At 65.0% G+C, this 54,944-nt stretch carries 61 protein-coding genes (1 of these 61 running past the window's edge); 51 read left to right on the top strand and 10 right to left on the bottom strand.

The genetic code is table 11. The features are described 5' to 3' along the window. Positions 1-1,349 carry the beginning of a TonB-dependent receptor gene (locus tag AC3EDY_RS12585; protein WP_488572846.1) on the bottom strand. Its footprint begins 1,528 nt before the window's first position, so the window shows 1,349 of its 2,877 coding nt (coding positions 1-1,349); its start codon is at positions 1,347-1,349; its stop codon lies off the left edge, out of view. 379 nt (positions 1,350-1,728) lie between these two features. On the opposite strand from AC3EDY_RS12585, the gene AC3EDY_RS12580 reads away from it, so the two are divergent. Both AC3EDY_RS12580 and AC3EDY_RS12575 read left to right on the top strand, forming a co-directional pair. Continuing rightward, complete coding sequence (locus AC3EDY_RS12580) at positions 1,729-2,763, top strand: LacI family DNA-binding transcriptional regulator (protein ID WP_488572845.1); 1,035 nt, start codon at positions 1,729-1,731, stop codon at positions 2,761-2,763. 112 nt (positions 2,764-2,875) lie between these two features. After that, a complete protein-coding gene (locus tag AC3EDY_RS12575) occupies positions 2,876-4,351 on the top strand; it encodes an MFS transporter (protein WP_488572844.1) in 1,476 nt (491 codons plus the stop codon). Here the strand turns inward: AC3EDY_RS12575 and AC3EDY_RS12570 are convergent, their stop codons facing one another. The 3 genes from AC3EDY_RS12570 to AC3EDY_RS12560 form a co-directional block, all read right to left on the bottom strand. Next, positions 4,352-5,425 (bottom strand): serine hydrolase domain-containing protein, encoded by a 1,074-nt coding sequence (locus AC3EDY_RS12570; protein WP_488572843.1) that lies wholly within the window; start codon positions 5,423-5,425, stop codon positions 4,352-4,354. 9 nt (positions 5,426-5,434) lie between these two features. Continuing rightward, positions 5,435-5,890, bottom strand: coding sequence for an Lrp/AsnC family transcriptional regulator (locus AC3EDY_RS12565; RefSeq protein ID WP_488572842.1), 456 nt, complete (start codon positions 5,888-5,890; stop codon positions 5,435-5,437). Positions 5,891-5,958: 68 nt separating this feature from the next. Further along, on the bottom strand, positions 5,959-6,723 hold the full coding sequence (locus AC3EDY_RS12560; protein ID WP_488572841.1) for a DsbA family protein: 765 nt from the start codon (positions 6,721-6,723) through the stop codon (positions 5,959-5,961). A 182-nt stretch (positions 6,724-6,905) separates the two neighbouring features. On the opposite strand from AC3EDY_RS12560, the gene modA reads away from it, so the two are divergent. Genes modA through AC3EDY_RS12545 form a run of 3 tightly spaced genes read left to right on the top strand, consistent with a single transcriptional unit; the run spans position 6,906 to position 8,990 of the window. Then, complete coding sequence (modA, locus tag AC3EDY_RS12555) at positions 6,906-7,679, top strand: molybdate ABC transporter substrate-binding protein (protein WP_488572840.1); 774 nt, start codon at positions 6,906-6,908, stop codon at positions 7,677-7,679. 5 nt (positions 7,680-7,684) lie between these two features. Next, positions 7,685-8,380, top strand: coding sequence for a molybdate ABC transporter permease subunit (modB, locus tag AC3EDY_RS12550; RefSeq protein WP_488572839.1), 696 nt, complete (start codon positions 7,685-7,687; stop codon positions 8,378-8,380). After that, positions 8,370-8,990: an ATP-binding cassette domain-containing protein gene (locus AC3EDY_RS12545; RefSeq protein ID WP_488572838.1), complete on the top strand. Its 621-nt coding sequence runs from the start codon at positions 8,370-8,372 to the stop codon at positions 8,988-8,990. The genes modB and AC3EDY_RS12545 overlap by 11 nt, the downstream gene beginning before the upstream one ends. Positions 8,991-8,999: 9 nt before the next feature. On the opposite strand, the gene AC3EDY_RS12540 is transcribed toward AC3EDY_RS12545, so the two are convergent. Further along, positions 9,000-10,922: a potassium transporter Kup gene (locus tag AC3EDY_RS12540; RefSeq protein ID WP_488572837.1), complete on the bottom strand. Its 1,923-nt coding sequence runs from the start codon at positions 10,920-10,922 to the stop codon at positions 9,000-9,002. Positions 10,923-11,071: 149 nt separating this feature from the next. Between AC3EDY_RS12540 and AC3EDY_RS12535 the strand changes: the two genes are divergently transcribed. The 3 genes from AC3EDY_RS12535 to AC3EDY_RS12525 all read left to right on the top strand — a co-directional run bounded on the left by AC3EDY_RS12535 (position 11,072) and on the right by AC3EDY_RS12525 (position 15,143). Further along, positions 11,072-12,661 (top strand): DUF4118 domain-containing protein, encoded by a 1,590-nt coding sequence (locus tag AC3EDY_RS12535; RefSeq protein WP_488572836.1) that lies wholly within the window; start codon positions 11,072-11,074, stop codon positions 12,659-12,661. After that, positions 12,658-13,377 carry a response regulator gene (locus tag AC3EDY_RS12530; RefSeq protein ID WP_488572835.1) on the top strand — a complete coding sequence of 240 codons (720 nt, stop codon included), beginning with the start codon at positions 12,658-12,660 and terminating at the stop codon, positions 13,375-13,377. The genes AC3EDY_RS12535 and AC3EDY_RS12530 overlap by 4 nt, the downstream gene beginning before the upstream one ends. A 152-nt stretch (positions 13,378-13,529) precedes the next feature. Next, positions 13,530-15,143 carry a methyl-accepting chemotaxis protein gene (locus tag AC3EDY_RS12525; RefSeq protein WP_488572834.1) on the top strand — a complete coding sequence of 538 codons (1,614 nt, stop codon included), beginning with the start codon at positions 13,530-13,532 and terminating at the stop codon, positions 15,141-15,143. A 46-nt stretch (positions 15,144-15,189) separates the two neighbouring features. Here AC3EDY_RS12525 and AC3EDY_RS12520 read toward each other — a convergent pair whose 3' ends face one another. The 5 genes from AC3EDY_RS12520 to AC3EDY_RS12500 form a co-directional block, all read right to left on the bottom strand. After that, positions 15,190-16,875 carry a TolC family protein gene (locus tag AC3EDY_RS12520; protein ID WP_488572833.1) on the bottom strand — a complete coding sequence of 562 codons (1,686 nt, stop codon included), beginning with the start codon at positions 16,873-16,875 and terminating at the stop codon, positions 15,190-15,192. Positions 16,876-16,888: 13 nt separating this feature from the next. Further along, the gene (locus AC3EDY_RS12515) at positions 16,889-18,241 is read right to left on the bottom strand and encodes an HlyD family type I secretion periplasmic adaptor subunit (protein ID WP_488572832.1); all 1,353 of its coding nucleotides are present in this window, start codon (positions 18,239-18,241) and stop codon (positions 16,889-16,891) included. After that, positions 18,238-19,968 (bottom strand): type I secretion system permease/ATPase, encoded by a 1,731-nt coding sequence (locus AC3EDY_RS12510; protein WP_488572831.1) that lies wholly within the window; start codon positions 19,966-19,968, stop codon positions 18,238-18,240. The genes AC3EDY_RS12515 and AC3EDY_RS12510 overlap by 4 nt, the downstream gene beginning before the upstream one ends. Positions 19,969-20,547: 579 nt before the next feature. Next, positions 20,548-21,174, bottom strand: a complete 627-nt coding sequence (locus AC3EDY_RS12505) for a response regulator (protein ID WP_488572830.1) — start codon at positions 21,172-21,174, stop codon at positions 20,548-20,550. Between the two features lie 13 nt (positions 21,175-21,187). Beyond that, complete coding sequence (locus tag AC3EDY_RS12500) at positions 21,188-22,831, bottom strand: sensor histidine kinase (RefSeq protein ID WP_488572829.1); 1,644 nt, start codon at positions 22,829-22,831, stop codon at positions 21,188-21,190. A gap of 241 nt (positions 22,832-23,072) precedes the next feature. On the opposite strand from AC3EDY_RS12500, the gene AC3EDY_RS12495 reads away from it, so the two are divergent. The 43 genes from AC3EDY_RS12495 (at position 23,073) to AC3EDY_RS12285 (ending at position 54,060) form a co-directional block, all read left to right on the top strand. Beyond that, positions 23,073-23,621 carry a LuxR C-terminal-related transcriptional regulator gene (locus tag AC3EDY_RS12495; RefSeq protein WP_488572828.1) on the top strand — a complete coding sequence of 183 codons (549 nt, stop codon included), beginning with the start codon at positions 23,073-23,075 and terminating at the stop codon, positions 23,619-23,621. A 64-nt stretch (positions 23,622-23,685) separates the two neighbouring features. Then, positions 23,686-24,081, top strand: a complete 396-nt coding sequence (locus AC3EDY_RS12490; RefSeq protein ID WP_488572827.1) for a hypothetical protein — start codon at positions 23,686-23,688, stop codon at positions 24,079-24,081. Between the two features lie 38 nt (positions 24,082-24,119). Next, positions 24,120-24,566, top strand: a complete 447-nt coding sequence (locus AC3EDY_RS12485) for a hypothetical protein (RefSeq protein ID WP_488572826.1) — start codon at positions 24,120-24,122, stop codon at positions 24,564-24,566. 85 nt (positions 24,567-24,651) lie between these two features. Continuing rightward, entirely contained in the window at positions 24,652-25,185 is a 534-nt protein-coding gene (locus AC3EDY_RS12480; protein WP_488572825.1) for a MarR family transcriptional regulator, read from the top strand. Positions 25,186-25,559: 374 nt separating this feature from the next. Next, positions 25,560-25,931, top strand: coding sequence for a 30S ribosomal protein S12 (rpsL, locus tag AC3EDY_RS12475; protein WP_022675067.1), 372 nt, complete (start codon positions 25,560-25,562; stop codon positions 25,929-25,931). A gap of 102 nt (positions 25,932-26,033) precedes the next feature. After that, positions 26,034-26,504 carry a 30S ribosomal protein S7 gene (rpsG, locus tag AC3EDY_RS12470; RefSeq protein ID WP_022675066.1) on the top strand — a complete coding sequence of 157 codons (471 nt, stop codon included), beginning with the start codon at positions 26,034-26,036 and terminating at the stop codon, positions 26,502-26,504. 104 nt (positions 26,505-26,608) lie between these two features. Then, the gene (fusA, locus tag AC3EDY_RS12465) at positions 26,609-28,681 is read left to right on the top strand and encodes an elongation factor G (RefSeq protein WP_488572824.1); all 2,073 of its coding nucleotides are present in this window, start codon (positions 26,609-26,611) and stop codon (positions 28,679-28,681) included. Between the two features lie 89 nt (positions 28,682-28,770). Then, on the top strand, positions 28,771-29,961 hold the full coding sequence (gene tuf, locus AC3EDY_RS12460; RefSeq protein WP_488572823.1) for an elongation factor Tu: 1,191 nt from the start codon (positions 28,771-28,773) through the stop codon (positions 29,959-29,961). A 144-nt stretch (positions 29,962-30,105) separates the two neighbouring features. Further along, complete coding sequence (gene rpsJ / locus AC3EDY_RS12455; RefSeq protein WP_011444906.1) at positions 30,106-30,417, top strand: 30S ribosomal protein S10; 312 nt, start codon at positions 30,106-30,108, stop codon at positions 30,415-30,417. A gap of 325 nt (positions 30,418-30,742) precedes the next feature. Then, entirely contained in the window at positions 30,743-31,468 is a 726-nt protein-coding gene (rplC, locus tag AC3EDY_RS12450; protein WP_488572822.1) for a 50S ribosomal protein L3, read from the top strand. A 3-nt stretch (positions 31,469-31,471) separates the two neighbouring features. Further along, complete coding sequence (gene rplD, locus AC3EDY_RS12445; protein ID WP_488572821.1) at positions 31,472-32,095, top strand: 50S ribosomal protein L4; 624 nt, start codon at positions 31,472-31,474, stop codon at positions 32,093-32,095. Further along, complete coding sequence (locus AC3EDY_RS12440) at positions 32,088-32,393, top strand: 50S ribosomal protein L23 (protein ID WP_488572820.1); 306 nt, start codon at positions 32,088-32,090, stop codon at positions 32,391-32,393. The genes rplD and AC3EDY_RS12440 overlap by 8 nt, the downstream gene beginning before the upstream one ends. 16 nt (positions 32,394-32,409) lie before the next feature. After that, on the top strand, positions 32,410-33,246 hold the full coding sequence (rplB, locus tag AC3EDY_RS12435; protein WP_488572819.1) for a 50S ribosomal protein L2: 837 nt from the start codon (positions 32,410-32,412) through the stop codon (positions 33,244-33,246). A 6-nt stretch (positions 33,247-33,252) separates the two neighbouring features. Further along, positions 33,253-33,531 (top strand): 30S ribosomal protein S19, encoded by a 279-nt coding sequence (gene rpsS, locus AC3EDY_RS12430; protein WP_022675059.1) that lies wholly within the window; start codon positions 33,253-33,255, stop codon positions 33,529-33,531. Then, entirely contained in the window at positions 33,531-33,908 is a 378-nt protein-coding gene (gene rplV / locus AC3EDY_RS12425; RefSeq protein ID WP_488572818.1) for a 50S ribosomal protein L22, read from the top strand. Before rpsS ends, rplV begins: the two co-directional genes overlap by 1 nt. A gap of 3 nt (positions 33,909-33,911) precedes the next feature. Beyond that, positions 33,912-34,607: a 30S ribosomal protein S3 gene (gene rpsC, locus AC3EDY_RS12420; RefSeq protein WP_191324404.1), complete on the top strand. Its 696-nt coding sequence runs from the start codon at positions 33,912-33,914 to the stop codon at positions 34,605-34,607. A 22-nt stretch (positions 34,608-34,629) separates the two neighbouring features. Beyond that, entirely contained in the window at positions 34,630-35,064 is a 435-nt protein-coding gene (gene rplP / locus AC3EDY_RS12415) for a 50S ribosomal protein L16 (protein ID WP_317975812.1), read from the top strand. A gap of 9 nt (positions 35,065-35,073) precedes the next feature. Continuing rightward, positions 35,074-35,280, top strand: coding sequence for a 50S ribosomal protein L29 (rpmC, locus tag AC3EDY_RS12410; RefSeq protein WP_488572817.1), 207 nt, complete (start codon positions 35,074-35,076; stop codon positions 35,278-35,280). An 11-nt stretch (positions 35,281-35,291) separates the two neighbouring features. Next, positions 35,292-35,561, top strand: coding sequence for a 30S ribosomal protein S17 (gene rpsQ, locus AC3EDY_RS12405; RefSeq protein ID WP_488572816.1), 270 nt, complete (start codon positions 35,292-35,294; stop codon positions 35,559-35,561). A gap of 88 nt (positions 35,562-35,649) precedes the next feature. Continuing rightward, the gene (rplN, locus tag AC3EDY_RS12400) at positions 35,650-36,018 is read left to right on the top strand and encodes a 50S ribosomal protein L14 (RefSeq protein ID WP_488572815.1); all 369 of its coding nucleotides are present in this window, start codon (positions 35,650-35,652) and stop codon (positions 36,016-36,018) included. Beyond that, positions 36,018-36,335 (top strand): 50S ribosomal protein L24, encoded by a 318-nt coding sequence (gene rplX, locus AC3EDY_RS12395; RefSeq protein ID WP_488572814.1) that lies wholly within the window; start codon positions 36,018-36,020, stop codon positions 36,333-36,335. Before rplN ends, rplX begins: the two co-directional genes overlap by 1 nt. After that, positions 36,328-36,909, top strand: coding sequence for a 50S ribosomal protein L5 (gene rplE, locus AC3EDY_RS12390; protein ID WP_488572813.1), 582 nt, complete (start codon positions 36,328-36,330; stop codon positions 36,907-36,909). Before rplX ends, rplE begins: the two co-directional genes overlap by 8 nt. A 28-nt stretch (positions 36,910-36,937) precedes the next feature. Then, on the top strand, positions 36,938-37,243 hold the full coding sequence (gene rpsN, locus AC3EDY_RS12385; protein WP_488572812.1) for a 30S ribosomal protein S14: 306 nt from the start codon (positions 36,938-36,940) through the stop codon (positions 37,241-37,243). A gap of 12 nt (positions 37,244-37,255) precedes the next feature. Continuing rightward, the gene (gene rpsH / locus AC3EDY_RS12380; protein ID WP_168556930.1) at positions 37,256-37,651 is read left to right on the top strand and encodes a 30S ribosomal protein S8; all 396 of its coding nucleotides are present in this window, start codon (positions 37,256-37,258) and stop codon (positions 37,649-37,651) included. After that, complete coding sequence (gene rplF / locus AC3EDY_RS12375) at positions 37,651-38,184, top strand: 50S ribosomal protein L6 (protein WP_488572811.1); 534 nt, start codon at positions 37,651-37,653, stop codon at positions 38,182-38,184. Before rpsH ends, rplF begins: the two co-directional genes overlap by 1 nt. Next, positions 38,184-38,534: a 50S ribosomal protein L18 gene (gene rplR, locus AC3EDY_RS12370; protein ID WP_488572810.1), complete on the top strand. Its 351-nt coding sequence runs from the start codon at positions 38,184-38,186 to the stop codon at positions 38,532-38,534. The genes rplF and rplR overlap by 1 nt, the downstream gene beginning before the upstream one ends. 2 nt (positions 38,535-38,536) lie before the next feature. Next, positions 38,537-39,247: a 30S ribosomal protein S5 gene (rpsE, locus tag AC3EDY_RS12365; protein WP_488572809.1), complete on the top strand. Its 711-nt coding sequence runs from the start codon at positions 38,537-38,539 to the stop codon at positions 39,245-39,247. A 6-nt stretch (positions 39,248-39,253) separates the two neighbouring features. After that, entirely contained in the window at positions 39,254-39,430 is a 177-nt protein-coding gene (gene rpmD, locus AC3EDY_RS12360; protein ID WP_488572808.1) for a 50S ribosomal protein L30, read from the top strand. A 220-nt stretch (positions 39,431-39,650) separates the two neighbouring features. Then, positions 39,651-40,130 carry a 50S ribosomal protein L15 gene (gene rplO / locus AC3EDY_RS12355; protein WP_488572807.1) on the top strand — a complete coding sequence of 160 codons (480 nt, stop codon included), beginning with the start codon at positions 39,651-39,653 and terminating at the stop codon, positions 40,128-40,130. A gap of 189 nt (positions 40,131-40,319) precedes the next feature. Then, complete coding sequence (secY, locus tag AC3EDY_RS12350) at positions 40,320-41,687, top strand: preprotein translocase subunit SecY (protein WP_488572806.1); 1,368 nt, start codon at positions 40,320-40,322, stop codon at positions 41,685-41,687. A 30-nt stretch (positions 41,688-41,717) separates the two neighbouring features. After that, a complete protein-coding gene (locus tag AC3EDY_RS12345; protein ID WP_488572805.1) occupies positions 41,718-42,362 on the top strand; it encodes an adenylate kinase in 645 nt (214 codons plus the stop codon). Positions 42,363-42,423: 61 nt separating this feature from the next. Then, positions 42,424-43,536 (top strand): SRPBCC family protein, encoded by a 1,113-nt coding sequence (locus AC3EDY_RS12340; RefSeq protein WP_488572804.1) that lies wholly within the window; start codon positions 42,424-42,426, stop codon positions 43,534-43,536. A 320-nt stretch (positions 43,537-43,856) separates the two neighbouring features. Beyond that, entirely contained in the window at positions 43,857-44,225 is a 369-nt protein-coding gene (gene rpsM / locus AC3EDY_RS12335) for a 30S ribosomal protein S13 (protein ID WP_488572803.1), read from the top strand. A 54-nt stretch (positions 44,226-44,279) separates the two neighbouring features. Continuing rightward, positions 44,280-44,669, top strand: coding sequence for a 30S ribosomal protein S11 (rpsK, locus tag AC3EDY_RS12330; RefSeq protein WP_008065643.1), 390 nt, complete (start codon positions 44,280-44,282; stop codon positions 44,667-44,669). 124 nt (positions 44,670-44,793) lie between these two features. Then, positions 44,794-45,855: a DNA-directed RNA polymerase subunit alpha gene (locus tag AC3EDY_RS12325; RefSeq protein ID WP_488572802.1), complete on the top strand. Its 1,062-nt coding sequence runs from the start codon at positions 44,794-44,796 to the stop codon at positions 45,853-45,855. Between the two features lie 147 nt (positions 45,856-46,002). Beyond that, on the top strand, positions 46,003-46,428 hold the full coding sequence (rplQ, locus tag AC3EDY_RS12320) for a 50S ribosomal protein L17 (RefSeq protein ID WP_488572801.1): 426 nt from the start codon (positions 46,003-46,005) through the stop codon (positions 46,426-46,428). A gap of 188 nt (positions 46,429-46,616) precedes the next feature. Then, entirely contained in the window at positions 46,617-48,767 is a 2,151-nt protein-coding gene (locus tag AC3EDY_RS12315) for a prolyl oligopeptidase family serine peptidase (RefSeq protein ID WP_488572800.1), read from the top strand. An 88-nt stretch (positions 48,768-48,855) separates the two neighbouring features. Then, positions 48,856-51,165, top strand: coding sequence for a prolyl oligopeptidase family serine peptidase (locus AC3EDY_RS12310; RefSeq protein WP_488572799.1), 2,310 nt, complete (start codon positions 48,856-48,858; stop codon positions 51,163-51,165). A gap of 73 nt (positions 51,166-51,238) precedes the next feature. Continuing rightward, the gene (locus tag AC3EDY_RS12305; RefSeq protein WP_488572798.1) at positions 51,239-51,562 is read left to right on the top strand and encodes a DUF1476 domain-containing protein; all 324 of its coding nucleotides are present in this window, start codon (positions 51,239-51,241) and stop codon (positions 51,560-51,562) included. Further along, the gene (locus AC3EDY_RS12300) at positions 51,562-51,795 is read left to right on the top strand and encodes a BolA family protein (RefSeq protein ID WP_488572797.1); all 234 of its coding nucleotides are present in this window, start codon (positions 51,562-51,564) and stop codon (positions 51,793-51,795) included. The genes AC3EDY_RS12305 and AC3EDY_RS12300 overlap by 1 nt, the downstream gene beginning before the upstream one ends. Positions 51,796-51,820: 25 nt before the next feature. Then, positions 51,821-52,144: a Grx4 family monothiol glutaredoxin gene (grxD, locus tag AC3EDY_RS12295; protein ID WP_488572796.1), complete on the top strand. Its 324-nt coding sequence runs from the start codon at positions 51,821-51,823 to the stop codon at positions 52,142-52,144. Positions 52,145-53,066: 922 nt separating this feature from the next. Then, positions 53,067-53,837 carry a sugar transferase gene (locus AC3EDY_RS12290; RefSeq protein WP_488572795.1) on the top strand — a complete coding sequence of 257 codons (771 nt, stop codon included), beginning with the start codon at positions 53,067-53,069 and terminating at the stop codon, positions 53,835-53,837. A 16-nt stretch (positions 53,838-53,853) separates the two neighbouring features. Continuing rightward, on the top strand, positions 53,854-54,060 hold the full coding sequence (locus AC3EDY_RS12285) for a hypothetical protein (protein ID WP_488572794.1): 207 nt from the start codon (positions 53,854-53,856) through the stop codon (positions 54,058-54,060). Positions 54,061-54,944: the final 884 nt, after the last annotated feature.

Genomic DNA, 54,944 nt, shown 5'->3' with positions numbered 1-54,944 from the left:
TTCGCGGCGTTGCCGTAATCGAGCGTGGGCACGATGTTGAACGTGCCGTTGCCGTTCTGGCTGATGCGGATCGTGTCGCGCGCACCGTTGGTGATGTAGCCCGTGCCGGCATAGGTTTCGAGCAGGAAGTCGGTGCGCTTGGCATGGCTGTAGCTGGCATCGATCTTCAGGTGCATCGTGTCGCCAAGGCCGATCACGTTGTTCCAGCCGATCGACACGTTGTCGGCATCGCGGCGGTTGTAATCGTTGCGCATCACCGCCTTGACGTTGGTGATCGTGGCGTCGGTGACAAAACCGTCCTTCACCGTGTAGCCGGGCTGGATCGCGGTGGTGTCGGTCGAGCTGAGCGCCGACCAGCCGGGGTAGATCGGGAATTCGATCCCGCGCAGGCGCTGGGTTTCCTTGAACTTGGAATAGAGCACGTCGAGCGTGGAATGCCAGTTGTCGTTCGGCTGATATTCGATCGTGGCCACCGCGCCATAGCGTTGCAGCAGGTTGGACTGGACATAGGGCTTCGCGCCGCCCAGCACCAGCGTGCTGTCGGTGCTGGACACCGTGGGGAAGCCCCAGGCGTTGTAGCGTTCGTTCTGCGACGGGGCCGAGGTGGCCGAAATGCCGATGGCGATGCCTAACGTATCGTCGGCAAACTTGTTCACATAGGCGGCCGAAGCGCGATAGCCGAAGCGCTGGCCATCGGGGTTGAGTTTCTTCATCCCATTCATCTGGCCGCGCAGCTGGAACGCGATGATGCGACCGGCCTGGGAAAGCGGACGCAGCATGCGCATGTCGACCGAACCGGAAATGCCGCCGGCGATCAGCGAGGGATCGGCGGTCTTGTAGACCACCACGTTCTTGAAGAATTCGGACGGATACTGATCGTATTCGACGCCGCGGTTGTCACCCACGGTGACTTGCTCGCGGCCGTTGAGCAGCGCCGTGGAGAAATCCGGGCCGAGGCCGCGGATCGACAGGCGCTGGTCGCGCCCTTCGAGGCGCTGCGCCGTCACCCCGGGTAGGCGGGCCAGCGCATCGGCGATCGAAACATCGGGCAGCTTGCCGATGTCTTCGGCCGAAACCACTTCGACGATGGCGATCGAATTGCGCTTTATCGAGGCCGAGGCATTGAGCGAGGCGCGAATACCGGAAACCACGATCGCAGCAGGTTCGGCAGGGGCAGCAGGTTCGGCGGGCACTGGCGCGGCGGTCGCATCGGCGGCGTCGGCTGCCTGGGGCGTTGCCTGCGGTGCCGTGGCATCCTGGGCAAGGGCCGGGCTGCTGCCGGCCAGTACGGTCGCAAGGGCGACCAACGAGCAGCGCAAGCCGCTCGCACGAACTGCATGATATGCCATGGTACTTTCCACTCCCCCAACCGGCATCGCGCCGGCTACGAACCTTGTTGGCTTGCCCGCTGTCACGCAGGCAAACGGCATAAAGCGCGAATTCCGCAAGGCTTGGCTATCCGCTGTTCGGGGACAGACACGCCAGGTTCCACCGGAGTTCGCGAAGGCAAGCTACGCCGCAGGGGGGCGGTGGCGAAGAAGGCATACGTATACCATGCGTTGCAAAGTTTTTCGCGACTGCAAAAAAATACGTTACTTTGCGGGCAAATGGGGGCATTCGCGCGGTAAGCCGGCAGCAGTTGGCCAGACATCGTTGCATAAAATATATTTATGCGTACGCTGGGTGGGTGAGAGGGCAATCCTCTGACCATGCGGGAGAGAGCAGGCCATGGGCCGCAAGCCGGCGAACAAGCCGACCAGTTTCGAGATCGCCTATCTTGCCGGCGTTTCGCAGCCTACGGTGAGCCGTGCCTTGCGGGGCAGCAAGGCGGTCAGCAAGGCCACGCGCGAAAAGATCGAGGCCATTGCCCGCCAGTTGAACTATACGGTGGACAAGAACGCGTCATCGTTGCGCACCCAGCGGTCCGATACGCTGGCGCTGCTGTTTTTCGAAGATCCGACGCCCGATGAATCCAACATCAACCCTTTTTTCCTGTCGATGCTGGGATCGATAACGCGGCACTGCGCCGCCAAGGGACTGGATCTTCTGGTTTCATTTCAAAAGCTGGAGGATGACTGGCATCGCCGTTATCAGGAAAGCCACCGCGCCGACGGATTGATCCTGCTGGGTTATGGCGATTACACCGTTTACGAAAGCCGCCTGCGCCAGCTGGTGAAAGCCGGCACCCATTTCGTGCGCTGGGGATCGGTGGACCAAGGCACGATCGGCACCACGGTAGGATCCGACAATTTCGGCGCGGGGCGGCTGGCGGGCGAGCACCTGATCGCCCGCGGGCGGCGGCGCATCGCTTTCCTGGGCCAGGCCGACAGCCACTATCCCGAATTCGAACAGCGCCATGCCGGCTTGCTGCGGGCGCTGGCTGCCGCCGGCCTCTCGCAGGATCCGGCGCTCGTGGTCGATGCCATCAGTTCCGAGGAATCGGGCCACAGTGCCGCGCTGACGCTGCTGTCCCGCAAAGTGCCGTTCGATGCGATCTTTGCCGCCAGCGATCTGATCGCCATCGGCGCACAGCGCGTTCTGGCCGACGCCGGGCTGGCAGTGCCGGGCGACGTGGCGATCGTGGGTTTTGACGATATCCCGGCCGCGGGCTTTGCCAACCCGCCGCTCACCACCGTGGTGCAGGACCTTCGCCTGGCGGGCGAAGCCCTGGTGGAATCGGTTCTGGCCCAGATCGAGGAACGCGCGCTACCGCCCGGGGTGCTGCCGACACGGCTGGTGGTGCGCGCCAGCAGTGGGGGTTAGCCTGGATTCCGCACGCGCACTGCAAACGATTTACGCATAGCATTCGTATGCATCTCGCGCTGCTGCCGGTCGTGGCGCATCGCACCAGGCCGGGAACAAGGAAGAGGATGCCATGACCACGTCGGGCCAAGGGGCGGAAAAGCCCGCGCAGACATTCCGGGGGCTGTGGAACACCAGTTTCGGCTTTTTCGGCATCCAGCTGGCGTTCGCGCTGCAAAACGCCAATGTCAGCCGCATTTTTCAGGCACTGGGTAGCAAGGTCGACGATCTGGCGTTTCTGTGGATCGCCGGGCCGGTGACAGGCCTGGTCGTGCAGCCGCTGATCGGGCATTGGTCCGATCGCACCTGGGGCCGGTTCGGCCGGCGCCGGCCCTATTTCGTCGCGGGTGCGGTTCTGGCGGCGCTGGCGCTGGTTGGCCTGCCGAATACGCCCTTGCTGCTGATGGCCGCGCTGTTCCTGTGGCTGCTCGATGCCTCGCTCAACGTGGCGATGGAGCCGTTTCGCGCCTTCGTCGGCGACATGACTCCCCCGCATCAGCGCGCGCAGGGGTTTGCGCTGCAGACCTGGTTCATCGGCGCGGGTGCCGTGCTGGGCAGTCTGGCCCCGGCCGCGTTCAATGCGCTGGGCGTTGCCAACACCGCGCCGGAAGGGGTGATCCCGCCATCCGTCCGCTACAGCTTCTACATCGGTGCCTTTGCTATGGTCGCCGCCGTGGCCTGGACAGCCTTGCGGGTGCGCGAATACAGCCCGGCGGAAATGGCCGCATTTGCCGATGCGCGCGAGGATCACGATGGCGACCGGCCGCTGGTCTATCCAAGGCATGGCCTGCGCTGGATTGCCGGCGGCGCGGTCCTGCTTGGCGCGGTGCTGGCGCTGGCGCTCGACAAGCAGCTGCTGGTCCTGGGCAGCGGCCTGGTGGTGTTCGGCCTGTTGCAGATCGCGCTGCGGGCGCGGCGCAGCACCGGCGTGCTGGCCCAGGTGATCAGCGATCTGGCGCAGATGCCGCGTGCCATGCGGCAACTGGCGCTTGCCCAGTTCTTTACCTGGGTGGCCCTGTTCATCCTGTGGATCTACACGACGCCGGTGGTCACGCGCGACGTTTTCCATGCCACCGATACCAGCGGGGCGGCCTATAATGCCGGGGCGGACTGGGTGGGGGTGATGTTCGCTTTCTACAACGGGGTGGCCGCGCTCGCCGCGTTTGCCCTGCCGGTGCTGGCGCGGCGCATCGGCAACGTGCGCACCCACATGGTAGGGCTGGGCGCCGGGGCGGCGGCGTTCGTGCTGCTGCTGGTGATCCGCGATGCCACGCTGCTGCTGGTCCCCATGGCGCTGATCGGCGTGGCCTGGGCCTCGATCCTGGGCATGCCCTACGTGATCCTCACAAGAGTGCTGCCGCCGGCCAAGTTCGGTATCTATATCGGGCTGTTCAACCTGTTCATCGTCATTCCGCAACTGATCGTGGCAACGGCCATGGGCGGCATCATGCGGAGCTTTTTTCCCGACGATCCGCGCTGGACCATGCTGGTAGCGGCGTTGGTCCTGGTTGCCGCCATGGCGGCGATGTCCCGGGTGGAAGAGGATTGATCAACCGCGCAGCGCGGTTTGCAGCGGTGCGGCCAGGCGCGCGTGATCGCCCCAGTTGGTGGCAATGGCGCGCACTTCGTCACGTTGCACCAGAACCTGCGCCGTCCACAGGTTGTTGCTGCCATCGTGCCACAGGCTGCCGTCCGCGTTGACGACCCAGCCCAGAGCATAGTTGCCACCGAAAGGCGGCATATGCAGCCGCCGCCAGGTTTCCGGGCGCAGCAGGGGGTGCCCCAGGCGATGGGCATCGAGAAACGCGGTCATCGCCGCGACCGGGGCATGGAGCCGGGCGGCCGGGCCGGCCACGGCCGGATTGTCGGTGGGCGGCACGCCGGGTGGATGGGGTATCCCGGCCTCGCCCGGCCACCAGGCGTGGCCGACCGGCTGATCGAGCAGACCGGGCGTGCCCGGCGCGCCGAAACCGGCGCCGGCCATGCCCAGCGGCGCAAGGATGCGTTCGGCCAGCAGGATTTCCCACGGCTTGCCGCAGGCCGCCTCGAGCATCGCCGCGGCCGCCACGTAGTTGCGGTTGGAATAGACGAAGCCTGCCCCGGGCGCCGCCTGAGGCGCGCGGGCCAGGGTCAGGCGCGTCAGCGCCCGGCGGCTTTCGCGCGGATCGGCCTCCTGCGCGGGAAAGGCGGCCATTTCCGTATCGCGGTCGATCCGGGGAAAGCCGCTGGTGTGCGATAGCAGGTGCACCAGGGTCACCCCGCGCCATGCCCCGGCATCGGGCAAGGCGAGGCGCGTCACCAGTGTTTCGTCCCACGCCAGTTCGCCCGCTTCCACCGCGGTGGCGATCAGCGTTGCCGTGACCGGCTTGGTGATCGAGCCCCAGTGCCAGCAGTCACCCATGGCCACGGGCACGGCGGCACCGGCCATGCGCAGCCCGGCACAGGTTTCGCCGCCCGCGGCGGCATTGCGCCACCCGGCGGCCAGCGCCGGAACGCCAAGCCGTTTCTGAAGGCGCCCTGCACTGCGCGGCGTTCGGGGAAAATCCGGCGCGGCGCCCCGGGCAGCGCCGGCCCATGGCAGCGCGGCAAGCAGGCCCAGCATGCCGCGCCGCGCCACGATCATCGCCCGCGCTCAGCCCAGGGCATAGCCGTTCCAGGCCTTGACCGGACGGATGACGAAACTGGTGTGCATCGCGCTCACTCCCGGCAGGCGGGCCAGGCAATCGCGGTGCAGCCGGTCGTAATCGGCCATGTCGCGCGCGGCGATCCGCAGGCGATAATCGGCCGCGCCTGACATCAGATAGCATTCGAGGATTTCGACCGAATCGAGCGCGGCGCGCTCGAACCGCTCCATCGCTTCGCGGCTCTGGCTTTCCAGCGTGATATCGATCAGGGCATGCAGGTTGAGGCCGATCCTGCCGGCATCGATGCGCGCGCCATAGCCGGTGATCGTGCCGTTTTCCTCCAGTGCGCGCATCCGCCGGTGGCATGCGGAACTGGAAAGGCCCACGCGATCGGCCAGTTGCGCCAGGGAACTTTGCGAATCTGCCTGCAACGTGGCCAGCAACTTGCGATCGATACGGTCCATGTCCGGCGTTTAGCGCAAAACCTTGGCGTTCAAAGCCCGTTCTGCGGGAAACCTTGGCACATTTTGGGTCATCGCGAATAGTCGGCCGGCGGCGGGCCTTGACGGGCGTTGCGCGCGGCCATCAAGGCAATGGCCTGATCCAGCGTTTCGCTATCGATCGCGCCATCGACGATGATCGTTTCGCCCGAGACATTGTTGCGCACGGCCACGGCCGGCGTGCCCTGCACCGTGGCACGCTCGGCCGCGTCGCCTTCGGCGGCGAGCCGGCCCAGCGTATCCTTGCTGCGCAGGCAGGCATCGAGCTTGGCACTGTCGCCGGCACCGTCCTGGCGGGCAAGGGCGATCACTGCCCCGCGCCCGCCCGGCAAGCCGCGCCCGTTGGTACCGGTGCGGGAAAAGTAATCGGCCAGGAAGCGATAATAGGCCGACGGGCCGCCCTGATCGGCCACGCAAAGCGCGGCCATGCCGCCCAGCACTGCCGCTGCGCCGTGGAATGGCAGGGGCAGCATGCGGATGGCCAGATTGGCCGTGCCCCCGGCGCGCGCGATGGCCGCATCGGGGATGCCGGAAAACTGCCGGCAATAAGGGCATTCGGGATCGGACCAGACCACCACGCTGACCCGCGCCTGCGCCGGCCCGATCACGCGGTCTTGCGCCAGCAACGCGCCCACATCGGGCGCGGCGCGCCAGGGGGCGGGAATATCGGCCTTTTGCGCGGTGCCTGCACCCGCAGGAGGCGGCGCGGCCTGCGCGGCCGCCGGGGCGGCCAGGGCTGCGGCCAGCACGACGGCAACCGTTGCTGCTGGGGCCTTGGCCCAGATCCTTGCGCGCATTGCCGTTCCTTGTCCTGTTGCAGTCTCGTTCGCGCGCCTGCTCTTGCCCAATCCGCGCCCGCCGGCAAGCCCGCTTTGCCTGCGCCGCACTTTTGCATTTCGCGCGTGCCGGCTGTAGGAGCGCTGAATGTATTCTGCCGAATATAGCCAGCCGGATACTGCCTGATCGCTGCGGAGTTGCCATGGGCCACGTTCTGTTTCGCTTCTTCTCCCTGCTGGCCCTGGCGATCTTGCCTTTGCCCGCCGCGGCGGCGCCGCAGCCGGCGGGGCCACTGGTGCTGGCGGCGGCCAGCTTGCAGGAATCGATGAACGCGGCAGCCGATCGCTGGGCCAGGCTCGGGCATCCGCGCCCGGTCCTGTCGTTTGCCGCCTCGTCGGCGCTGGCGCGCCAGATCGAGGCGCGCGCGCCGGCCGATCTGTTCGCTTCGGCCGACGAAGACTGGATGGACGCGGTGGCGCGGGCAGGGCTGATCGTGCCGGGAACGCGGGCGCGCCTGGTGACCAATGCGCTGGTCATCGTCGCGCCGGCGGGCAGCACGCTGCGCCTCTATCCCGCGCCCGGTTTTCCCCTGGCCCGCGCGCTTGCCGGCGGCAGGCTGGCAATGGGCGATCCCGACGCGGTACCGGCCGGGCGCTATGGCAGGGCGGCACTCGAAAAACTGGGAGTCTGGGCGCAGCTACAAGGGCAGGTGGCGCGGGCGGAAAACGTGCGCGCGGCTCTGGCTCTCGTGGCACGCGGGGCCGCGCCGCTGGGCATCGTCTATGCCACGGATGCGCGGGCAGAGCCGGGCGTGCGGATAGTGGGCGTGTTTCCCGCGGGCAGCCATGCGCCGATCACTTATCCCGTGGCGCGGCTTGCGGCGTCTGCCCATCCGGATGCCGAGGGATTCCGCCGCTTTCTGCTGTCGGCAGAGGGCAAGGCGATCTTCCGCCGTTTCGGCTTCGTGGCGCGTTGAGCATCATGGGGCTTTCCGCGCAGGAATGGGGCGTGGTGGCGCTTTCGGCCAAAGTCAGCGCGGTTGCCATTCTTGGCGTGCTGCCGTTCGCCTTTGCCATGGCCTGGGCGCTGGCGCGGGGGCGGTTTCGCGGCCGCGTGCTGCTCGACGCGCTGGTGCATCTCCCGCTGGTGCTGCCGCCGGTGGTCATCGGCTGGATGCTGCTGGTGGCGTTTGCACCGGGCGGCGCTCTGGGTGGGTGGCTGTGGCGGATGTTCGGCGTGACGCTGCTGTTCCGCTGGACCGGCGCGGCGCTGGCTGCGGCGATCATGGCGCTGCCTTTGATGGTGCGCGCCATCCGCCTGTCGCTCGAGGCTGTCGATCCCCGGCTGGAGCAGGCAGCGCGCACGCTGGGCGCAGGGCGGTGGGCCACGTTCCGGCGGGTGACTCTGCCGCTCTGCGGCCCGGGCATCGTGGCCGGGGCAGTGCTGGGCTTTGCCCGTTCGCTGGGCGAATTCGGCGCCACGATCACGTTCGTTTCCAATATTCCGGGCGAAACCCAGACTCTGCCCTTGGCCATCTATGCCGCGCTGCAGGTGCCGGGCGGCGACGCCACGGTATGGCGGCTGGCGCTGGTGGCCGTCACGCTGTCGTTGCTGGCGCTGGTGGCGTCGGAACTGCTGGCACGGCGCCAGGGAGGGCGGGGCGCCCGTGTCCTTTGACATCGACGTGGTACTGGCCCGCGGCGGCCGCGAATTCGGCGTCCGCCTTGGCGGCGGGCCGGGTATCACCGCGCTCGTCGGGCTTTCGGGCCAGGGCAAGACCAGCACGCTCGATGCCGTGGCCGGGCTGCTGCGCCCGCTTGCCGGCCATATCGCGGTGGGCGGCACGGTGCTGTTCGATGCCGCGCAGGGGATAGACATCCCGGCAGAGCGGCGCGCGGCGGGCTATGTCTTTCAGGACCTGCGCCTGTTTCCCCACCTTTGCGTGCGCGACAATCTGCTGTTCGGGTGGCGCCACGCCGCGCCCGATCGTCGCACGCTGACGCTGGACGAAATCACCGGCCTGCTCGAGATTGCCCCCCTGCTGAACCGGCGCCCGCACAGTCTTTCGGGCGGCGAGGCCCAGCGCGTGGCGATCGGACGGGCTCTGCTGCGTGGACCGCGTTTCCTGCTGATGGACGAGCCGCTGACCGCGCTCGACGCATCCCGCCGCGACGCGGTGATCGCACTGATCGCCCGCATCCGCGATGATCTGCGCCTGCCGATCCTGCTGGTGTCGCACCGGCAGGAAGAGGTTGCGCGCCTGGCCGACGCGGTGGTGGAGATTTGAGCCTTCCGCCTAGATCTCCAGCTGGCTGCCCAGTTCGATCACCCGGTTGGTGGGCAGGCGGAAGAACTGCATAGGGCTTTCCGAATTGCGCACCATCCAGGCGAACAGCTTTTCCCGCCAGATCGCCATGCCCGGCCGCTTTGACGCGATCAGCGTCTGCCGCGCCAGGAAATAACTGGTCTCCATCGGCTTGAACGGCCCGCCTGCGCGCATTTCGGCGCCAAGTTCGGCAGGAATGTCGATCTCGTCCATGAAGCCGCTGTTGACGATCATGCGGTAAAAGCCATGGCCCATGTCTTCCACCGTGCGCCGCTTGTGATCGGGCAAGTGCGGCACGCCGGCGGTCATCACCGTCAGGATCACCACGCGTTCGTGCAGGATATGGTTGTGCTTGAGGTTGTGGAGCAAGGCAGGGGGAATGCCTTCCACCGAAGAGGCCATGAACACGGCCGTGCCTTTCACCCGGCGCACGCGCGCGCACACCGATCCCAGAAACAGGTCGAACGGCATGGCGTCTTCGGCGAGGCGGTCGCGCAGGATGCGGCGGCCCGTGGCCCAGGTGGTGAGCGCGGTAAAAGTGATGGCGGCCACCAGCAGGGGGAACCAGCCGCCGTCGGGTATCTTGGTGGCGTTCGAGGCGAAATAGGCGCCGTCGACGATCAGGAACGTGCCAGTGACGAGGCCGGCGACCAGCGGATGCCATTTCCACACCGCAAAGGTCAGCACGCCCAGCATGCACGCAGTGATGAACATCGTGCCGGTCACGGCGATCCCATAGGCCGAGGCAAGGTTGCTCGACGTTCCGAACGCCAGCACCAGCGCGATCACCATGGCCAGCAATACCCAGTTGACCAGCGGCACATAGACCTGCCCCGCCGCGCTGGCGCTGGTATGCAGAATGCGGATGCGGGGCAGGAAGCCAAGCTGCACGGCCTGTTGCGAAACCGAAAACGCGCCCGAGATGACGGCCTGGCTGGCAATGACGGTGGCCAGCGTCGCCAGGATCACCAGCGGCAGGCGCGCCCAATCGGGCGCCATCAGGAAGAACGGATTTTCCACCATGGCCGGGTTGCGCAGCAGCAGCGCGGATTGCCCGGCATAGTTGATAAGCAGGCAGGGAAAGGCCACCCAGAGCCAGGCGGCCATGATCGCGCGGCGGCCGAAATGGCCCATGTCGGCATAAAGCGCTTCGGCGCCGGTCACCGCCAGCACCACCGAGCCCAGCGCCAGGAACGCCAGCATCGGGTCGAGCAGAAAGAACTTGACCGCATACCACGGGTTGACGGCCAGAAGGATTTCGGGGGCATGGGCAATGCCGTTGATACCCAGCAGCGCGATCACCGCGAAGTACACCAGCATGACCGGGCCGAACATCTTGCCCACCATGGCCGTGCCGCGCGACTGGATGGCGAAGAGGGCAATGAGAATCGCGATCGAGATGGGCAGCACCACCTGGGCAAAGGCCGGGTGCACCACGGTGAGCCCTTCGACGGCGGACAGCACAGACACCGCGGGCGTGATGATCGCGTCACCATAGAACAGCGCCGTGGCGATGATGCCCAGGACGGTGGTCAATGCCGTCCATCGTCCCGGCTTGAGCTGGCGCCCGATCAGCGCCAGCAATGCCAGGCTGCCGCCCTCGCCCTTGTTGTCGGCGCGCAGGATAACGAAGACGTACTTGATCGTGACGATCAGCGTCATTGTCCAGAATATCAGCGACAGGACACCGAAGATATGGTCCGTGTCCACCGCCAGGCGATGATGGCCGATGAAGCTTTCCTTGAGCGAATAGAGCGGCGAAGTGCCGATATCGCCGAACACCACCCCGATCGCTCCGACTGCCAGAGGCACGAGCCCCTGTGCATGCTGGTCATCCTGAGCGTGGGGCAAGTGCGCGGGCGCATCGGCGGCCTGAAAAGGGATCGCGGTCATGCGCGGCCCGCTACGCGCAGGGATCACGCCGCGCGACGGAATTTATGCAATCTTTACGCGGCGCCTTGCGGTTTCTGTCCCGCTGCGGCGACACCTTGCGACAGGCTTTCCCCTCGACAGCACGGGCCTGCCTTTGGCATGCCCTGGTCATGAGCCTGCCTTTTGTTCCTGTCAGCGCCAAGCGCCCGCTGCCAACTGCCGGCGTTGCGGCAGAAGGTGACGGGGCAGGCGACGGGCTGGTGGCCGGCCTTCTGGCCACGGGGGCGCTGATCGGGCTGGCGACGCTGGTTGGCCTGACTTTGCTGGCGCGCGGCGACATCGCCGATATCGGGCTGCTCTATCTGGTGCCGGTCATGTTCGCGGCGATCCGGCTGGGCCTGCGGCCGGGGCTGCTGGCCGGGGTGCTCTCGTCGCTGTGCTACAACTATTTCTTCGTCCCGCCCCGCTTTACGCTGGCGGTGGACGATCCTTCGCATTTCATCACGCTGATGATTCTGCTCGGCGTGGCCCTGGTGGGCAGCCACATGGCGGCGCGCCTGCGCCAGCAAGCCCTGGCTGCCCAGGCCCAGGCCGGGCGCGATGCCATGCTGGCCGGTTTTGCCGGACGGCTGATGGGGATTACCCGGCGGGACGCGCTGTGGACCATGCTGGCCGAGGAAGTCGCGCGGCAATTCGGCCTGCATGTATTGGTAGCGGCGCCCGATGCGCAAGGCATCGTTGCCCTGGCGGCGGCGTGTCCGGGGCAGGACCGGCTCGATCTTCTGGAAGCCGCGGCGGCGCAATGGTGCCTCGACAGCGGCAGATCGGCTGGCCCGGGGGGGCAGGTGCCCACGGCATCGGAATGGCTATTCCTGCCGGTGCCGGGCAGCGGAGGGCCGCTGGCCGTGGTCGGCGTCGGCGACCCCGACGCCGATCTCCCGCTGCACAAAGCGCAGGCGCCTCTGCTCGAAAGCCTGCTGGCCCAGGCCGGTCTCGCGCTGGCCCGCATCGCGCTGGAAGAGGAAAAGCTGGCGCTTGGCCGGGTGCAGGAGCGGGAGCGGCTGCGCAGCGCGCTGCTGTCGGCGATCGGGCACGATCTGCGCACGCCGCTGACCACCGTGCTGGGAACCCTGCGCGCGTTGCGCCCGCGCGACGGAGAGCAGGCGGTCGCGCTGGCCAGCGCGCGGGCCGAGGCCGAGCGCCTCGATCGTTTCGTCGCCAACCTCATCGAGATGGTCCGCCTGGAAATCGGCGCGCTTAAGCGCGATCCCGAGCCTGTCGACCTTGCCGAAGCCTGCGATGCCGCGCTCGATCATCTGGCGCCGGCGGGGCTGGCCGTGGCGGTGGAACTGGCCGTATCGGAAGACCTGCCGCTGATCCTTGCCGACCCCCGGCTCTTGCACCATTGCCTGATCAATCTGATCGACAATGCCGCCCGCCATGGGCGTACCGGCGGTCAGGACGGTGTCGCAAGGGTCCGTATCGAGGCGCAATGCGATGCGCAGGGTGGGGTCGAACTGGCGGTGTGCGACGAGGGGCCGGGCCTTCCGACCGGTGAGGAAGAGCGCATTTTCGGCATGTTCACGCGGCTTGATGGCTCGGATCGGCGGGGCGGCAGCGGGCTGGGCCTGGCCATCGTCAAGGGCTTTGCCGAGGCGATGGGGCTGGGCGTGACGGCGGCCAACCGCGCCGGTGGCGGCGCCCGCTTTGCCCTGCGCGTACCGCCCGGGCTGGTCCGCCCGGTGGAGGCCGCGGCATGAGCGTGGCGGCGGAAACGACCGGTGCGCGGGTTCTGGTGGTTGACGACGATGCCGCGATCCGCGCGCTGTTGCGCCACACCCTGGTGCAGGCCGGATATGGCGTGAGCGAGGCGGGCAGCGCGGCACAGGCCATGGCACAGCGCGCGGCCCAGGCACCGGATCTGGCGCTGCTCGACCTTGGCCTGCCCGATCGTGACGGGCTGGACATCCTGCCCTATCTGGTAGGGGCGGGCCTGGCCGTGGTGGTGCTGTCCGCGCGCGATGCCACGGCCGAAAAAGTTGCCGCACTCGATCTGGGCGCCAGCGACTATGTCACCAAGCCGTTCGATCCCGAAGAGGTCCTGGCCCGGGTGCGTACCGCGCTGCGCCACCGGGCCAGGCTTTCAGGCGCCGCGCGGGAGCAGGCCGTGCTGCGGTTTGCCGACGTGGAGATAGACCTTGCCGCGCGGCGCGTGCGCAAGGGCGGGGTGGACGTGCATCTCGCGCCCAAGGAATACGCGTTCCTGGCCGAACTGGCCAACCAGGCCGGCCGGGTCGTCACCCATGCGCACCTGTTGCGCACGATATGGGGGCCAGGCCACGAAACCGACGTCGAATATCTGCGTGTCGCCGCGCGCGGCATCCGGCGCAAGCTGGAAAGCGACCGCCCGCCCGGCCAGTCTGCCCTGCGCAACGAGCCCGGCATCGGCTATCGCCTGGATCTTTCGCGAGCGTGACTAAGCCCGGCACCGCCGGTGCTTGCTGCCAGCCTGCATGCAAGCGCCTGCTGCACGCAAGTTTACGTGTCTGCCGTTTAAGGCCCGTTTGAACACGCCCGTGATAGCGCATTTCTCGTTCGTTCAGACCAGCCGAGCCCGGGGAAGGTTGCATGTTCAAAAGGCGCGTTGTCATTCCACTCGAAACACGTTTCGCGCAGGCCGTTCTTGAACGGTCGGCCGATGGTTTCCTGTTGATGCAGCACGGTCGCTTCACGTTTTGCAACGCGGCTGCCGAACGGGTCTATCAACGCGCCAGGCACGATATTATCGGCGCTACGCCCGTCTCGCTCGCGGCACCGCGACAGGCCGACGGGCGGCAGGCCGACGCGCACGTGGCCGAGCGTCTGGCCGAAGCGCAGCGCCAGGGCATGGCCCGTTTCGAATGGCTCAACCTCGATCGGCAGGGGCGGCCGGTGCCTTTGCTGGTCACGCTGACCCCGCTCGATATCGATGGCGCAGACGCCGTGATGGTCCAGGTGCAAAGCCAGGCGGAAACCTCGGCCGTGGTCGATGCGCTGCGTGACGGGCTCGAACGCCTGTCGCACGGCGATCTGGATTGCCACCTGACACGCGCTTTCCGGCAGGATTACGATTGCCTGCGTACCGCTTTCAATGCAGCCGTCGATGCCATGGCCGGGGCGTTGCGCTCGGTGGGCGGGCTGGCCGAACAGGTCGCCAATGGATCGGCCGAAATCCTGGCTGGATCGGAAGACCTTTCCACCCGCACCGAACAGCAGGCTGCCGCGGTGGAGGAAGCCGCCGCCGCGTTGCGCCAGGTCAACGACAGCGTGCAGAAATCGGTGGAGGAAGCCGGCCACGCCAGCGCGATGGTGCAGACCACGCTCGACGAGGCGCATCAATCGGGCGAAGTGGTGGGCCGGGCGATCGAAGCCATGGCCACGATCGAGAAATCGTCCCAGGAAATTGCCGAGATCGTCGGCGTGATCGATGCCATCGCCTTTCAGACGAACCTGCTGGCGCTCAACGCGGGGGTGGAAGCGGCACGCGCCGGCGAAGCAGGGCGCGGCTTTGCCGTGGTGGCCAGCGAAGTGCGCGCGCTGGCCCAGCGCGCGGGCGATGCCGCACGCGACATTCGCGCCCGCATCAGCAGTTCGACCGAACAGGTATCCAACGGGGTGGGTCTCGTCACCGCCACGGGCGATGCGCTGGAACGCATTGCCGCCAGCGTCGGCCAGATCAACGACGTGATGCGCCGACTCAACGGCACATCGGGCGAGCAGGCGGTCACGCTGGGCCAGATCAATGCCACCGTGCGCGATGTCGACGCGATCACCCAGCAAAATGCCGCCATGGCCGAGCAGGCCACCGCCACCGCGCGCAACCTCGCCGATCAGGCTGGCGTGATGGCGCGCGAACTCACCAAGTTCCGCTTTGCCGATGGCCGGCCCGTGGCGAATCCGACACCCGTGGCCCCGTCGCTCATGGCTACACCTACGCCCGTTAGAACTGCGCCCGTCAAAACTGCGCCCGTTGCCGCCGCGCCCCGGCCGGCTGCCGCGGTGCGGCCGGCTGCCGCGGTGCGGCCGGCGCCCGCCGCGGCTGTGGCCCCGGCTGCGGTTCCGGCCCTACCCGCGCCATCCGGCGCGACGCCCCCGTCAGCCGCCTTGCCCCACTCGGCGCCTCGCCCGACGCCCCAACCGTCGCCTGCGCCGCGCAGTCTGGGCAATACGGCGCTGGCCGAGGACGACTGGTCGGAATTCTGACCGTTCCCCGCCGGCCAGTTTCACCGCGCGGCCTCTCGCTACCTGATCACGGCGCGTCCGGCGTTTCGGCAATGCCGATTGCAGCGGCATGCGTGCGCGTCGCGGCGGCCGGGTCGCGTAACGGACGAGGGCGCACAGGACCCTGGACAAGGCCGTCGGCAGTGCGCACGGCCTGGGTCAGCAGGGGAATGTCTGCCTTGCCGGCCACACGCCCGGCGTAACGTTCGGCGTCTTGGCGCGGGGCGTCGGGCAGAAGCCAGGCGGTGTCGAGCGTGCCCAGCGTGGTCAGCACCTGCGCCTTGGCCAGATAGGCGCCGGCAATCCCTTCGTTATAGGAATTGCGCGCCTGCAGCAGTTCGCGTGCCAGTTGCAGCACGTCAAGCGTGGTGAACATGCCCGCCCGTTCCTGCAGCAAGGCGCCGTCATAGGCTTTCTGCGCGGCCTGCACCGCGCTGGCGAGCCGCTCGATCGCCATGGTCTGGGCTTGCCAGTCGTTCCACGCTGCTGCCAGGGTGGCGCGGTTCTCGCGCAGGGCGGCATCGATCAGGCGCCAGTCGGCATCGTTGGCGGCTTCTGCCGCGCGAACGCGGGCCATGCGCTCTCCACTGTCGAACAGCGGGCCGGAAAGGGTGATCACGCCTTTCACCTCTGTCTGGCGCAAGCTGTCGGAATAGTTGGAAAAGCCGTTGGAATAAGGCTGCAACGCGGCTGTGCCCTGAAAATCCAGGCGCGGGCGACGGTCTGCCCTGGCTGCATCCACGGCGGCCCGCGATGCCAGTTCGCGAGCCTGTGCCGCCAGGATCAGGGGGTTATGCGTTTCGGCATAGGCATAGGCCTGTTCCAGATCGGCAACCGGCAGTTGCAGCGGCGGCGGGGCGGCAAGGTCACCCGGCCGCGTGCCGATCATGCGGATGAACGCGGCCTCGGCGCTGCCGGCATCGCGCTGGGCCGCCAGCAATTGCACGCGCCCAAGTTCCACCCGGGTTTCGACTTGCTCGATATCGGTGGCAGTCACTTCGTGCGCTTTGAGCCTGGCACGGTTGTCGGTCAGTTCGCGGGTCAGGGCCGAAAGATTGTCTGCCGCGATGGCCACAGCCGCGCGGGTGCGTCTCAGGCCGACGAACGCGTCGAGCGCGTCGAGCAGGGCCTGCTGTTCGGACGAGCGCAGCGCGGCGTGCTGATAGGCGGCCTCGGCGCGGGCGGCCCGTTCCGACGAAAACGACCGGCCGAAGCTGAACAATGGCTGGGTCAGAACGGCCGTGGCCGTGGACGTCCAGCCACGCCGCGAAAGATAGGCGCCCTGGGCGATCTCGAAGCGGTCCCTGGTCCAGCCATAGGTCAGCGCATAGTCGAGCCTGGGGCCATAGGCGGCCCGGGCCTGGGCGACGCCCCAATCGCCGGCATGGGCCGTGCTGCGCTGGGCGAGCAGAGCGGGCGAAGTCCAGTAGGCATAGCGCAAGGCCTCGAAAAGCGTGGCGACGGGCGTGCCCAGACTGGCGCCCGCGACGATATCGGGCGGGGTTTCAGGCGGCAACTCCGGCGCGAAAGGCCGCGCCGTGTCGCCCCAGTCCCCCGTGTCGCCTCTGGGCGCTTCGTCCCGCGTGCCGACGTCGATCGCCTGCGCCTGGACGGCGGGCGCGATCTGGCAACCGGGCGCGAGCGGCAGCAGAAAACCTATCGGCGCGACCCGGGCAACCCGGGCAAGCAGACAGTGCAAGGCGATCCGGCGCATGACCCCTGACCTCTCAATTGTCGCGGAAAGCGCGCACGAACTGGTCGCGCAGCGGCTTGGTGACATAGGACAGAAGCGAGCGGCTGCCGGTTTCGATATAGGTTTCGGCCGGCATTCCACTGCGCAGCGCCAAGCCTTCGCGCGCCAGCGCCGCCTGGTCTACCTCTATCCGCACCGTGTAATAGGCCTGGCGCGTCTCCTGGTTGTCCGTGCGGTCTGTGGCGACATAGATCACCCGGCCAGGTATTTCGGGCGTGGCGGCGCGATTGAACGCCGAGAAGCGCACCCTTGCCGCCTGGCCCGCGCGCACCTGATCGATATCGGTCGGGCTGATCAACGCTTCGACGATCATGACATCGTGGTCGGGCACGATTTCCATGATCGGTTCGGCCGGGCGCACCACGTCGCCGATGGCAGCGAAGGCGATCTTTTCCACAGTGCCGGAATAGGGCGCGCGGATTTCGCTGCGGTCTTTCTGGTCCGAAGCGCTGACCTTGCGCAACTGTTGCTGGTTGAGCGCGGTGTTGACCTGGGCAAGATCGGTGCCGGCCTGTACGCGCCGGGTCTGCATGGTCTGGATCGATTGTTCCTGCGCCTCGGTAATGCGGGCGCGGGTCTGGGCGATCTGTGCCTGCAACTGGGCGACCTGGCCGTCGATATCGACGGCGGTGCGTTCCAGCTGGTTGAGGCGGTTGATCGTCACCAACTGCCTGTCCCACAGATCGCGCACGCCCTGGCGTTCGGGTTCGATCAGACGGCGCTGCTGGCGCAGGGCGTCGATCTGGGCTTGAAGGCCCGCGATCTGCTGATGGTATTGCACCACCCGCGCCGCAAGCTGGGCGCGCAACTGGCTTTCCTCGGTCTGGCGCATGGCGAACAGATGCCGTTCGTCGGCCATGGCCTGGCGCGCACCGGGCGAGGCCGAGCCGGTGAGTTCCGGGGGGAACGCCACGGCGGCAAGCCCCAGCCGTTCTGCCTCGAGCCGGGCCTTTTGCGCCAGCAACTGCTCGACCGACAGGTTGGAATAGGTGGCATCGGCCCCCGTCACGCGGTTGTCCAGCCGCATCAGCAAAGCGCCCTTGCCGACATGCTGGCCATTGATCACGGCAATGGCGGCAATGACCCCGCCGGTGGGATGGGCGATGCGTTTGATCCGGCTTTCGACGCCGACCTGACCGCTGCCGATCACCGCGCCGCCGATGGGCACGGTGGCGGCAAGGCCGAACAGCAGGACCGTGAGCGCGCAGAGCGTGACCGCCAGCCGCATCAGCAGGCGCGGCGCGCGGAGGCGGGCTGCGTCGGCCGATTCGGTCCATATGGCCGGCAGCAGCTGGCCCGCGGTTTCGCTGGAAAGAGGCATGTTCATTGTGCGGCTTTCCGGACAAGGCGGCCCGGCGCGGCCGCGGGCATGGCGGTGCCTTCGGTCACCGGCGAGAGCGTGCGCTGCATCACGGCGTCCCGCTCTCCGAAATCGATCAGGCGGCCGTTCTGCATGACGGCAACGTGAGTGATCGGCGCCAGCGTGGCCGGGCGGTGGGTGATCATGATCACGATGCCGCCGCGCTGGCGCACGTCGAGCACGGCGCGATTGAGCGCGGCATCGCCCACTGCGTCGAGATTGGAATTGGCCTCGTCCAGAATGAGGAGGTGCGGATCGCCGTAGAGCGCGCGGGCCAGGCCCACCCGCTGGCGTTGCCCGGCGGAAAGCTCGCTCCCGCCCGCCGAGACCGGCGTGTCATAGCCATCGGGCAGGGCCAGGATGGCATCGTGCAGGCTGGCCGCGCGGGCCGCGGCAATGACCGCGTCGGACGTGGCATCGGGATCGAAGCGGGCGATGTTCTGCCCCACCGTGCCGTCGATAAGATCGACCGTTTGCGGCACATAGCCGAACGCGCCGCCAAGCGCCGTGGGGTCCCATTGATCGGGCGTGGCGCCATCGAGCCGCACTTCGCCGCGCTGTGGCTTCCAGATGCCCAGGATGCCGCGCACCAGCGACGTCTTGCCTGCGGCACTGGGCCCGATCAGCGCCAGCGCCTGCCCTGGTTGCAGAGCGAACGATACGCCCTGCACGGTGAGGCGCTGCGTGCCTGGCGGCGCCACCCAGAGATCGCGCACGGCCAGTTCGCCACGCGGGCGGTCGAGCGTGACATGGCGTTCGGCGGGGCGGCGGAAAGTGGTGATCGCCTGGACGATGCGGCCCCAGCCGCTGCGCGCGGCGACAAGGCCCCGCCAGTTGGCGATGGCCGAATCGACCGGAGCCAGCGCACGGCCCGCAAGGACCGACGATGCGATGATGACCCCGCCGCTCGCCTTGTCGTCGATGACGAGCAACGCGCCGACCGTGAGGATGATCGATTGCAGCAGCATGCGGAACGTGCGGCTGGCACCTCCCAGGCGCGAAACCGTGCGTGCCAGGGCAGACTGGGTGGCGATGAACTGTCCCTCCCACCCCGATGTGCGGGCGACGAGGCGATCCTGCATGCCCATGGCAAAGGCGGATTCGGCGAAGCGGATTTCGGCGAGCGTGGCGGCGCTGCGCTGCCCGGTGATCATCGCCAGCTCGCGCGAGGCAGCCTGCGTGCGCCGGTTGGAAAGCAGGGCCAGCGCGGCCATGACCGCAACGCCCGCCAGTGCCGTCAGCCCCAGCCACCAGTGCAGGGCGGCAAGAACGACGAGGAACATCACGACCCATGGCAGATCGATCAGCGCGATCGGCCCGGCGCCGGCCAGGAACAGGTGCACCGCATCGAGATCGCGGGTGAACTGCAGGCCGTCGCCCTTGTCCGCCCCGGCGCGCAGCGGCCGCGATACGGTTGCATAATGGACCGCGCCGAACAGATCATCGTGCACGCCGTTGGCAACGCCCATCAGGGCTTCGGCGCGGATCGCCTCGAAAACCGCCTGGAATACGTAGATCAGCACCAGCATGGCGAACAGGCCTACCAGCGTGGGAATGCTGCGACTGGGCAGGACCGAATCGTAAACGAGCATCATGTAGCCCGATCCGGCAAAAACCATGACGTTCAGCAACACGCTGGCCAGCGCAACGAGAAAGAGATTTGCGCGATACCTGCGCAGGAACATGCGCAGCATTTGCCGATCCACGTTGCAGCACCTTTGAAAGACCCGTGACGGCCGTTGCATGGCATCGCCCGTTCCGCCGGTAATCCGCAGAAACCTCCGTCGCGGAACTTTAGGACCCGGCAGCGCGCGTTCGAGAGGCCTTGATCACCCGGTTTCCGGCAAGCGACAAGCGGCGCAGGCGGGCCCATGGGCGGCGATCTTCCGCTTCCGAAGGCACACTGACCCGTTCCCTGCGAATCCGCTTTGCCTTGCCGGCCGCGGCGCCGGGGGCAGCGCGCTGCCCTGGCCGATTACACCATTTCGGGCTTGCTCGTAACGCGGGTGCCCACGATCAGCGTTTCGCGCCACACTCCTTCGGGATCGAACATGAGGTCCACCGCTTCGAGCCCGGCCCGTTTGTCGGGCAAGGCCGCGCTGCCTGACCAGCGCTGCCTGCATATCCGCTGAACCAACCCTTTGCCGCCAACCCTTTGCCAGCGATACGCGGCAAACCGCAGCCCGCCAATGGCCTGGATCAATCCACGGGCCAAGAATCGGTCAAGCGGCAGCGGCACCGGAGCAACGGACGTATGGTCATTCCGGCACATCTCATTCCGGCATGTCGTTCACGGCCAGCAAGGCCAGTTCTGTCCGGTTTTCGATGCCCAGTTTCTGGTAGATGGCATGAAGATAGACTTTGACAGTGCCTTCCCCGATGTTGAGCTCGTCACCGATCTCGCGGTTGCGCATGCCGCGCGCCACCAGCCGCGCGATCCGTCTTTCGCGCGGATTGAGCCGGTCGAGCGGACCGGCATCCTCGGGATGCAGCGAAAGATCGAGCGCGCGCTGAAGCAGCTCTGCCGATATGGCCCGTTCTCCGTCACGAACCCGGCCAAGCACTTCGATCAGTTCCTCGCCCGCACCGTCCTTGGACACGATGCCTTCCACCCCCGCGCGCATCACGGCAAGGAGATTGCGATTGGTCAATTCGGCCGTGAGCATGACGACCGGACGCCGGTCTCCGCGCGCGCGCAGGGTTTCCAGCACCTGCACGCCGTTAAGGCCCGGCATGTTGATGTCGAGCAGCACGATGTCGGGATCGTGCGTCGCGATGGCGGCCAGCGTTTCCTTGCCGCTGGCGGTTGCCGCAACGATGCGAAAGGCACTGTCGCGCAAGACGGCGGCAACGCCGGCCCTGATGAAACCGTGATCGTCCGCCACGAGAACGGTCGTCATGTCCCGATGCCCGTCATCCATGGGCGAACGGCACCGGCAATTCGATATCGAGGCGGACGCCCGGACGCAGATGGTCGCTCGAGCGTTCGGCGATATGCACGCGCCCGCCCAGCGCGGCCACGCGCTCGGCAATGGAGCGGGGCTGATAGGCCTGGCCCGGAAAGCCGATGCCGTTGTCGGCGATCGTTACGGCCAGGGTGGTTCCCTCAAGATGGAGCGCGATCGACACTTCGCTGCAATGGCCATGGCGCGCGGCATTGGCAACCGCTTCGCGCACCATCTGCCGCAGTTCGTATGAGAGGTGGATGGGTACGGACAGCGTCCCGCCCCGCGTTTCGAAAGTCACGCGAATGCGCCAATGGGCCGACATCTCGTCTACCAGGCCGCGCAGTTCCTCGATCAGATCGATGGCCCGGTTGCCGTCCTGCCCCCGCCGCAGACGATCGATCATCACGCGCAACTGGGCCTGTTCCCGCCGCAACGCGTCTTTCATCGCCTCGATTTCTCCCTCCGGGTCCTTGCCATCGCGCAAGCGGCGGCGCAGCGCTTCGAGCCGGAACATCGTGCCGGCCAGGAACTGCACGACACTGTCATGCAGATCCCGCGCAAGGGCGTTGCGCACTTCGGTTACGGCCGAACTGTTGGCAAGGGCCGCCATTTCCTCGCGATCGAGCGCCAGGGCGATTTCGCGCACCAGCGCGGCCATCCATGGCAGGTCGTCCACGGTCATGTCGGGAATGCCCCATACCAGCAGCTGTCCCTGGCTGGACAAGGAGCTGAACGTGGCGACGATGCCCGCGTTGACGCCGCAATGGGCGGCGAGCGGCGCGGTGAACGCCTCGTGTTCGATCACCAGTTCGTGTTCGCCGGCCAGGGTGATGCGGCGCCGGCGGCGCAGGTCGAACATCATCGGATAGCCCGGCTTGTTCAGTGCCTCGGCCACGGGCCCCGGTCCTTGCCGTTCGCTGACCACGGCGCCGTCGCGATCGATCAGCAGATCGATCCAGGGCTCGTCGCCCCATGCGACCGCGAGGGCCGCTCCGCGCGCGCCCATGGTGATGCCGGCTTGCGAAAGGGCATTCGTCAGCACGTTGCCCCGCCGGGCGCTGGCAACCCCGCCAGGCTCGGGAAGGATCACCACGCGCATGCCGCGCTGGCGGCTGGCCAGCCACAGCATCAGCACCGCCACCACTGCCATGCAGATCAACCCGCGCACGAACCGCAGCGGATCAGGCCCCGCGCCGTGGAAAGCCAGCAGGGCCGCGGGCATCACCGCCGAGAGAATCAGGCCCATCCCCGTTGCCGCCACGCGCAAGGTGCTCCACCGCACCAGAGCGACCAGCAGGAGATAAGTGCCGAAGACCAGAAAGGGCCCGGTAAGGACGCCGTGAGACTGTTCGGTGAAATAGATTGCCGAGGCAAAGGCGATGAAATCGACAATCTGGGCAAACGGGGCCAGGCGGCAATCGAACCACCAGTCCGACCACGCGATGCCGGCAAGGCCGATCGCCCAGACCGCGTAACCGGTGGCCAGAACCACAGTGAGATCGGGATGGCGCAACCAGGTGTCGGACGAGAATACCACGCCCACCATGAACAGCAGCGCCATTGTCATGCGGCACAAGGCCAGGACCTTGCCGCTGCGCCGCGAGAACATGTGACGCCTCTCCAATCCTGCAGCCTCTCTCGATCGGAAGTTATGTGTCGTCAACGGTGGATATGCAATCGGATTGCACAGTTGATGGATGCGCTTTTGCATTAACCAATGTAGAGGAAAGCCATGTCACTGCTTACGCTTGTTCGTCCATGAACGTCTTGCCGTCGATTTGCCACGAATGCCGAGCGATTCGCGCCGGCTGGCGCCTGCCAGTCGTTGCCGACAGGATCGGACAAGCGTGATGGCTGTCCCGTCCCCGTCCGATTCCCCGCTCGACGCACTCACCGCCAAGCAGCGCGAGGTTCTGGATCTGCTAATCCAGCACAAGACCTCGAAGGAAATTTCTCGGATTCTCGGAATTTCGCCCTACACGGTGGATCAGCGGATTCTGCTGGCCCGGGGCAAGCTCCAGGTGGCTTCGCGCGGCGAAGTGGCGCAGGCGTATCGGCAACTGCTGGAGACATCGGCCACGACCACCTTATCCGAAAGATCCGTATATGGATCGATTGAGATCGCCAACCGCAACAAACTGAAGCATATTCGGGGTGAGGGACGCGATGGCCTTTACCCCCATGGGGATGGCGAGAGCGGTGCAGGGGATGGTGTCGGCCTGCCGACATCGGTATCGCTGGGTAAAGCGTATCACCGCGTCCTTCCGGAGATGTTCGACGGACCATACGGGACGCTGATGCGATTGGGGGCAATGACCTTTATCGCGATGATCCTGATCCTGACGGCACTGGGCGGGTTGACGATGTTCGCGCAACTTTCCCAGATCGTGGATCGCTGATCCGTCGGTCGCCTCCGCGACAAAAACGGGGACGACGCCACTGGCGTCGTGTGGAGGCAAAGACGTGAACAATAACGATCACAACGAGATGTTTTCCCGCCGCAATACCGGGATGATGACGCCGGCCGTCGCGCAAATGCGGGTTACCCGCGATCTGCAGGACGCGGAGGCTGCGCTCGACGAAGCGCTGATCCGCCAGGCCAATCTGCTTTCCTCGATGGTGACAGCGCGCCGCGAAGCCGGGCTGGGGCCGTTCGTGGGGCAGGATGCGCTGATGCGGCTGCTCAAGAGCCAGCAGGCGATGATCGATGCCGGCGGCGAGCTTGCCCGGGTCCACGGACGTTTGCGGAGCATCGCCGGCGAGACCATCGGCGCCGATACCTGTCCCAAGTCGGCGACTCTGGCCGATGCCGGCGAGGCCGGCGGCGGGGCCCGGGGTGCGGTCGCGCGCGCGGCCTGATCTTGTATTCGGCTTGCGCAGGGAGGATGTGAAGCCCGATGCTGTCGCTCTGGCTACCTTGCATCCTTCTGGCTTTCGTCGTGCTGTTCGTCGCCCGCAAGGGCGGCGAACCCGAACAATCCGTGGCGGCGATCCTGTTCGCGAATTTTGCGCTCGATCTCGCCAACCACGCCATTTTCGGAGATGCCGCATGGTTCGCGGTCAATCCCGGTCACCTGGTGATCGATACCTGGGCGTTCATCGTTCTGCTGTGGGTGGCGATGCGCGCCAACCGCGCCTGGCCACTCGCCGTCAGCGCCGCCCAAACGTTGGTTCTGGTGGGGCATGCGGCCAAGCTTTGGGAGCCGACAATGGTCCGCAAAGCCTATTGGGCCATGACGCAGGTGCCCTTTTCGTTGCAACTGCTCATTCTTGCGTGCGGCACCTGGGCGCACATGCTGCGATCGCGGCGGCTGGGGGTCTATCACGGATGGCGCCTGACGTGACCGCACCTGACATGACCGCACCTGACATGATCGCACTGGCCGACACAATTGCATGGGCTGGCCGCACTGCCAAGGAGACGCTGGCATGACCGTACGTTCCATGCGGGCGGCCGCGCGAAGCGGCCAGGCGGCACGGCCGATGGTTGCGTCGGCCGGCCACCTCGCCATCCCTGCGGCGTCCATGTCGCAGCGCCCGGCCATTCCCGCACAGGCACTGGCCATGGCGCGGGCGATCTATGCCGGACGCCGGCGGCGCGAACGCTTTCTGGCCGCGGATCTGTTCGGCGAGCCGACGTGGGACATCCTGCTCGATCTCTATATCGCGGCGGGCGACGCGCGACATATGCCCACGACCAGCGCCTGCATCGGTGCCAACGTGCCGCCTACCACGGCCCTGCGCTGGCTGCGGGTGCTCGAGGCGCGGGGCCTGATCGAACGCGAGGACGATGGCCGCGACGGACGACGCACGTTCGTGTGCCTTACCGCGCGCGGCATGATGGCCATGACCGACCTGCTGTTGCACTGGCCCACGGGCCAGGAGGCTCGCCCGCAGGCCACGGTTGCCCAGCCGGCGCCGTCCAATGGCGCCATGCTGCTCGACCGGCAGATCGTCGGCTGACGCTGCCGTCCGGGCTGGCTTGACCTTGGCCCCGCCTTGGCGTAGGGGCGCACACGTCCCGGGGGCCAGCAGGCCACCGGCCGGTAAAAGAGCTGAACATTGCCGGTGCGCATGGGGCTGCGAATGGCGGAAAACCGCCGTGGCAGCCTGTTTTCCATCGGGTCTGTCCCGTCGAATCGGCTTGTGCCGAAGCGGCCGTACCCGCGGAATGCCAACCGTCAAAGTAACCCGGTGCCGTTGGCCCGGGTGGAGTGTTTTCGGCTCATACGATGCGTTTCGCGCGGCGGCTGCCAGGCCCTGCGCCGGCGCATTGCATGAGATGCGTCTTCCTTCACCTGTTCCGGCGCTGCCATAAACAAGGTGAAGAGTACTTCATGCCTACGATCAACCAGTTGATCCGCAAGGGTCGCGTCCCGCAGAAGGCCAAGAGCAAGGTCCCTGCGATGGAGCAGAACCCGCAAAAGCGCGGCGTCTGCACGCGTGTTTACACGACCACCCCGAAAAAGCCGAACTCGGCGCTTCGCAAGGTCGCCAAGATCCGTCTGACCAACAGCCGCGAAGTCATCTCGTACATCCCCGGCGAAGGCCACAACCTGCAGGAACACTCCGTGGTGCTGATCCGCGGCGGCCGTGTGCGCGACCTTCCGGGCGTGCGTTATCACGTGCTGCGTGGCGTGCTCGATACGCAGGGCGTGAAGGACCGCAAGCAGAGCCGTTCGAAGTACGGCGCCAAGCGTCCCAAGTAATCGTGGCCATGTGGCCACGGGCTAGGACGTGCTGCGTTCGCCCCTGCGGTCATGCTGGATTGAGCGGCCGGTGAATGCCGGCCCGATCAGAAGGAATTCAAGATGTCTCGTCGTCGTCGTCCGGAAAAGCGGGTGATCCTGCCCGATCCGAAGTTCGGTGATCAGGTCCTGTCGAAGTTCATGAACAATCTCATGCTCGATGGTAAGAAATCGGTTGCCGAAAGCATCGTCTATGGCGCGCTCGACACCATGCAGACCCGCGCCAAGGCGGATCCGGTGCAGCTGTTCCACGATGCGCTCAACAATGTGAAGCCGCACATCGAAGTGCGTTCGCGCCGCGTCGGCGGCGCCACCTATCAGGTGCCGGTCGAAGTGCGCCCCGAGCGCGCCCAGGCCCTGGCGATCCGCTGGCTGATCACCGCCGCGCGCAACCGTTCGGAAACCACCATGTCGGCCCGTCTTTCGGCCGAACTGCTGGATGCCGCCAACAACCGCGGCAATGCGGTGAAGAAGCGCGAAGACACCCACCGCATGGCCGACGCCAACCGCGCGTTCAGCCACTACCGCTGGTAAGCTTGCGACCTGTTGGTCACGTGGTCGTCTTCAAACGGTCACAGCAGTAACCATATGGGAAGGGCCGGAGCAATCCGGCCTTTCCCGAACCCAAGGAACACACCATGGCCCGCAGCCATCCGCTCGAGCGTTACCGCAATATCGGTATCATGGCGCACATCGACGCCGGCAAGACGACGACGACCGAGCGCATCCTCTACTACACCGGCAAGTCCTACAAGATCGGCGAAGTACACGACGGCGCCGCGACCATGGACTGGATGGAGCAGGAGCAGGAACGCGGCATCACGATCACGTCGGCCGCGACGACCTGTTTCTGGAACGATCACCGGATCAACATCATCGATACCCCGGGGCACGTGGATTTCACCATCGAGGTGGAACGTTCGCTGCGCGTGCTCGACGGCGCGGTGGCCTGCTTCGACGGCGTCGCCGGCGTGGAACCGCAATCGGAAACCGTATGGCGCCAGGCCGACAAGTACGGCGTGCCGCGCATGTGCTTCATCAACAAGCTCGATCGCACCGGCGCCAACTTCAAGTACTGCGTGCAGTCGATCATCGATCGCCTGGGTGCGGTCCCGGCGGTGCTCTATCTGCCGATTGGCATCGAAGCCGATCTTAAGGGTCTGGTCGATCTCGTTCACAACCGCGCGATCATCTGGAAGGATGAATCGCTCGGCGCCGAATTCTTCTACGAAGATGTCCCGGCCGACATGAAGGACGAGGCCGAGGATTACCGCCAGAAGCTGATCGAGCTTGCCGTCGAGCAGGACGACGAGGCGATGGAAGCCTATCTCGACGGCAACGAGCCGGATGTGGCCACGCTCAAGAAGCTGATCCGCAAGGGCACGCTGGAACACAAGTTCGTGCCGGTGTGCTGCGGCTCGGCCTTCAAGAACAAGGGCGTGCAGCCGCTGCTCGATGCCGTGGTGGACTATCTGCCTTCGCCGCTCGACATCGAGGACGTCCAGGGCGTCAAGGTCGACAGCGACGAGAAGGACAGCCGTCCGCCGCGTGACGACGCACCGTTCTCGGCGCTCGCGTTCAAGGTCATGAACGATCCGTTCGTGGGCTCGCTCACGTTCATCCGCATCTATTCTGGCACGCTGACCAAGGGCAGCTACCTGAACTCGGTGAAGCAGAAGAAGGAAAAGGTCGGCCGCATGCTGGAAATGCATGCCAACGACCGCAAGGACGTGGAAGAAGCCTTCGCGGGCGACATCATCGCGCTGGCCGGCATGAAGGAAACCACGACGGGCGACACGCTCTGCGCCGAGCGCGCGCCGATCGTGCTCGAGCGCATGGAATTCCCCGAGCCGGTGATCGAGCTCTCGGTGGAGCCCAAGACCAAGGCGGACCAGGAAAAGATGGGCATCGCGCTCAATCGCCTGTCGGCCGAAGATCCCTCGTTCCGCGTTTCGACCGATCACGAGTCCGGCCAGACCATCATCAAGGGCATGGGCGAACTGCACCTCGACATCATCGTCGATCGCATGCGCCGCGAATTCAAGGTGGAAGCCAACGTGGGCGCTCCCCAGGTGGCCTACCGCGAATATCTCGCCAAGCCGGTCGACCTTGACTACACGCACAAGAAGCAGTCGGGCGGCACCGGTCAGTTCGGCCGCGTGAAAGTGAAGATCACGCCGGGCGAGCGCGGTTCGGGCATCATTTTCAAGGACGAGATCAAGGGCGGCAACATTCCCAAGGAATATATTCCCGCCATCGAAAAGGGCATGCGCGAAACGGCCGCCACCGGCTCGCTCGTCGGCTTCCCGATCATCGACTTCGAAATCCTGCTCTATGACGGCGCCTACCACGATGTCGACTCGTCGGCCCTGGCGTTCGAAATCGCCGGCCGTGGCGCCATGCGCGAAGCGGCCCAGAAGTCGGGGATCAAGCTGCTCGAGCCGATCATGAGCGTCGAAGTGGTGACCCCGGAAGAATTCATGGGTGACGTGATCGGGGATCTCAATTCCCGTCGCGGCCAGATCCAGGGCACCGACAGCCGGGGCAATGCCCAGGTCGTCGAAGCCATGGTGCCGCTGGCGAACATGTTCGGCTACGTGAACCAGCTTCGCTCGTTCACGCAGGGCCGCGCGCAGTACACGATGCAATTCTCTCATTATGACGAAGTTCCGGCGAATGTCGCGGCTGAGGTCAAGGAGAAGCTTGCCTGATCACCCCGATCAGGCTAGGGGCGGCGCCTGATTCCGTCGGGTGCCGTACCCCGCAGAAATCACAGACAAGCGAATAGAAGGTTTGAACAATGGCCAAGGCTAAGTTTGAGCGGAACAAGCCGCACTGCAACATCGGCACCATCGGTCACGTTGACCATGGCAAGACCACGCTGACCGCAGCGATCACCAAGGTCCTGTCGGAAACCGGCGGCGCCCAGTTCACCGATTATGCCAATATCGACAAGGCGCCCGAAGAGCGCGAGCGCGGCATCACCATCTCGACCGCTCACGTCGAGTACGAAACTGCCAACCGCCACTATGCGCACGTCGATTGCCCGGGTCACGCCGACTATGTGAAGAACATGATCACCGGCGCGGCGCAGATGGATGGCGCCATCCTGGTGGTGAACGCCGCCGACGGCCCGATGCCGCAGACGCGCGAGCACATCCTGCTTGCCCGTCAGGTCGGCGTGCCGGCGCTGGTCGTGTACATGAACAAGGTCGACCAGGTCGATGACGAGGAAATCCTCGAACTCGTCGAGCTGGAAGTGCGCGAACTGCTGTCGTCGTACGATTTCCCCGGCGACGACATTCCGATCGTCAAGGGTTCGGCCCTGGCCGCTCTCGAAGGCCGCGACGACGAAATCGGCAAGAATTCGATCAACGCGCTGATGGATGCTGTCGACAGCTACATCCCGCAGCCGCCCCGTCCGACCGACAAGCCGTTCCTGATGCCCGTCGAAGACGTGTTCTCGATCTCGGGCCGCGGTACGGTGGTGACCGGCCGCGTCGAGACCGGCATCGTCAAGGTGGGCGAGGAAGTCGAAATCATCGGCCTCAAGAACACCCAGAAGACCACTGTCACCGGCGTGGAAATGTTCCGCAAGCTGCTCGATCAGGGCGAAGCCGGCGACAACATCGGCGCGCTGATCCGTGGCATCAAGCGTGAGGAAGTCGAGCGTGGTCAGGTTCTTGCCAAGCCCGGCTCGGTAACGCCGCACACCGAATTCTCGGCTGAAGTCTACGTGCTGTCGAAGGACGAAGGTGGCCGTCACACGCCGTTCTTCGCCAACTATCGTCCGCAGTTCTACTTCCGCACGACCGACGTGACCGGCGAAGTGATCCTTCCCGAAGGCACCGAAATGGTGATGCCGGGCGACAACCTCACCCTGTCGGTCAAGCTGATCGCGCCGATCGCCATGGACGAAGGTCTGCGCTTTGCTATCCGTGAAGGCGGCCGTACCGTCGGTTCGGGGGTTGTCAGCAAGATCACGAAGTAATATAGGCGCCCAACCGGCGGGAGATTCGCTCTTCCGCCGGTTGATTTTTCGATCAGCCGTCCCGCTTTCTCCCCATCCATCGGGAGGGGATCAGAGGGCAGGGCGGCTGGTTTTATTTTTGCTCTTTCGCATCGGTAAACGGACATGGAAGCCCAGAACATCCGCATTCGCCTCAAGGCCTTCGATCATCGCGTGCTGGACCAGGCCACTGGTGAAATCGCGGACACCGCCCGCCGCACGGGCGCTCTTATTCGCGGCCCCATTCCGCTGCCGACGCGCATCGAGAAGTTCTGCGTCAACCGTGGTCCGCACATCGACAAGAAGTCGCGCGAGCAGTTCGAAGTCCGTACGTACAAGCGCCTGCTCGATATCGTGCAGCCCAACGCTGCCACTGTCGACGCGCTGATGAAGCTGGACCTCGCTGCCGGGGTGAACGTCGAGATCAAGCTGGCCTGACGCCAGCGCCTTGCCCTCGCCGGTTCCGGCGGGACGTAAAGGCAGCCCGCCGAGCTTCATCGGTCTTAAAGTTTCGGGTCATCCGTGATCCGCAATCTCTTCCGGCCCTGAGGCCGGCTTGGCGGAAAATCCGTTCTGCCGCGACATAGGGATACCTCCGGCCTTTGCCGTTCCGTTTGCGGGCGGCGCTTCAGGGCCGGGAAAGCGTCCCCCGTTCGCTCCTGTTCAGGCAGGGGCACTCAGCCCGGACGGGGCATGCTTCACATACGGGCTGAACACGCCTTTGGGGATGGGCCCCGAAGGCCTCTGTGAGGAGTATGGGATCATGCGCACCGGCGTGATCGCGAAGAAGGTGGGGATGACCCGCCTGTTCCAGGAAGACGGTCGGCACGTGCCGGTCACGGTCCTGTCGCTGGAAGATTGCCAGGTGGTTTCGGTTCGCACCGCCGAACGCGACGGTTACGTCGCGCTTCAGCTGGGCGCGGGTGAGGCCAAGCAGAAGAACGTTGCCAAGCCGCAGCGTGAGCACTTTGCCAAGGCCGAAGTGCCGCTGAAGATGCAGGTCGCCGAGTTTCGCGTCGCCGAAGATGCGTTGCTCGATGTCGGTGCCAGCATCGCCGCTTCGCACTTCGTCACTGGCCAGTATGTCGACATCACCGGCCACACCCAGGGCAAGGGCTTTGCCGGCGCGATGAAGCGCTGGGGTTTCGGCGGTATGCGCGCCACGCACGGCGTGTCGATCTCGCACCGTGCCCACGGGTCGACCGGTAACCGCCAGGATCCGGGCCGCGTGTTCAAGAACAAGAAGATGGCCGGTCACATGGGTGACCGCCAGCGCACGCAGCAGAACCTCGAAGTGGTTCGCACCGACGACGCGCGCGGCCTGATCTTCGTCAAGGGCTCGGTTCCCGGCGCGAAGAACGGCTGGCTGCTCGTACGCGATGCGGTCAAGGTCGATCGTCACGCCCAGGCGCCTTATCCCGCTGGCCTCAAGGCCGCCAACACCAACGAACAGGCCGCTCCCGAAGCCGCCGATGGCCAGGAGGGCTAAGTCGTGAAGGTTCAGGTCCTCAATCTGGACGGTTCGGCCGCCGGCGACGTGGAACTCGCAGATGACGTGTTCGGCCTCGAGCCGCGCGCCGACATCCTGCACCGCGTCGTAACCTGGCAGCTGGAAAACCGTCGTGGCACGGCCCGTGGCGCCCGCGAGCGTTCGGACGTTGCCCGCACCGGCAAGAAGTTCGGCCGCCAGAAGGGTGGCGGCACTGCCCGTCACGGCGACCGCAAGGCGCCGATCTTCATCGGCGGCGGCAAGGCCCACGGCCCCCGCGTTCGCGATTTCAACGTGTCGCTGAACAAGAAGGTCCGTGCGCTCGGTCTCAAGATGGCGCTGTCGTCGAAGGCCCAGAACGGCCTTGTCGTGGTGGACAGCCTGGAACTGGCTGACGCCAAGACCAAGGCGCTGGCCGGCACGCTCGCCAAGGCGGGTTTCGGCAAGAAGGTGCTCGTCGTGGACGGTGAGCAGGTCAACGAGGGCTTCGCCCGCGCGGCCCGCAACATCGTCGGCCTCAACGTGCTTCCCGCGATCGGCGCCAATGTCTACGACATCCTGAAGCATGATACGCTGGTGCTGACGCGCGCCGCGGTCGAAAAGCTGGAGGCGCGTTTCAATGGCTAAGGACGCAATCGACACGCGTCACTATGACGTGATCGTGGCCCCCCACATCACCGAAAAGGCGACGCTTTTGAGCGAAAACAATGCCGTGGTCTTCAAGGTTGCCGAAAAGGCGACCAAGCCGGAGATCAAGGCGGCGGTGGAAGCCCTTTTCAACGTTACGGTCACCAAGGTGAACACGCTGACCCAGAAGGGCAAGACCAAGCGGTGGAAGGGCAAGCCCTACCGTCGTACCGACGTCAAGAAGGCCGTCGTGACTCTGGCCGCCGGCCAGTCGATCGACGTCACCAGCGGTATTTGAGGCGAAGGCACAGACCATGGCACTCAAGAGCTATAACCCCACCAGTCCCGCTCGTCGCGGCCTGATCCTCGTCGACAAGTCGTCGCTCTGGAAAGGCAAGTCCGTCAAGGCCCTGACCGAAGGCAAGAGCAAGACCGGCGGCCGTAACAACAAGGGTCACGTGACCAGCCGCGGCATTGCCGGGGGCCACAAGCAGAAGTACCGCTTCATCGACTTCAAGCGTCGCAAGTGGGATATGCCGGCAACCGTCGAGCGTCTGGAATACGATCCCAACCGCACCGCGTTCATCGCGCTCGTCACGTACGAGGACGGCGAGCAGGCCTACATCCTGGCGCCGCAGCGCCTGGCCGTGGGCGACGTGGTGGTTGCCGGTGAAAAGACCGACGTCAAGCCGGGCAACGCGATGCTTCTGTCGCAGATGCCGGTGGGCACCATCATCCACAACGTGGAAATGAAGCCGGGCAAGGGCGGCCAGATCGCCCGTTCGGCCGGCACTTATGTCCAGCTCGTTGGCCGTGACCGCGGGATGGTGATCGTTCGCCTCAATTCGGGCGAGCAGCGCTATCTGCGGGGCGATTGCATGGGCACCGTCGGCGCCGTGTCGAACCCCGACAACTCGAACCAGAATCTTGCCAAGGCCGGTCGCAACCGCTGGCTTGGCCGTCGTCCGTTGACGCGCGGTGTGGCAAAGAACCCGGTCGACCACCCGCACGGCGGTGGTGAAGGCCGCACTTCGGGTGGCCGTCATCCGGTCACGCCGTGGGGCAAGCCGACCAAGGGAGCCCGCACCCGTCACAACAAGAAGACGGACAAGTTCATCATTCGTTCGCGCCACGCGAAGAAGAAGAGGTAAGACCCCATGGCACGTTCCGTCTGGAAGGGTCCCTTCGTCGACCTGCACCTCCTGAAGAAGGCCGAAGTGGCCCAGGATGCTGGCAGCCGCGCTGGCCCGATCAAGACCTGGTCGCGTCGTTCGACCATCATTCCGCAGTTCGTTGGCCTGACGTTCAACGTCTACAACGGGCAGAAGTTCATTCCCGTCTCCGTGAGCGAGGAGATGGTCGGCCACAAGCTTGGCGAATTTGCGCCCACGCGCAATTTCCCCGGCCACGCCGCTGACAAGAAGGGCAAGCGCTGATGAGCAAGCCTGCAGCCCCCCGCCGCGTGGGTGACAAGGAAGCTCTGGCCGTGAACACGAACATTCGTGGTTCGGCCCAGAAGCTTAACCTCGTCGCCGCGCTGATCCGCGGCATGAAGGCCGAAGACGCCCTCAACGTTCTGACCTTCTCCAAGAAGGCCATGGCCGTCGATGCGCGCAAGGTGCTCGCTTCGGCGATCGCCAATGCGGAAAACAACCATAACCTGGACGTTGATTCGCTGATCGTGGCCGAAGCCTCGGTCGGCAAGTCGATCACGATGAAGCGCTTCCACACCCGTGGTCGCGGCAAGTCGACCCGCATTCTGAAGCCGTTCTCGCGCCTTCGGATCGTCGTCCGTGAAGTCGAGGAGGCCTGAGCCATGGGTCACAAGTCAAACCCCATCGGTCTGCGTCTGCAGATCAACCGCACCTGGGACAGCCGCTGGTACGCCGAAGGGCGCAACTACCAGCAGTTGCTGAAGGAAGACCTTCAGATCCGCAAGTTCATCGTCGAGAGCCTGCCCCAGGCAGCGATTTCGAAAGTGGTGATCGAGCGTCCGGCCAAGCTTTGCCGCATTTCGATCTACGCGGCGCGTCCCGGTGTCATCATCGGCAAAAAGGGCGCGGACATCGAAAAGCTGCGCGCCAAGCTGGCCAAGCTGACCAACAGCGACGTGAAGCTGAACATCGTCGAAATCCGCAAGCCGGAAATCGATGCCAAGCTTGTTGCCCAGGGCATCGCCGACCAGCTGGTGCGTCGCGTGGCGTTCCGCCGCGCCATGAAGCGCGCGGTGCAGTCGGCCCTGCGTCTTGGCGCCGAAGGCATCAAGATCACTTGCGGCGGCCGTCTCGGCGGAGCGGAAATCGCCCGCGTCGAGTGGTACCGTGAAGGTCGCGTTCCGCTGCACACGCTGCGCGCGAACATCGATTACGCCGAAGCCGAAGCCCACACCGCCTATGGCGTGATCGGCATCAAGACCTGGATCTTCAAGGGCGAGATCCTGGGCCACGACCCGCTGGCGCAGGATCGCCTGATGCTTGAGGCACAGACCTCTGGCGTCCGTCCGGCGCGCTGAGGCTTGAGGATAGGCTAGCACCATGCTGCAACCCAAAAAGACCAAGTTCCGCAAGGCGTTCAAAGGCCGTCTCCACGGCAACGCCAAAGGTGGCACCGATCTCAACTTCGGATCCTACGGCCTCAAGGCTCTGGAGCCGGAGCGGGTCACCGCCCGGCAGATCGAAGCGGCCCGCCGCGCGATCACCCGCCACATCAAGCGCCAGGGCCGCCTCTGGATTCGCGTGTTTCCCGATCTTCCGGTGACCAAGAAGCCGGCCGAAGTCCGTCAGGGCAAGGGCAAGGGCTCGGTGGAATACTGGGCCGCCCGCGTCAAGCCGGGCAAGATCCTGTTCGAGCTCGACGGCGTTGCCGGCCCGCTGGCCGCCGAAGCGTTCAGCCGGGCGGCGATGAAGCTGCCGATCAAGACCAAGGTCGTGGCGCGCCTCGGCGATACCTCGCACCTTGGTGGCGAGTAAGGAGTGGGAATGATGGCTAAGTTCGAAGACCTTCGCGTCAAGAGCGACGACCAGCTCACCGCTGACCTCGCCGAGCTGAAGCGCGAACAGTTCAACCTGCGTTTCCAGGCGGCGACCAGCCAGCTGGAGCGTCCGGCGCGCATCAAGGAAGTGCGCCGCGACATCGCGCGGATCAAGACCTTGCAGGGCGAGCGCGCTCGCGCCGCGAAGGCTTAAGGAGACACACGATGCCCAAGCGTATCCTGATCGGGACCGTGGTTTCCGACAAGACCGACAAGACCGTGGTCGTGAAGGTCGAGCGCAAGGTGAAGCACCCGCTTTACGGCAAGATCATCCGCCGTTCGAAGAAGTATCACGCCCATGACGAGGCGAACGTCTTCAAGACCGGCGAGACGGTGCGGATCGAAGAAACCGCGCCCTATTCCAAGCTCAAGACCTGGAAAGTGATCGACCGGGTTCAGGCCGGGAAAGTCGCCGCGATCGAAGCGGACGTCTGAGAGGGCGCCTGCTCCCCTTCCGGGGAAGCGTTACGTTTTTGGAACTGCCGGACTGGTTCCGGCAAGCCAGTGAGAAGGAACCGGATCAATGATCCAGATGCAATCCAATCTCGACGTCGCGGACAACAGCGGCGCCAAGCGCGTCCAGTGCATCAAGGTGCTGGGCGGGTCGAAGCGCCGGACCGCGAGCGTCGGCGACATCATCGTGGTGTCGGTGAAGGAGGCGCAGCCCCGCGCCCGTGTCAAGAAGGGCGACGTGCATCGCGCGGTGATCGTGCGCACCAGGAAGGACGTGCGCCGTCCCGATGGCAGCGTCATCCGTTTCGATGGCAATGCGGCCGTGCTTGTCGGCAAGAACGAAGAGCCGATCGGCACGCGCATCTTCGGCCCCGTCGTGCGCGAGTTGCGCGGCAAGGGCTTCATGAAGATCATCTCGCTCGCGCCGGAGGTGCTGTGATGGGTGCCGCCAGGATCAAGAAGGGCGACAACGTCGTCGTGCGTTCGGGCAAGGACAAGGGCCGCTCGGGCACTGTCCTCCAGGTTCTTCCCAAGGAAGACAAGGTCGTGGTGGCCGGCGTGAACATCGCCGCGCGTCACCGCAAGCCAAGTCAGCAGAACCCGCAGGGCGGCATCGACCGCTTTGAAGCGCCGCTGCACATCTCGAAGGTTGCCGTGGCCGACAAGGATGGCAAGCCCACCCGCGTCCGCTTCGAAACCCGCGATGGCAAGAAGGTCCGCGTGGCCGTCAAGTCCGGGGAGGCCATCGATGGCTGACAAGTACATTCCGCGCCTCAAGGGCAAGTACGAAGCCGAAATCGCGGCGGCGATGAAGGCGAAGTTCGGCTACAAGAACGACCTGGAGATTCCGCGGATCGAGAAGATCACGCTGAACATGGGCGTTGGCGAAGCGAGCCAGGACAAGAAGAAGGTCCAGACCGCTGCCGCTGAAATGGAATTGATTGCCGGCCAGAAGCCGGTGATCACCAAGGCCAAGAAGTCGATCGCCCAGTTCAAGCTGCGCGAAGGCATGCCGATCGGTTGCAAGGTAACTCTGCGCCGCGAACGCATGTACGAGTTTCTTGACCGCCTGATCACCATTGCGATGCCCCGCATCCGCGACTTCCGGGGGCTCAACCCGAAGTCGTTCGATGGCCGTGGCAACTATGCAATGGGTCTCAAGGAACAGATCATTTTTCCGGAGATCAGCTACGATCAGATCGACAAGGTGCGCGGCCTCGATATCATCGTGACCACCACCGCCAAGACCGACGACGAGGCACGTGAACTGCTTCGCCTGTTCGGTTTCCCGTTCCCGCAGGAAGCCGCCGAGCAGGCGCAGGCCGCCTGAAGCCAGTCATAGGAAAGAGCTTAAGTCCATGGCGAAACTGAGTTCGATCAACAAGAACGAGCGGCGCAAGAAGCTCGTTGAAAAGTTTGCGGCCAAGTATGCCGCGCTCAAGGCCCAGGCCGACGACCAATCGCTCGAAGAGACCGAGCGCCTGATCGCGCGCCTGAAAATGGCCGAATTGCCGCGCAACGCGAACCCCACGCGCGTGCGCAACCGTTGCAACACCACCGGCCGCCCGCGTGGCTACTACCGCAAGTTCGGTCTTTGCCGCATCGAACTGCGCGATCTCGCCAACAAGGGGCTTATCCCCGGCGTGACGAAGTCGAGCTGGTAAGGAGCCTCAGCGATGGCATTGACCGACCCCCTGGGTGATATGCTCACCCGCATCCGCAATGGCCAGCAGGCGAAGAAGGACTCCGTTCTTTCGCCTGCCTCCAAGCTGCGGGCGCACGTTCTCGAAGTTCTTCAGCGCGAAGGCTATATCCGCGGCTTCAGCGAGGACGCCACCGGCGCCCATCCGCAGCTGCGCATCGAACTGAAGTATTTCGAGGGCCAGCCCGCGATCAAGCACGTGGCCCGCGTCTCCAAGCCCGGCCGCCGCGTCTACTCGGGTTCCAAGGAACTTCCGGTGGTGCGCAACGGTCTTGGCATCACCATCGTCTCGACGCCCAAGGGCGTGCTTTCGGATGCCGAAGCGCGCGCTGCCAACGTCGGCGGCGAAGTGCTGGCGGAGGTGTTCTGATGAGCCGCATCGGCAAGAAGCCGGTGGCGATCCCGAGTGGCGTCACCGCTGACATCGCGAACGGCGTGCTGACCGTCAAGGGCCCCAAGGGCACGCTGACGCTGACGCTCGCCGACGAGATCGCCTATGCCATCGAAGATGGTGCGATCTCGGTTCAGCCTGCCAACGATACCAAGCGCGCCCGCGCGTTCTGGGGCATGCAGCGCACGCTCGTCTCCAACCTCGTCACCGGCGTGACCCAGGGCTATACCAAGACTCTGGACATCACCGGCGTCGGCTATCGTGCCAATGCTCAGGGCAAGAACCTGAAGCTGCAACTCGGTTACAGCCATGACGTCGATTTCGCCGTGCCGGAAGGCATCGAGATCAAGACCCCGGACAACACCACGGTCGAGATTTCGGGTATCGACAAGCAGAAGGTCGGCCAGGTTGCGGCCGAAATTCGCCGCTGGCGCAAGCCCGAACCCTATAAGGGCAAGGGCATCAAGTACCGTGGCGAGTTCATCTTCCGCAAGGAAGGGAAGAAGAAGTAATGGCCAAGCTGTCTCTCTTCGATCGCCGCCGCCGCCGCGTCCGCACTGCGCTCAAGGCGCGTGCCGGCGGCCGCCCGCGTCTTTCCGTGCACCGCACGGGCCGTCACATCTATGCGCAGATCATCGACGATGCCGCAGGTCGGACCGTGGCATCCGCCTCGTCGCTGATCAAGGGCGAGAAGTCGATCGGCGCCAACATCGATGCTGCTGCCCTGGTGGGCAAGCAGATCGCCGAAAGGGCCAAGGAAGCCGGTGTCACTACCGTCGTCTTCGACCGCGGCGGTTACCTGTTCCATGGCCGCGTCAAGGCGCTGGCCGATGCCGCCCGCGAAGGCGGCCTGGAGTTCTGAGCATGGCTGACGAAACCAACCTGGAAGGCGAAGCCGCCGCTGTCGAGCAGACCGGCGGTGAACAGCGCGAAGGTCGCGGTCGTGGCCGTGGCCGTGGCGGCGAGCGTGGCGAGCGTGGCGGCCGTGGCCGTCGCGACGACCGCCGCGGACGCAACAACAACAGCGACGAGGAACAGGGTGAGGAGCTGATTGAAAAGCTCGTTCACATCAACCGCGTCTCGAAAACGGTCAAGGGCGGCAAGCGCTTCGGCTTTGCGGCGCTGGTCGTGGTCGGCGATGGCAAGGGCCGGGTCGGCTTTGGCCATGGCAAGGCGCGCGAAGTGCCCGAAGCCATCACCAAGGCCACGGCTTCTGCCAAGAAGAAGATGGTTCGGGTTCCGCTCAAGGAAGGCCGCACGCTGCACCACGACGGCAAGGGCCGTTTCGGCGCCGGCAAGGTCAATGTCCGTTCGGCTCCGGCCGGCACGGGCATCATCGCGGGCGGCCCGATGCGCGCCGTGTTCGAAAGCCTTGGCGTGCACGACGTGGTGACCAAGTCGGTCGGCACGTCCAACCCCTACAACATGATCCGCGCCACTTTCGACGCGCTGCAGGACCAGACTTCGCCAAAGTCGGTTGCCCAGCGTCGTGGCAAGAAGGTTGCCGATCTGCTGGGCCGTGGTGGCGCTTCGCCTGTCGAAGCCGACGCCGCTGCCGAAGCCATCGCGGAGTAACCGGTCATGGCCAAGATCAAGATCAAGCAGATTGGTTCGCCGATCCGCCGCCCGGAACACCAGAAGAAGATTCTGGTCGGCCTGGGCCTGGGCAAGATGCACCGCGTGGTCGAGGTGGAAGATACCGCCGAAGTGCGTGGCGCCATTGCCAAGCTGCCGCACATGGTGGCCGTGGTCGACTGACCGCGCCACCGTTTGGCACAAGGTTTCCGGAAAACCCCGGGCATCGTCCGATGGCCGGGGTTTTTCATTGCGGCGAGCATCCGGAGGCCGGCATGCCTGCCCCCGGGCCGGCAAGCGCGGTGCAGCCGGGAATCGCTTTCCGGGGGTGACAAGCCGGATGTGATCGACTAAGCGCCGCACCTTCCATCAAGCGCGACCAAAGCGAAAGCGAGTGCAGATCATGAAGCTTAATCAGATTTCCGACAATGGCGGTGCCCGCAAGGGCCGTATGCGCGTGGGCCGTGGCATAGGCTCGGGCAAGGGCAAGACCGCCGGTCGCGGCCAGAAGGGCGCCAAGGCGCGTTCGGGCGTTTCCGTCAACGGGTTCGAAGGCGGCCAGATGCCGCTGCACATGCGCATCCCCAAGCGCGGCTTCAACAACATTTTCGCCAAGGACTATGCCGAAGTGAATCTCGGCCAGATCCAGAAGACGATCGATGCCGGCAAGCTCGACGTGGCCGGCGTGATCGATCACGCCGCGCTCAAGGCGGCAGGCCTGGCGCGTGGCGGCAAGGACGGCGTGCGCCTTCTGGCCAAGGGCGAACTGACCACCAAGGTCAGCTTCAAGGTGGCCGGCGCTTCCAAGGGCGCCTTAGCGGCGGTGGAAAAGCTGGGCGGCGCGGTCGAAGTGACGGCGCCCAAGGCTGTGGCCGAGGCCTGATACCTCAATTAATCGCGTAAAACGGGCGCGGGGGTTATTGCATCCCTGCGCCCGTCCTATATGGCCCGTAGCGTATTGAACGCTCCCTATTGATGCGCAGCCCGCCGGGCGGGGCCTGACACCATCCGAAGCCGCTTTCGGAACCGGGCGTCGGCCGGACCGGGCCACAGCAAGGCTTGATACCCGACCATGGCATCCCGCGCCGATAACATCGCCAGCACGCTGAACCTGTCGAATTTTTCGAAGGCGACCGAACTCAAGAACCGGATATGGTTCACCGTCGGCGCGCTGATCGTGTTCCGCTTTCTGAGCTTCGTGCCGCTGCCCGGCGTGAACCCGCTGATTCTGGAATCGCTGTACAATCAGACGCGCGGCGGGATCCTGGATATCTTCAACGCATTTTCCGGCGGCTCGCTTCAGCGCATGAGCCTGATTGCGCTGGGCGTGATGCCCTATATCACCGCCTCGATCGTGGTGCAGCTGGCCGCCTCGCTTCACCCGGCGCTGGCCGCGCTGAAGAAGGAAGGCGAAAGCGGGCGTAAGAAGCTCAATCAGTATACCCGCTATGGCGCCGTTTTCCTGACGGCGGTTCAAGGCTATGCCATTGCCACCGGGCTCGAGGCCTATGGCGCGTCGAGCGGGATCCAGGCGGTGGTTCTGCCCGGGTTCCTGTTCCGCATCACCGCCGTCATCAGCCTGATCGGCGGCACCATGTTTCTGCTGTGGCTCGGCGAGCAGATCACCTCGCGCGGGATCGGCAACGGCACGTCGCTGATCATCATGGCCGGTATCGTGGCGCAGATGCCCAAGTTCGTGGGCAACCTGTTCGATCAGGGGCGCACGGGCCAGCTCAACGGCTTCGTGATCGTCGGCGTGGTGGCTCTCATCCTGGGCGTGGTCGTGCTCATCTGCTTTTTCGAGCGCGCCACGCGCCGACTGCTGATCCAGTATCCCAAGCGCGCGACGCAGCGCGGCATGATGGCCGCCGATCGCAGTCATCTGCCGCTCAAGCTCAACACGGCCGGCGTCATTCCCCCGATCTTTGCCAGCTCGCTGCTGCTGCTGCCGCTGACAATCACCCAGTTCGCCGGCAAATCGATCTCGCCCGATACCACCTGGGGCCAGATCATCATTGGCCTCAACCAGTACCTTGGCCACGGCAAGCCGCTGTACATGATCTTCTATGCGCTGGGGATCGTGTTCTTCAGCTTCTTCTACACCGCGGTCGTGTTCAATCCCGAGGAAACGGCGGAAAATCTCAAGCGCAACGGCGGCTTCATTCCCGGCATCCGCCCCGGCAAGAATACCGAGAAATATCTCGATTACGTGCTGACCCGCATTACCGTGCTGGGCGCGGCCTATATCACGTTCGTCTGTGTCGTGCCCGAATGGATCATGGCCGAAACCGGGATGGGCACGCTGTTCTTCGGCGGCACCAGCCTGCTGATCGTGGTCAACGTGACGGTCGATACGATTACCCAGATCCAGTCGCACCTGCTGGCGCACCAGTATGGCGACCTGATCAAGAAGGCCAAGCTCAAGGGCCGGCTGCGCTGACCGCGCGGCAGAACAGAGGGGACTGCCACAGTGAACATCATTCTTCTCGGTCCGCCGGGCGCTGGAAAGGGCACACAGGCTCAGCGCCTGGTGGAACGCCATGGCCTCAAGCAGCTTTCCACCGGCGATATGCTGCGTGCCGCGGTCAAGGCCGGAACGCCCGTGGGCCAGAAGGCCAAGGCCGTGATGGATGCAGGTCAGCTGGTTTCCGACGAGATCGTTTCGGCACTGATCGGTGACGAACTGGATGCCATGGGCGCTGGCGTGGGCGCCATTTTCGATGGCTATCCGCGCACGGCGGCCCAGGCGGCATCGCTCGATACCATTCTCGAAAGCCGTGGCCGGCGGCTCGATCATGTGATCGAGCTCGAGGTCAACGAGGATGCGCTGGTTGCGCGGATCACCGGGCGCTTCACTTGCGCCAATTGCGGCAAGGGCTATCACGACACGTTCGAAAAGCCCAAGGTGGACGGCACCTGCGACAGGTGCGGCAGTCACGAATTCAAGCGCCGGCCCGATGATAATGAGGATACGGTGCGCACGCGCATGGCCGAGTATCGCGCCAAGACGGCGCCGATCCTCCCCATCTATGAAGCGCGCGGCATTGTCTCGCGCGTGAACGGGATGGCGGAAATGGATGCGGTAACCACGGCGATCGAAGCGATTCTGGTTTAGATTCCGCCGGCGTTGCGCCTGATCTGAAAGCCGCAGAAAGCACGCGGCGAAAGGAAATGCGATGATGCCGTCACGGTTTGCAGACAGGATCGGGGCGTTCCTTCTGGCGGCTGCCGCCAGCAGCCTCGTTGCCGGCATGCCCGCCCGGGCCGAGGTGGTCACGCGCGATGATCGCGGTTTCGTGGTGCGCCAGACGGTGGACGTGGCCGCCGCCACGCCCGAGGTCTGGCGCGTGCTGGTCAAGCCCGCGACTTGGTGGTCGGGAGAGCACACGTTCTCCGGCGACGCTGCCAACCTGACGCTCGATCCCGTGCCTGGCGGATGCTTCTGCGAAAAACTGCCATCCGCCAGGCAGGGCGGGACACAGTCGTTGCCAGGCGGCGTGCAGCACATGCGCGTCGTCTATGTCGAGCCTGGCCGCGTGCTGCGCCTGTCGGGCGCGCTGGGGCCGTTGCAGAGCGAAGCCCTGACCGGCGCGATGACCATCACCTTGACCGGCAGCGAGCGGGGCACGCGCATTTTGTTCGAGTACGTGGTGGGCGGCTATATGCGCTATCGGCCCGACCAGATCGCGCCGGCGGTCGATGGCATGCTGGGGCAGCAGGCCGCCCGCCTGGCCGACAAGCTGGGCGGGGCGCTTTCCGCCGACGGCACGGTGCCCATTATCACCCCGTCGCGTCGGCCGGATGTCGGCAGCGGCGATGGTGCCCCGGCGGCGCGGAACGTCATGCCGCAGGGCCCCTCGCTCGATCCCGACGGGGCACCGCTTTCCGCCCGCCCGCGCCGGACTTTGCCCACGCCGCCCGCGCTGCCCCGCAGGCGTACCGTTGCCCCTGCCGTGGCAGCGGACGACGGGCTGGACGTGGCCGATACCGGCGTAGCGCCTGCGGCCGCCCCGCTCGCCGCCCCGCTCAGGCCGGCAAACCGGCCTGCCTCTGCTGACGCGCCGATTGCGGGGGCCAACCGGCCTGCTCCGGCCAAGCCGCCGCGCAAGGCCCCGGCCGGCAAGGCTGCACCTGCCAAGCCGGCACCTTTGCGGCCGGTTCCTTCCAGGCCTGCCGCGGATGCGCCTGTGCCCGTCGCGCCCCTTGATCCAACCGCCGCCGAAACCACCGCGCAGAAGGATGCGCAGGCGGCTTTCGACGCCGCCCTGGGCAAAAGCTCCGATCGTTAAGCGCATTGCCCGTTGTGGCCATGCCAATCTGCGCTTTGCGCCATCGCAGTTGTGCCGTATGATGCATGCATCGCCAGGCAATCTTCCGCTCCTGCGGGTGATCGCGCGCCCGCCGGTTTGTCTGGCGAGCGCGCCCTTACTGGTTGACGTCTGCCTGCAAAAGCCCTAAGCGCGCCTTTCACTCGAGCGAGAAGGGTCTATTGCCAGTCCGATGCAAGTGCTTGCGCGGGCTTGGAAATCGGCGTTTTCGGCGAGTTTTGTCGCGATGAGATAGGGCGTCGAAGCCGATTCGGCGTCCTGTGGAGCAAACGGAGAAACAAGTGGCTCGTATTGCCGGGGTCAACATCCCCACCAACAAGCGCGTGATCGTGGCGCTGACCTATATTCACGGCATTGGCCCATTCAAGGCCCGCCAGATTGCCGACAAGCTCGGCATCGATCATGCCCGTCGCGTTCAGGATCTGTCCGACGCCGAAGTGCTCCAGATCCGTGAGACGATCGACGCCGAACACTCCGTGGAAGGCGATCTGCGTCGCGAAACCGCGATGAATATCAAGCGCCTGATGGACCTGGCCTGCTATCGCGGCCTGCGCCACCGCAAGGGTTTGCCGGTGCGCGGGCAGCGCACGCACACCAATGCGCGCACCCGCAAGGGCAAGGCCAAGCCGATCGCCGGCAAGAAGAAGTAAGATCGGCCTTTCGGGTCAGGTCTTCCCAACGGTTTCTCGACAGGAATTCAACACATGGCACGCGAACCACAGCGCATCAAGCGCCGCGAGCGCAAGAACATCACCAGCGGTGTTGCGCACGTGAACGCCAGCTTCAACAACACCATGATCACGATCACCGATGCCCAGGGCAACGCCATTTCGTGGTCGTCGGCCGGCATGATGGGCTTCAAGGGCAGCCGAAAATCGACCCCCTATGCCGCCCAGGTGGCCGCGGACGATGCCGGCAAGAAAGCCGCCGAACACGGCGTGCGCACGCTTGAAGTGGAAGTGAAGGGCCCGGGTTCGGGCCGTGAAAGCGCGCTGCGCGCGCTGCAGGCGGTGGGTTTCACCATCACCGCCATCCGCGACGTGACGCCGATCCCGCACAACGGCGTGCGTCCTTCCAAGCGTCGCCGCGTCTGATCTGCCTGCCGGCGGACGGTGCGCGAGGTACCGCGCGCGCCAAGTCCGCCTGATGTTCCGACCGGTTGCGGCGGCCCCTGTGGCTCATGCCCGGCGCTCTTGATAAAAACCCTAGGGGAATTCCATGACTGTCAACATCAAGAACTGGCAGGAACTGAAGAAGCCCAACACTCTCGACATCAAGCCTGGTCACGATCCAAAGCGTCGCGCGACTTTCGTTGCCGAGCCGCTTGAGCGGGGCTTTGGTCTTACGCTCGGCAACGCGCTGCGCCGGGTGCTGCTCTCTTCGCTTCAGGGGGCTGCGGTCACGTCGATCAAGATCGAGAACGTGCTGCACGAATTCTCGTCGCTTGCCGGCGTGCGCGAAGACGTCACCGACATCGTGCTCAACGTCAAGCAGATTGCGCTCAAGATGCAGGGCGAAGGGCCCAAGCGTTTGCAATTGTCCGCGATCGGGCCGGGCGAAGTCAAAGCTGGCGATATCGCTGTTACCGGCGATATCGAAGTGATGAACAAGGATCTGGTGATCTGCCATCTGGATGAAGGCGCGACCTTCAACATGGAACTCACCTGCGACACCGGCAAGGGTTATGTCCCGGCCGTGTCCAACCGTCCGGTAGATGCGCCGATCGGGCTGATTCCGGTCGATTCGCTTTATTCGCCGGTGCGTCAGGTCTCCTACAAGGTGGACAACGCCCGTATCGGCCAGGAGCTTGATTACGACAAGCTGAGCCTTTCGGTGGAGACCGACGGCACGGTGACCCCGGAAGACGCCGTCGCCTATGCCGCACGCATTCTTCAGGACCAGCTGGCGCTGTTCGTCCACTTCGACGATCAGGTGCCTACCGGCCACGTGCCCTCGCTGGCCGGCGTTTCGGCCCATGCGCCGGAAGAAAGCGACGCCAACCAGCTCAACCGCTACCTGCTCAAGAAGGTGGACGAGCTGGAACTGTCGGTGCGTTCGGCCAACTGCCTCAAGAACGACAACATCATCTATATCGGCGACCTGGTCCAGAAGACTGAAGCCGAGATGCTCCGCACGCCGAATTTCGGGCGCAAGTCATTGAACGAGATCAAGGAAGTGCTCTCGTCGATGGGTCTGCGCCTGGGCATGGACATCCCCGGCTGGCCGCCTGAAAACATCGAGGAAATGGCCAAGAAGCTGGAGCAGGAATTGCTCGGCTGATGTGCTGGCGGGCCGGACGGGGTCGAACCCGATCGGCCTGGCCGGAGCCTGAATATCGCGACTTTGCGCAAAAAGGGATAGGCCGCCCCTCAAGCCGGCCTGGATCGGGGTACCTCGCACGGCCCCCCTACGAACGGAGAAAGCATCATGCGTCACAAGCTGGGCCAGCGTAAGCTGGGTCGTACCTCTTCGCACCGCATTGCGCTGCTGCGCAATCTGGCAGCCGCGCTGATCAAGCACGAGCAGATCACCACCACTCTGCCCAAGGCGAAGGAACTGCGTCCTTATGTCGAAAAGCTGATCACGCTGGGCAAGCAGGGCGGCCTTTCGAACCGTCGCCTGGCGCATGCCCGGCTGCTTGACGACACGCAGGAAAAGAAGCTGTTCGAGGTTCTGGCCGCGCGTTATGCCGATCGCGAGGGCGGCTATACCCGCATCATCAAGGCCGGCTATCGCGCTTCGGACGCTGCGCCGATCGCCATTATCGAACTGGTCGACCGCGACGTTGCCGCCAAGGGCCTTGATTCGGGGCCAGTGCTTGGCGCCGACGAAGACGAACTCGAAAGCGCCTGATCCGCTGGGCAGCGGATGCTGCCCGAAGATCGGCCTGATCGCGGGCGGGGCCTTTGCGCTTCCGCCCGTTTTCTTTTGCGCCCGGGCCCACGCCTGCGCTTTGCCGTGCGGGGTAGGGGAAGGCAGTTGCGCCGTGGCGATCCCGCGCTAGTTTCCACTGCAACTACGCTCGTGATCGGGACATTTTGATGAAGAACCCTTTCTGGCTCGCGATCGCCCCGCTTGTGCTTGCCGCCTCGCTGCCCGTTCTCGCCAAGGATCAGGCCATGTCGCCATTGCCGCCGTATCCCGCCAGTCCGCCGGTTCCGCTGGCGGAAAACCATTTCGGAGAACAGGTTTCCGATCCGTGGCGCTGGCTGGAGGCCGATGTTCGCACCGATCCCAAAGTCGCTGCCTGGGTTCAGGCGCAAAGCGCGTTTACCGCTGCCTATTTGAAGCAATTGCCTGAACGGCCGGCACTGGAAAGGCGCATGAAGGCGTTGATCGACTATGCGCGCTTCGGTCTGCCTGTGCAGCGTGGCGGTACGGCATTCTATACCTGGAACGGTGGCCTCATGAACCAGGCACAGTTGCTGGTGCGGCCCGCCGATGCGCCGGCAGGGACCAAGGGGCGGGTCCTGCTCGACCCCAACGGCTGGGCGAAGGACGGCGCCACTGCCCTCGATGCCTGGGCGCCTTCAGATGACGGACGGCTGCTGGCCTATTCGGTGCAGGATGGCGGTTCGGACTGGCGCACTATCAGGTTCGTCACCGTTGCCGAGGGCAAGCCGCTGGCTGACGAACTGAAGTGGGTGAAGTTTTCGGGGCTTGCCTGGCTGGGCAACGAGGCGCTGCTCTATTCGCGGTTCGAACAGCCCAAGGATGGGCAGGCGTTCCAGGCGCTGAACTATAACCAGACGGTATGGCTGCATCGCCTTGGCACCCCGCAAAGCGCCGACGAGCAGATATTCGCCACGCCGGATCTACCCGAGCGAGGCCATACCGCCAGTGTTTCGAGCGACGGGCGCTGGGTGGTGATCGCCAGCAGCGAGGGCACCGACCCGGTCAACACGGTTCACGTCGCGCGCGTCAGCAGCGGCACGATCGGGCCGGTCTCGGCCCTGGTGCCCCAACTCAAGGCGCAGTGGGACTTTGTTGATGCGGTGGGCGACAGGCTGTGGTTCGTATCGGGCGAGGGCGCGCCGCTCAAGAAGATCGTGCGCGTCGACCTTTCGGGTGCGGTACCCCGCTTTGACACCATCGTGCCGGAAAGTCGGGACAATCTGGAATCGGTGACCATTGCCGGCGATCGCATCTTTGCCAGCTATATTCGCGATGCCAAAAGCCAGGTCCTTGCTTTCGATCTCGATGGCAAGCCGGTGGGTACGGTCGATCTGCCCGGCATCGGCAGCGCCGCGGGGATAAGCGGCCGCCCGGGCGATCCGGTGGCCTATCTGGCGTTCAGCAGCTTTATCCAGCCGGGGACCATCCTGCGGCTCGATCCGGCCAGCGGCAAGACCGCGCCCTGGGAAACGGTGAAGCTGACGTTCGATCCTGCCGATTTCCGGGTGGAACAAGTGTTCTATCCGTCAAAGGACGGTACCCGCGTGCCGATGTTCATCGTGCGGCGCAAGGATGCGGTGGGGCCGCTGCCCACGTTGCTCTATGGCTATGGCGGTTTCAACATCTCGCTGACGCCCTGGTTTTCGGCCGGCTTCATGACGTGGATCGAAAGCGGCGGCGCCTTTGCCCTCGCCAATCTGCGTGGCGGCGGCGAGTATGGCGATGCCTGGCACGATGCCGGCCGCCGTGCCCGAAAGCAGAACGTGTTCGACGATTTCATCGCGGCGGGCGAGTGGTTGATCGCCAACGGCATCACCCCGCGCCATGGCCTGGCGATCCAGGGCGGCTCGAACGGCGGCTTGCTGGTGGGTGCGGTCACCAATCAGCGTCCCGATCTCTTCGCGGCTGCCAGCCCGGCCGTGGGGGTGATGGACATGCTGCGCTTCGACCAATTCACGGCGGGACGCTATTGGGTGGATGACTATGGTTATCCCGACAAGGAGGCCGACTGGCGTGTGTTGCGCCGCTATTCGCCCTATCACAACATACGCAGCGGCGTGGATTATCCCGCCATCCTGGTCACCACGGCCGATACCGACGATCGCGTGGTGCCCGGGCACAGTTTCAAGTATGCCGCCGCGCTGCAGGCGGCCGCAATCGGGCCCAGGCCGCATCTCATCCGCATCGAAACCCGCGCCGGGCACGGTTCGGGCAAGCCGATCGACAAGCAGATCGAGGAGACGGCCGATGTGCAGGCTTTTCTGGCGCATTTCACCGGGCTGAAACCCCGCCTTTGATCATCCCCCTTTGTCGCATGCCGTTCAGGCCGCTGGCGTGATGCACGCTCTGGTGCCGGTTCCGCTCCGGTGCTAGAAAGTGCGGACAATGAGAATGTTTGGGACAGGATGGCAGAAGGCGGGGCTGGCAGCAGTGCTGGCCTGCCTTGGCGCGTGGAGCGGACAGGCCGCCGCCTCCGCGCCTGCCCCCGCGTCGGAGGCGGGCATGGACGCGTCGGTCGACATCATCCCGGCTGAGCGGAGCGGTTCCGGCGCCTCGCCTGCACCCGTGGGGCCTTTGCCGCCGGCGGCTGGCCTGGTCTTGCCGCGCGCGTTCTATCCCCAGGCGCGGCGTGACGGCGTGGTGGACAAGCCGTTCGGCCAGGCGGTGGCCGATCCCTGGCGCTGGCTCGAGGCAGATCTGCGCACCAGCCCCGATGTTGCCGATTGGCTGGCGCGGCAAAGCAGCCTGACCGCGTCCTTTCTTAAAGCGCTGCCCAGCCGCGAAGCTTTTGCCGCACGCATTCGCGACTTGTTTGATTCGCCCCGCGTGTCGCTGCCGCGCAAGGCCGGGCGCAGCTATTTCTTTCTGCGCAACAGCGGCCTTCAGAACCAGTCCGCCCTTTATGTGCAGGATGGCCTGGGCGCCAGGCCGCGCCTGCTGATCGATCCCAACGCCTGGTCGGCCGATGGCAGCCAGGCGCTCGATCTGTGGGTGCCATCGCGCAGCGGGCGCTATCTGGCTTTCGGCCGTCAGCACGATGGCAGCGACTGGCGCACCCTGGGCGTGGTCGATGTGCGCAGCGGCCAGGTGCTGGACGACAGCCTCCCATGGGCCAATGACACGCTCATCGGCTGGCTGGGCGACGAAGGCTTTTTCTATTCGCGCTATCCCACGCCGGCGCAAGGGCAGGCCTATCAGGCCGTCCTGGCCAACAAAGCGGTCTGGTTTCACCGCGTGGGCACCCCGCAATCGGCCGACGAACTGGTGTTCGCCACGCCCGATCATCCCGAATGGGCGCACAAGGCCTTCGTCACGTCGGACGGGCGCTGGGCCGTGATCACCACCGACGTCAGCACCGATGCCCGGCGCATGGTTCATCTGGTGGATCTGCGCGCTGGCGCGCCGCGGGCCGGCGGATGGAAAGTGATGCCCCTCATCGACAATTTCGATCACGAATGGAAAGTGATGGAGGGGTTGGGCGATCGCCTGTGGTTCATCACCAATGCCGGCGCACCCAACGGCATGGTGATGCAACTGGATCTCGGCAACGGGGCGGCGCGCTGGCGCGTGGTGGTGCCCGCGCGCGACCATACCCTCGCTGCCGGAAACGTCGTCGGCAATCGGCTGATCCTGTCGTATCGGCACGACGGCGCCACCACGGCGGTGGTGACCGATCTGAACGGCAAGCCGGCGCGCGCGATCATGCTCGACGGCATCGGGGTCGCCAACGGCTTTGCCGGCAGGCCGGGAGACAGCGAAACGTTCTACCGGTTTTCCAGCTTCAACCTGCCGCCCACCGTTTTCCGCCTCGATATGAGGACGGGCGTCGCCACGCCGTTTGCGCAGCCGCGCCTGTCGTTCGATCCGGCCGATTTCGTGGTCGAACAGCGTCGCTATCGCTCGAAGGATGGCACCATGGTGCCGCTCTATCTGGTACGCAGCCGTCGCGCCGCCCAGGCGGGGCAGGCGCTGCCCACGCTGCTTTATGGCTATGGCGGGTTCGACGTGGCGCTGACCCCGGGATGGTCTCCGGTGCGCATGGCCTGGCTTCAGGCGGGCGGCGCCTTTGCCCTGGCCAGCATCCGTGGCGGCGGCGAATTCGGCGATGCGTGGCACGATGGCGGGCGCCTTGCCGCCAAGCAGAACAGTTTCGACGATTTCATTGCCGCGGGCGAGTACCTGATCGACCAAGGGATCACGCCCCGCGGCGGCCTTGCCGTTCAGGGCAGTTCCAACGGCGGCCTGCTGGTTGGCGCGGTGGTCAACCAGCGGCCCGATCTGTTTGCCGCCGCCAATCCCGATGTCGGCGTGATGGACATGCTGCGTTTCGACAGGTTCACCGCCGGCCGGTTCTGGGTAAACGACTATGGCGATCCGGCGCGGCCGGCCGATTGGCATGTGTTGCGTGCCTATTCCCCCTACCACAACATTCGCGATGGCGTCCGTTATCCGGCGATTCTGGTCACCACGGCCGATACCGACGACCGGGTCGTGCCTGCGCACAGCTTCAAATATGTGGCCGCGTTGCAGGCGGCCGACATCGGCCCGCTGCCGCATCTCTTGCGGGTGGAGCGCGGCGCCGGCCATGGCGGTGGCAAAAGCGTGGACAAGGCGATTGCCGGGGGCGCCGACGTGCTGGCGTTCCTTGCCGCTTACACCGGCCTTGACCGGTTTACGCCCGCAACCGGGCGTTGAAGCAGCTTCCCCTTGCGGCGTGGCGGGCGGCTGACTATCCGCAAGGGCAGGAACATCAACGGGACCGACCATAATGACCATGTTCGATGATCGCGAGCGCGCGTTCGAAGCCAAGTTCGCCCACGACGAGGAAATGATGTTCCGCGTCCACGCCCGTCGCAACCGCCTGCTCGGCCAATGGGCGGCCGAACGCATGAAATTGACCCAGGCCGAGGCGGAAGCCTATGCTAGGTCCGTGGTCCATACCGATTTCGAGGAAGCCGGTGACGAAGACGTGGTGCGCAAGCTGCTGGGCGATCTGATTGCGGCCGGGACCGATATCGGCGAAGAGGAAATCCGCGCAGCGCTCGATGCCAAGGCTGTCGAGGCCCGCCGCCAGTTGATGGGTGAATTCTGATGGCCATGTCGGCAGCCGAAATCGAAGCCATGATCCGCGCGGCCTTGCCCGATGCCGAAGTCACGATCACCGATCTTGCCGGTGACGGCGATCACTATGCGGCCCATGTCGTTTCCCCCGCGTTTGCCGGCATCAGCCGCGTGGCGCAGCACAAGGCCGTCTATGCCGCGCTGGGCGGGCGCATGGGGGGCGTGCTGCATGCCTTGCAACTGACCACGGCTGCCCCCAAATAGTCCCGTGAAAGGAACTTACCCCGCCATGTCTACCGAGCAGCGCATCGACGAGATCGTCAAGGGCAACGACGTTGTCCTGTTCATGAAAGGCACGCCGTTGTTTCCGCAGTGCGGATTTTCCAGCCGCGCTGTCGCGATTCTCGAGCGTCTGGGGGTGGAGTACGCCAGTGTCGATGTCTTGCAGGACATGGACATCCGGCAGGCGATCAAGGCCTATTCCGACTGGCCGACCATTCCCCAGCTTTATGTGAAGGGCGAATTCGTCGGCGGCTCCGACATCATGATGGAAATGTACGAAGCAGGCGAGCTGGCTCAGTTGATGGAAGAGGCAGAGGTGAAGCCGGCCTGACGGCACGACTTTGCCGGAATGACCGGCGCTGACGCCTCGCAAGCGCGGTTCCCAACGGGACCGCGTTTTCTTTTTTGCAGATATGCCAGGATTTTCGGGGGAGGCGGAGCTGGGCGACGCGGGGGCGTCTGTCGGCTCCGCCTCACGAAGAAGACACCTTCGAGACGAGCTTGTTAACGCACGGAGCGTGCCAAGTTTCCCAAATCATTGATCTACCGTAAAGATGAGCGCATGTCGCCGCCGTCACCATGGCTCATTGTAAAGCCGACCGACAGGCCGTGGCAAAGCGGCGACGACGATTGCTGCCCGGAGACGCACCGGCCGCAGCTGTGGCTGCTACCTGTCGCCTCTGTCCGGCGCCGGGTCATCTGCAGCACTTACATCCACATTCGAGAATATTTGCCGTGGCCAAATCACCAGATCGGCTAGGCAGTCTTTCCCAGTGCAATACGTAAGGCCCCCGATCCGCAATCGACACTTGTTTCAGGCTTACCGGGCTAATCTGGTGGCGGAGGTCTTTGCCAATGCCCGTTGCCCAATCCCGATCAGGCGATGCGTCCGATTTTCCGGCGGCGGACGGGCGATCCGCGTCGAAGCACGGCTTTATCAGGCAAAACCCTGTTTTTTCGCGTTTCCATAGGTATTGTGAAGCAAGCGTTCCACCGATCGTCGAGGAGGTCCCGCTCGATCAGCCGCTTTATCCGCTATGGCTACGGGTAATCATCATTGGTGGATCCTCGGCGGTTGCCTGGGCAATGATCGTCTGGGGCGTTCTTCGGCTTGGCTGATTGCCTTGCCCGATACGCCGTCGCTAACGAACCATCTCGGCTGTATCGCTCGCTGACTGGCTTTGCCGGCTGTTCCTATCATTGCCCCACGGGGAGTGCCGCGGTCTGGCACCGCCGGTGTGGGAATGGCAACGGTGACGCATCAACACAATCTCGCGGTGCGGGACGATCTGGCTCGGGATCCCGTCGTCATGTGGAACGGGACGCTTCCGGTGGCGGTGGCAGATCACATCATGCCGCGACGTCAGGCCGGCGCGCGCTGGCGTCGGCTACAGGGGCACGCGACGTCGGCCGGGGCGGACGTCTGGATTCGCGCCATGGATGTTACCGTGGCCGTGATCGCGCTGCTGGTTTTTGCACCGCTGATGCTGGCGATCGCCACGCTCGTTCGGCTTTCCGATGGGGGGCCGGTGCTGTTCCGGCATCGGCGGGTGGGGGCAGGCGGAACCCATTTTGCCTGTCTCAAGTTTCGTTCGATGTGCGTCGATGCCGATGCCCGGCTTCGCCATGTGCTGGCCACAGATGCGGTCGCCCGCGCGGAATGGCAGGCGACGCACAAGTTGCAGAAAGATCCGCGCATCACGGCCCTGGGGCGGGTGCTGCGCAAAAGCAGCCTCGATGAACTGCCGCAATTGATCAACGTGCTGCGTGGCGATATGAGCCTGGTCGGTCCGCGTCCTATCGTGGATGCGGAAGTGACGCGTTATGGCCGGCACTTTGCCGCTTATTGCGCGGTGCGGCCGGGTCTCACCGGCCTGTGGCAGATCGCCCGACGGCACGATACGACCTATCAGCGCCGGGTTGCCTGCGACGTGTTTTATCGCCGTGCGCGCTCGCTGCGTCTTTACGTCAGGATACTGTTGCTCACCTTGCCGAGCGTCGTTCTCGCGCGGGGGGCTTATTGAAGCGTTCCGGGCTGACGTGGAAATCAGAAATCAAACGGGAGAAGCGCAGGTCGCGCTTCTCCCGCAATGCATCGGCAAGAGTCCGGGCAAAACGCTGGACGTTGTTGCGTCTTCAAAAGATGAGGAGTGCCAGCCCGATCCAGAAGACCTGGCTCAACGCCAGGCCGATCAAAAGACCTTTGGCAGCCGACGTCCTTTCGCCGACAGGCGCTTCATGAAATGAGACGAAGTTATCGTCACGAAAAGACTGAGTAGACATCCTGCAACCCTTGTAACCAGTGATTTTTGACCTTTGCGGCTATCGCCGCTTCATCCTCTACCAACGCGATCCAGGGCTGGCTTGTTCCCGCCAAGCTCCCACGTATGCAGCGATACGAACAAGCGTCAGTCCGCTTCATATCACTGTCTTTAACACGCATTCCATAGCCCGGATTAGTTGTAAACCCATGAATCTCGTGTGGTAAAAGCCGGATTGCAGCGCAAACCGGAGGTTTGCTGCGACGCACGAGCGCTTTGATGTTCTTTCTGGTATGGTTCGTATTGCACTGCATGTTTTTCCATGCTGCACTGCATTAGGGCGTGTTATTTGATGATCCCACCTTTGCCAGACCTGTTCGGACTTGGAAGGATCGAGGCTTGCAGACCCTTAAAAAGCATAACCCGGCAAGCATATAACCGAGATCGTGCTATTCCGTCGGGGCATCTCCGGTCCCGCAACGCATCCTTGACCACGCCGAACCGACCCGATTTCGCGACGGAAAGTACTATCCTTCGCGCGCGGCCGAAACGATGATATTGTTGCTGGTGCGAAAAGGCCGAACTGGTTCGGTTGTGTCTGGCCTTTACGGTTATTGCCCGGCGCTTCTTGCGCTGCAAAAAATCAACGTCTTTCTGATACCTTGCATGGTGTGGCGGATATGCACACCCGGCCGTTGCCGAATGGCATTCCGCTAGAGCATAATCCGACCTGATAGAGTCGTTTGCGATTCCCTTGGCGCTGAAAATCTGATTCATCCTGTTTGCTGGATAGGAGGCCAGCAGGCATGGTGAGACCGATATCCGAGGATTTGCGGTCGCGGGTGATCGCGGCCGTTGAGGCAGGTCTGT

The sequence above is a fragment of the Novosphingobium sp. DS6-6 genome (assembly GCF_057784975.1).
Note: the sequence above shows the minus strand (reverse complement) of the source record. Positions and strands in the feature narration are given on the sequence as shown.

Excerpts from the sequence above, each read along its gene's own strand:
- modA (WP_488572840.1), top strand. The coding sequence starts at position 6,906 with ATGGGCCACGTTCTGTTTCGCTTCTTCTCCCTGCTGGCCCTGGCGATC.
- rpsN (WP_488572812.1), top strand. The coding sequence starts at position 36,938 with ATGGCGAAACTGAGTTCGATCAACAAGAACGAGCGGCGCAAGAAGCTC.
- rplP (WP_317975812.1), top strand. The coding sequence starts at position 34,630 with ATGCTGCAACCCAAAAAGACCAAGTTCCGCAAGGCGTTCAAAGGCCGT.
- AC3EDY_RS12575 (WP_488572844.1), top strand. The coding sequence starts at position 2,876 with ATGACCACGTCGGGCCAAGGGGCGGAAAAGCCCGCGCAGACATTCCGG.
- AC3EDY_RS12325 (WP_488572802.1), top strand. The coding sequence starts at position 44,794 with ATGACTGTCAACATCAAGAACTGGCAGGAACTGAAGAAGCCCAACACT.
- rpsK (WP_008065643.1), top strand. The coding sequence starts at position 44,280 with ATGGCACGCGAACCACAGCGCATCAAGCGCCGCGAGCGCAAGAACATC.
- AC3EDY_RS12300 (WP_488572797.1), top strand. The coding sequence starts at position 51,562 with ATGGCCATGTCGGCAGCCGAAATCGAAGCCATGATCCGCGCGGCCTTG.
- rplN (WP_488572815.1), top strand. The coding sequence starts at position 35,650 with ATGATCCAGATGCAATCCAATCTCGACGTCGCGGACAACAGCGGCGCC.
- AC3EDY_RS12535 (WP_488572836.1), top strand. The coding sequence starts at position 11,072 with ATGAGCCTGCCTTTTGTTCCTGTCAGCGCCAAGCGCCCGCTGCCAACT.
- rplR (WP_488572810.1), top strand. The coding sequence starts at position 38,184 with ATGGCCAAGCTGTCTCTCTTCGATCGCCGCCGCCGCCGCGTCCGCACT.
- rpsS (WP_022675059.1), top strand. The coding sequence starts at position 33,253 with ATGGCACGTTCCGTCTGGAAGGGTCCCTTCGTCGACCTGCACCTCCTG.
- AC3EDY_RS12305 (WP_488572798.1), top strand. The coding sequence starts at position 51,239 with ATGACCATGTTCGATGATCGCGAGCGCGCGTTCGAAGCCAAGTTCGCC.
- AC3EDY_RS12525 (WP_488572834.1), top strand. The coding sequence starts at position 13,530 with ATGTTCAAAAGGCGCGTTGTCATTCCACTCGAAACACGTTTCGCGCAG.
- rpsC (WP_191324404.1), top strand. The coding sequence starts at position 33,912 with ATGGGTCACAAGTCAAACCCCATCGGTCTGCGTCTGCAGATCAACCGC.
- AC3EDY_RS12510 (WP_488572831.1), bottom strand. The coding sequence starts at position 19,968 with ATGCTGCGCATGTTCCTGCGCAGGTATCGCGCAAATCTCTTTCTCGTT.
- AC3EDY_RS12560 (WP_488572841.1), bottom strand. The coding sequence starts at position 6,723 with ATGCGCGCAAGGATCTGGGCCAAGGCCCCAGCAGCAACGGTTGCCGTC.
- AC3EDY_RS12520 (WP_488572833.1), bottom strand. The coding sequence starts at position 16,875 with ATGCGCCGGATCGCCTTGCACTGTCTGCTTGCCCGGGTTGCCCGGGTC.
- rpsJ (WP_011444906.1), top strand. The coding sequence starts at position 30,106 with ATGGAAGCCCAGAACATCCGCATTCGCCTCAAGGCCTTCGATCATCGC.
- AC3EDY_RS12500 (WP_488572829.1), bottom strand. The coding sequence starts at position 22,831 with ATGTTCTCGCGGCGCAGCGGCAAGGTCCTGGCCTTGTGCCGCATGACA.
- modB (WP_488572839.1), top strand. The coding sequence starts at position 7,685 with ATGGGGCTTTCCGCGCAGGAATGGGGCGTGGTGGCGCTTTCGGCCAAA.
- rplO (WP_488572807.1), top strand. The coding sequence starts at position 39,651 with ATGAAGCTTAATCAGATTTCCGACAATGGCGGTGCCCGCAAGGGCCGT.
- rpsH (WP_168556930.1), top strand. The coding sequence starts at position 37,256 with ATGGCATTGACCGACCCCCTGGGTGATATGCTCACCCGCATCCGCAAT.
- rplV (WP_488572818.1), top strand. The coding sequence starts at position 33,531 with ATGAGCAAGCCTGCAGCCCCCCGCCGCGTGGGTGACAAGGAAGCTCTG.
- grxD (WP_488572796.1), top strand. The coding sequence starts at position 51,821 with ATGTCTACCGAGCAGCGCATCGACGAGATCGTCAAGGGCAACGACGTT.
- AC3EDY_RS12340 (WP_488572804.1), top strand. The coding sequence starts at position 42,424 with ATGATGCCGTCACGGTTTGCAGACAGGATCGGGGCGTTCCTTCTGGCG.
- AC3EDY_RS12485 (WP_488572826.1), top strand. The coding sequence starts at position 24,120 with ATGCTGTCGCTCTGGCTACCTTGCATCCTTCTGGCTTTCGTCGTGCTG.
- AC3EDY_RS12540 (WP_488572837.1), bottom strand. The coding sequence starts at position 10,922 with ATGACCGCGATCCCTTTTCAGGCCGCCGATGCGCCCGCGCACTTGCCC.
- rplQ (WP_488572801.1), top strand. The coding sequence starts at position 46,003 with ATGCGTCACAAGCTGGGCCAGCGTAAGCTGGGTCGTACCTCTTCGCAC.
- tuf (WP_488572823.1), top strand. The coding sequence starts at position 28,771 with ATGGCCAAGGCTAAGTTTGAGCGGAACAAGCCGCACTGCAACATCGGC.
- AC3EDY_RS12480 (WP_488572825.1), top strand. The coding sequence starts at position 24,652 with ATGACCGTACGTTCCATGCGGGCGGCCGCGCGAAGCGGCCAGGCGGCA.
- AC3EDY_RS12565 (WP_488572842.1), bottom strand. The coding sequence starts at position 5,890 with ATGGACCGTATCGATCGCAAGTTGCTGGCCACGTTGCAGGCAGATTCG.
- rpsE (WP_488572809.1), top strand. The coding sequence starts at position 38,537 with ATGGCTGACGAAACCAACCTGGAAGGCGAAGCCGCCGCTGTCGAGCAG.
- AC3EDY_RS12495 (WP_488572828.1), top strand. The coding sequence starts at position 23,073 with ATGGCTGTCCCGTCCCCGTCCGATTCCCCGCTCGACGCACTCACCGCC.
- rpsL (WP_022675067.1), top strand. The coding sequence starts at position 25,560 with ATGCCTACGATCAACCAGTTGATCCGCAAGGGTCGCGTCCCGCAGAAG.
- AC3EDY_RS12515 (WP_488572832.1), bottom strand. The coding sequence starts at position 18,241 with ATGAACATGCCTCTTTCCAGCGAAACCGCGGGCCAGCTGCTGCCGGCC.
- AC3EDY_RS12570 (WP_488572843.1), bottom strand. The coding sequence starts at position 5,425 with ATGATCGTGGCGCGGCGCGGCATGCTGGGCCTGCTTGCCGCGCTGCCA.
- rplE (WP_488572813.1), top strand. The coding sequence starts at position 36,328 with ATGGCTGACAAGTACATTCCGCGCCTCAAGGGCAAGTACGAAGCCGAA.
- rpsG (WP_022675066.1), top strand. The coding sequence starts at position 26,034 with ATGTCTCGTCGTCGTCGTCCGGAAAAGCGGGTGATCCTGCCCGATCCG.
- AC3EDY_RS12505 (WP_488572830.1), bottom strand. The coding sequence starts at position 21,174 with ATGACGACCGTTCTCGTGGCGGACGATCACGGTTTCATCAGGGCCGGC.
- AC3EDY_RS12530 (WP_488572835.1), top strand. The coding sequence starts at position 12,658 with ATGAGCGTGGCGGCGGAAACGACCGGTGCGCGGGTTCTGGTGGTTGAC.
- rplB (WP_488572819.1), top strand. The coding sequence starts at position 32,410 with ATGGCACTCAAGAGCTATAACCCCACCAGTCCCGCTCGTCGCGGCCTG.
- rplF (WP_488572811.1), top strand. The coding sequence starts at position 37,651 with ATGAGCCGCATCGGCAAGAAGCCGGTGGCGATCCCGAGTGGCGTCACC.
- AC3EDY_RS12440 (WP_488572820.1), top strand. The coding sequence starts at position 32,088 with ATGGCTAAGGACGCAATCGACACGCGTCACTATGACGTGATCGTGGCC.
- rpmD (WP_488572808.1), top strand. The coding sequence starts at position 39,254 with ATGGCCAAGATCAAGATCAAGCAGATTGGTTCGCCGATCCGCCGCCCG.
- AC3EDY_RS12315 (WP_488572800.1), top strand. The coding sequence starts at position 46,617 with ATGAAGAACCCTTTCTGGCTCGCGATCGCCCCGCTTGTGCTTGCCGCC.
- AC3EDY_RS12310 (WP_488572799.1), top strand. The coding sequence starts at position 48,856 with ATGAGAATGTTTGGGACAGGATGGCAGAAGGCGGGGCTGGCAGCAGTG.
- secY (WP_488572806.1), top strand. The coding sequence starts at position 40,320 with ATGGCATCCCGCGCCGATAACATCGCCAGCACGCTGAACCTGTCGAAT.
- rplC (WP_488572822.1), top strand. The coding sequence starts at position 30,743 with ATGCGCACCGGCGTGATCGCGAAGAAGGTGGGGATGACCCGCCTGTTC.
- AC3EDY_RS12580 (WP_488572845.1), top strand. The coding sequence starts at position 1,729 with ATGGGCCGCAAGCCGGCGAACAAGCCGACCAGTTTCGAGATCGCCTAT.
- rpmC (WP_488572817.1), top strand. The coding sequence starts at position 35,074 with ATGATGGCTAAGTTCGAAGACCTTCGCGTCAAGAGCGACGACCAGCTC.
- fusA (WP_488572824.1), top strand. The coding sequence starts at position 26,609 with ATGGCCCGCAGCCATCCGCTCGAGCGTTACCGCAATATCGGTATCATG.
- rpsQ (WP_488572816.1), top strand. The coding sequence starts at position 35,292 with ATGCCCAAGCGTATCCTGATCGGGACCGTGGTTTCCGACAAGACCGAC.
- rplX (WP_488572814.1), top strand. The coding sequence starts at position 36,018 with ATGGGTGCCGCCAGGATCAAGAAGGGCGACAACGTCGTCGTGCGTTCG.